Source organism: Cognatishimia sp. F0-27 (genome assembly GCF_020667845.1).
Taxonomy (GTDB): Bacteria; Pseudomonadota; Alphaproteobacteria; order Rhodobacterales; family Rhodobacteraceae; genus JAFMPQ01.
Genome location: NZ_JAFMPQ010000039.1, coordinates 1 through 51273 on the forward strand (window position 1 = coordinate 1; position 51273 = coordinate 51273).

At 64.1% G+C, this 51273-nt stretch carries 43 protein-coding genes and 1 other RNA gene; 25 read left to right on the top strand and 19 right to left on the bottom strand.

Going from position 1 to position 51273, the window contains the following annotated elements:
- Positions 1-248: 248 nt before the first annotated feature.
- The 3 genes from J1C49_RS17830 to J1C49_RS17840 all read right to left on the bottom strand — a co-directional run bounded on the left by J1C49_RS17830 (position 249) and on the right by J1C49_RS17840 (position 4454).
- Positions 249-1175 carry an aminotransferase class IV gene (locus J1C49_RS17830; RefSeq protein WP_227447197.1) on the bottom strand — a complete coding sequence of 309 codons (927 nt, stop codon included), beginning with the start codon at positions 1173-1175 and terminating at the stop codon, positions 249-251.
- A gap of 50 nt (positions 1176-1225) precedes the next feature.
- Complete coding sequence (locus J1C49_RS17835; protein ID WP_227447238.1) at positions 1226-2356, bottom strand: acetoin utilization protein AcuC; 1131 nt, start codon at positions 2354-2356, stop codon at positions 1226-1228.
- A gap of 271 nt (positions 2357-2627) precedes the next feature.
- Positions 2628-4454, bottom strand: a complete 1827-nt coding sequence (locus tag J1C49_RS17840) for an ABC-F family ATP-binding cassette domain-containing protein (RefSeq protein ID WP_227447198.1) — start codon at positions 4452-4454, stop codon at positions 2628-2630.
- 86 nt (positions 4455-4540) lie between these two features.
- Between J1C49_RS17840 and ssrA the strand changes: the two genes are divergently transcribed.
- Positions 4541-4893: a transfer-messenger RNA gene (gene ssrA, locus J1C49_RS17845) on the top strand.
- 186 nt (positions 4894-5079) lie between these two features.
- On the top strand, positions 5080-5397 hold the full coding sequence (locus J1C49_RS17850; protein ID WP_227447199.1) for a TraR/DksA C4-type zinc finger protein: 318 nt from the start codon (positions 5080-5082) through the stop codon (positions 5395-5397).
- 113 nt (positions 5398-5510) lie between these two features.
- On the opposite strand, the gene J1C49_RS17855 is transcribed toward J1C49_RS17850, so the two are convergent.
- Positions 5511-8714 (bottom strand): calcium-binding protein, encoded by a 3204-nt coding sequence (locus J1C49_RS17855; RefSeq protein ID WP_227447200.1) that lies wholly within the window; start codon positions 8712-8714, stop codon positions 5511-5513.
- A 251-nt stretch (positions 8715-8965) separates the two neighbouring features.
- Between J1C49_RS17855 and J1C49_RS17860 the strand changes: the two genes are divergently transcribed.
- The 6 genes from J1C49_RS17860 to J1C49_RS17885 all read left to right on the top strand — a co-directional run bounded on the left by J1C49_RS17860 (position 8966) and on the right by J1C49_RS17885 (position 12526).
- Positions 8966-9181 (top strand): hypothetical protein, encoded by a 216-nt coding sequence (locus J1C49_RS17860; RefSeq protein WP_227447201.1) that lies wholly within the window; start codon positions 8966-8968, stop codon positions 9179-9181.
- A 122-nt stretch (positions 9182-9303) separates the two neighbouring features.
- Positions 9304-10014: a DUF1194 domain-containing protein gene (locus tag J1C49_RS17865; RefSeq protein WP_227447202.1), complete on the top strand. Its 711-nt coding sequence runs from the start codon at positions 9304-9306 to the stop codon at positions 10012-10014.
- A gap of 232 nt (positions 10015-10246) precedes the next feature.
- Entirely contained in the window at positions 10247-11509 is a 1263-nt protein-coding gene (gene chrA, locus J1C49_RS17870; protein ID WP_227447203.1) for a chromate efflux transporter, read from the top strand.
- A gap of 70 nt (positions 11510-11579) precedes the next feature.
- The gene (locus J1C49_RS17875; RefSeq protein ID WP_227447204.1) at positions 11580-12074 is read left to right on the top strand and encodes an SspB family protein; all 495 of its coding nucleotides are present in this window, start codon (positions 11580-11582) and stop codon (positions 12072-12074) included.
- A 36-nt stretch (positions 12075-12110) separates the two neighbouring features.
- Complete coding sequence (locus J1C49_RS17880) at positions 12111-12287, top strand: DUF4169 family protein (RefSeq protein WP_227447205.1); 177 nt, start codon at positions 12111-12113, stop codon at positions 12285-12287.
- On the top strand, positions 12284-12526 hold the full coding sequence (locus tag J1C49_RS17885; RefSeq protein ID WP_227447206.1) for a ribbon-helix-helix domain-containing protein: 243 nt from the start codon (positions 12284-12286) through the stop codon (positions 12524-12526). The genes J1C49_RS17880 and J1C49_RS17885 overlap by 4 nt, the downstream gene beginning before the upstream one ends.
- A 20-nt stretch (positions 12527-12546) precedes the next feature.
- Here the strand turns inward: J1C49_RS17885 and J1C49_RS17890 are convergent, their stop codons facing one another.
- The 3 genes from J1C49_RS17890 to J1C49_RS17900 all read right to left on the bottom strand — a co-directional run bounded on the left by J1C49_RS17890 (position 12547) and on the right by J1C49_RS17900 (position 15483).
- The gene (locus J1C49_RS17890) at positions 12547-13623 is read right to left on the bottom strand and encodes an ABC transporter ATP-binding protein (RefSeq protein WP_227447207.1); all 1077 of its coding nucleotides are present in this window, start codon (positions 13621-13623) and stop codon (positions 12547-12549) included.
- A 112-nt stretch (positions 13624-13735) separates the two neighbouring features.
- A complete protein-coding gene (locus tag J1C49_RS17895) occupies positions 13736-14278 on the bottom strand; it encodes an RSP_2648 family PIN domain-containing protein (RefSeq protein WP_227447208.1) in 543 nt (180 codons plus the stop codon).
- A complete protein-coding gene (locus J1C49_RS17900) occupies positions 14275-15483 on the bottom strand; it encodes an RSP_2647 family RNA methyltransferase (protein ID WP_227447209.1) in 1209 nt (402 codons plus the stop codon). The genes J1C49_RS17895 and J1C49_RS17900 overlap by 4 nt, the downstream gene beginning before the upstream one ends.
- Before the next feature lie 353 nt (positions 15484-15836).
- Here J1C49_RS17900 and edd point away from each other — a divergent pair, with 353 nt between their 5' ends.
- Both edd and eda read left to right on the top strand, forming a co-directional pair.
- The gene (edd, locus tag J1C49_RS17905; protein ID WP_227447210.1) at positions 15837-17654 is read left to right on the top strand and encodes a phosphogluconate dehydratase; all 1818 of its coding nucleotides are present in this window, start codon (positions 15837-15839) and stop codon (positions 17652-17654) included.
- A gap of 70 nt (positions 17655-17724) precedes the next feature.
- The gene (gene eda / locus J1C49_RS17910; protein ID WP_227447239.1) at positions 17725-18372 is read left to right on the top strand and encodes a bifunctional 4-hydroxy-2-oxoglutarate aldolase/2-dehydro-3-deoxy-phosphogluconate aldolase; all 648 of its coding nucleotides are present in this window, start codon (positions 17725-17727) and stop codon (positions 18370-18372) included.
- 80 nt (positions 18373-18452) lie between these two features.
- Here the strand turns inward: eda and J1C49_RS17915 are convergent, their stop codons facing one another.
- Together J1C49_RS17915 and J1C49_RS17920 are read right to left on the bottom strand one after the other, a co-directional pair.
- Complete coding sequence (locus J1C49_RS17915; RefSeq protein WP_227447211.1) at positions 18453-18725, bottom strand: hypothetical protein; 273 nt, start codon at positions 18723-18725, stop codon at positions 18453-18455.
- Complete coding sequence (locus tag J1C49_RS17920; protein WP_227447212.1) at positions 18722-21538, bottom strand: bifunctional [glutamine synthetase] adenylyltransferase/[glutamine synthetase]-adenylyl-L-tyrosine phosphorylase; 2817 nt, start codon at positions 21536-21538, stop codon at positions 18722-18724. Before J1C49_RS17920 ends, J1C49_RS17915 begins: the two co-directional genes overlap by 4 nt.
- Positions 21539-21617: 79 nt before the next feature.
- On the opposite strand from J1C49_RS17920, the gene J1C49_RS17925 reads away from it, so the two are divergent.
- The 6 genes from J1C49_RS17925 (at position 21618) to J1C49_RS17950 (ending at position 28446) form a co-directional block, all read left to right on the top strand.
- Positions 21618-22085, top strand: a complete 468-nt coding sequence (locus J1C49_RS17925) for a YbaK/EbsC family protein (protein ID WP_227447213.1) — start codon at positions 21618-21620, stop codon at positions 22083-22085.
- Positions 22086-22294: 209 nt separating this feature from the next.
- Complete coding sequence (locus J1C49_RS17930; RefSeq protein ID WP_227447214.1) at positions 22295-22762, top strand: DUF2852 domain-containing protein; 468 nt, start codon at positions 22295-22297, stop codon at positions 22760-22762.
- Positions 22763-22908: 146 nt separating this feature from the next.
- The gene (locus tag J1C49_RS17935; protein WP_227447215.1) at positions 22909-23361 is read left to right on the top strand and encodes an RDD family protein; all 453 of its coding nucleotides are present in this window, start codon (positions 22909-22911) and stop codon (positions 23359-23361) included.
- A 558-nt stretch (positions 23362-23919) separates the two neighbouring features.
- The gene (locus J1C49_RS17940; RefSeq protein WP_227447216.1) at positions 23920-25005 is read left to right on the top strand and encodes a TRAP transporter substrate-binding protein; all 1086 of its coding nucleotides are present in this window, start codon (positions 23920-23922) and stop codon (positions 25003-25005) included.
- Between the two features lie 132 nt (positions 25006-25137).
- Positions 25138-26076, top strand: coding sequence for a TRAP transporter small permease subunit (locus tag J1C49_RS17945; protein WP_227447217.1), 939 nt, complete (start codon positions 25138-25140; stop codon positions 26074-26076).
- Positions 26077-26088: 12 nt separating this feature from the next.
- Positions 26089-28446 (top strand): TRAP transporter large permease subunit, encoded by a 2358-nt coding sequence (locus J1C49_RS17950; RefSeq protein WP_227447218.1) that lies wholly within the window; start codon positions 26089-26091, stop codon positions 28444-28446.
- Positions 28447-29165: 719 nt separating this feature from the next.
- Here J1C49_RS17950 and J1C49_RS17955 read toward each other — a convergent pair.
- Positions 29166-29981, bottom strand: coding sequence for an arginyltransferase (locus J1C49_RS17955; protein WP_227447219.1), 816 nt, complete (start codon positions 29979-29981; stop codon positions 29166-29168).
- A gap of 527 nt (positions 29982-30508) precedes the next feature.
- On the opposite strand from J1C49_RS17955, the gene J1C49_RS17960 reads away from it, so the two are divergent.
- Together J1C49_RS17960 and J1C49_RS17965 are read left to right on the top strand one after the other, a co-directional pair.
- Positions 30509-31933 carry a cache domain-containing protein gene (locus J1C49_RS17960; RefSeq protein ID WP_227447220.1) on the top strand — a complete coding sequence of 475 codons (1425 nt, stop codon included), beginning with the start codon at positions 30509-30511 and terminating at the stop codon, positions 31931-31933.
- On the top strand, positions 31930-32583 hold the full coding sequence (locus J1C49_RS17965; protein WP_227447221.1) for a response regulator transcription factor: 654 nt from the start codon (positions 31930-31932) through the stop codon (positions 32581-32583). Before J1C49_RS17960 ends, J1C49_RS17965 begins: the two co-directional genes overlap by 4 nt.
- A 245-nt stretch (positions 32584-32828) precedes the next feature.
- On the opposite strand, the gene J1C49_RS17970 is transcribed toward J1C49_RS17965, so the two are convergent.
- Together J1C49_RS17970 and J1C49_RS17975 are read right to left on the bottom strand one after the other, a co-directional pair.
- Entirely contained in the window at positions 32829-33044 is a 216-nt protein-coding gene (locus tag J1C49_RS17970; protein WP_227447222.1) for a hypothetical protein, read from the bottom strand.
- A gap of 94 nt (positions 33045-33138) precedes the next feature.
- Entirely contained in the window at positions 33139-33519 is a 381-nt protein-coding gene (locus tag J1C49_RS17975; protein ID WP_227447223.1) for a hypothetical protein, read from the bottom strand.
- Between the two features lie 441 nt (positions 33520-33960).
- On the opposite strand from J1C49_RS17975, the gene J1C49_RS17980 reads away from it, so the two are divergent.
- On the top strand, positions 33961-35715 hold the full coding sequence (locus J1C49_RS17980) for an acetolactate synthase 3 large subunit (protein WP_227447224.1): 1755 nt from the start codon (positions 33961-33963) through the stop codon (positions 35713-35715).
- Between the two features lie 247 nt (positions 35716-35962).
- Here J1C49_RS17980 and J1C49_RS17985 read toward each other — a convergent pair whose 3' ends face one another.
- Positions 35963-37984 (bottom strand): response regulator, encoded by a 2022-nt coding sequence (locus J1C49_RS17985; protein ID WP_227447225.1) that lies wholly within the window; start codon positions 37982-37984, stop codon positions 35963-35965.
- 182 nt (positions 37985-38166) lie between these two features.
- On the opposite strand from J1C49_RS17985, the gene ilvN reads away from it, so the two are divergent.
- Positions 38167-38727 carry an acetolactate synthase small subunit gene (gene ilvN, locus J1C49_RS17990; RefSeq protein ID WP_227447226.1) on the top strand — a complete coding sequence of 187 codons (561 nt, stop codon included), beginning with the start codon at positions 38167-38169 and terminating at the stop codon, positions 38725-38727.
- A 159-nt stretch (positions 38728-38886) separates the two neighbouring features.
- On the opposite strand, the gene J1C49_RS17995 is transcribed toward ilvN, so the two are convergent.
- The gene (locus J1C49_RS17995) at positions 38887-39243 is read right to left on the bottom strand and encodes a hypothetical protein (RefSeq protein ID WP_227447227.1); all 357 of its coding nucleotides are present in this window, start codon (positions 39241-39243) and stop codon (positions 38887-38889) included.
- 285 nt (positions 39244-39528) lie between these two features.
- Here J1C49_RS17995 and J1C49_RS18000 point away from each other — a divergent pair, with 285 nt between their 5' ends.
- The 3 genes from J1C49_RS18000 (at position 39529) to J1C49_RS18010 (ending at position 41798) form a co-directional block, all read left to right on the top strand.
- On the top strand, positions 39529-40290 hold the full coding sequence (locus tag J1C49_RS18000; RefSeq protein ID WP_227447228.1) for a helix-turn-helix domain-containing protein: 762 nt from the start codon (positions 39529-39531) through the stop codon (positions 40288-40290).
- A 132-nt stretch (positions 40291-40422) separates the two neighbouring features.
- Positions 40423-41589, top strand: coding sequence for an aromatic ring-hydroxylating dioxygenase subunit alpha (locus J1C49_RS18005; protein WP_227447229.1), 1167 nt, complete (start codon positions 40423-40425; stop codon positions 41587-41589).
- On the top strand, positions 41586-41798 hold the full coding sequence (locus tag J1C49_RS18010) for a hypothetical protein (protein ID WP_227447230.1): 213 nt from the start codon (positions 41586-41588) through the stop codon (positions 41796-41798). Before J1C49_RS18005 ends, J1C49_RS18010 begins: the two co-directional genes overlap by 4 nt.
- A 374-nt stretch (positions 41799-42172) precedes the next feature.
- Here J1C49_RS18010 and J1C49_RS18015 read toward each other — a convergent pair whose 3' ends face one another.
- The 3 genes from J1C49_RS18015 to prfB form a co-directional block, all read right to left on the bottom strand.
- A complete protein-coding gene (locus tag J1C49_RS18015; RefSeq protein ID WP_227447231.1) occupies positions 42173-42574 on the bottom strand; it encodes a c-type cytochrome in 402 nt (133 codons plus the stop codon).
- A 146-nt stretch (positions 42575-42720) separates the two neighbouring features.
- Positions 42721-43515, bottom strand: a complete 795-nt coding sequence (locus J1C49_RS18020) for a DUF2189 domain-containing protein (RefSeq protein ID WP_227447232.1) — start codon at positions 43513-43515, stop codon at positions 42721-42723.
- 126 nt (positions 43516-43641) lie between these two features.
- The gene (prfB, locus tag J1C49_RS18025; RefSeq protein ID WP_227447233.1) at positions 43642-44769 is read right to left on the bottom strand and encodes a peptide chain release factor 2; all 1128 of its coding nucleotides are present in this window, start codon (positions 44767-44769) and stop codon (positions 43642-43644) included.
- 75 nt (positions 44770-44844) lie between these two features.
- Between prfB and J1C49_RS18030 the strand changes: the two genes are divergently transcribed.
- On the top strand, positions 44845-45705 hold the full coding sequence (locus J1C49_RS18030; RefSeq protein WP_227447234.1) for an aminoglycoside phosphotransferase family protein: 861 nt from the start codon (positions 44845-44847) through the stop codon (positions 45703-45705).
- Between the two features lie 19 nt (positions 45706-45724).
- Here J1C49_RS18030 and J1C49_RS18035 read toward each other — a convergent pair whose 3' ends face one another.
- Both J1C49_RS18035 and J1C49_RS18040 read right to left on the bottom strand, forming a co-directional pair.
- Positions 45725-48259: a PBP1A family penicillin-binding protein gene (locus tag J1C49_RS18035; RefSeq protein ID WP_227447235.1), complete on the bottom strand. Its 2535-nt coding sequence runs from the start codon at positions 48257-48259 to the stop codon at positions 45725-45727.
- A gap of 197 nt (positions 48260-48456) precedes the next feature.
- A complete protein-coding gene (locus tag J1C49_RS18040; RefSeq protein ID WP_227447236.1) occupies positions 48457-49998 on the bottom strand; it encodes a helicase HerA-like domain-containing protein in 1542 nt (513 codons plus the stop codon).
- 447 nt (positions 49999-50445) lie between these two features.
- On the opposite strand from J1C49_RS18040, the gene J1C49_RS18045 reads away from it, so the two are divergent.
- Positions 50446-51075 (top strand): invasion associated locus B family protein, encoded by a 630-nt coding sequence (locus J1C49_RS18045; protein WP_227447237.1) that lies wholly within the window; start codon positions 50446-50448, stop codon positions 51073-51075.
- Positions 51076-51273 lie beyond the last annotated feature (198 nt).

The window sequence follows — 51273 nt, forward strand, 5'->3', positions numbered from 1 at the left end:
CGGACTCAAGGCCCTCAACAACAACAACACCAACGTTGTCAGCGTGCTCGTGAACAAGAAGATGCGGTATCTCAGACATCAGGGGAAGCTCCATTGACCGTTTGACTGCGCGGCGGAGAGAAACGCCCTTCAGGGAAATGCGTAACCTGCGCTCCGCTCGCCACTACACATAAGGAAAACGCGCATGCCGGTATAGGGTCAACGCCAACCAGCCACGTTTTGCTGCGGCGCATTTCTAAGCCCAGAATTCACCCGCCGGCGGCTACGGTATCGATCTGCTTCTCAATCTCCGCCCGGTAGAGCGCGCGAATGCGCGCCGTCATCGGTCTGCGTCCATCGCCGATCCTTTTGCCATCAATCTCCGAAACAGGTGTCTGAGCACCAAACGTGCCTGTCAAAAACGCCTCTTCCGCCCCATAGGCCTCGAATAACGAAAAATTCTTCTCGAAGACCGGGATCCCGTCGGCCCGACAAAGATCGATCACCGCCTGACGCGTCACGCCGTTCATGCAGTAGTCTCCGGTCGAGGTCCAAACCTCCCCCCGGCGCACGATGAAAAAGTTGCAAGCGTTGGTTGTATTTACGAAGCCATGCGGGTCGAGCATGAGCCCCTCGTCGGCACCGGCTTGTTCTGCCTGTAGACAGGCAATCACGCAATTCAGCTTCGAGTGCGAATTCAGTTTGGCATCCTGCGACATGGGCAAGCCGCGTACTTGCGGGACCGTTGCAAGGCGAATGCCCTGCTCCGCCAAGGTGTCAACGGGCCGTGAATGCTCCATGATGATCACAAGAGTCGGGCCGGAACGAGACAAGGACGGGTGCTGAAAAGGCCGGATCTTCACGCCGCGCGTAAGCATCACGCGAGCATGAACATCGGTATGCATCCCGTTGGCAATACGCGTTTTCTCTAGCTCTTCAACCAAACCGGCACGATCCATGCCGACATCGAGACTGACGGTCTTGCATGCGTCGTAGAAGCGATCGAGATGGGCATCGAGAAAGGCCCACACGCCCTCGTAGAGCCGCAGACCCTCCCACATGCCGTCACCGAGCAAGAAACCCGAGTCGTAAACCGACACGACGGCTTGCTCACGCGGGACGAGCGCGCCGTTTACATTGATCAGGATGGTCTGATTGCGCGCGTCATCGTCGGCTTCATGCGTTGTCGTGGCCATATGAAACCCTTTATCGTCTCCCGATATTGTGCAGGTAAAGCACCGGAAAGTCACGCATTTTGGTGACGCAGCCGCGTTTTATGGTGATGGATGGCCATGCGGACCGGGTCGCTCAATGGGCCGTGTCGGGGTGGATCGGCCAAGCTGTCCAGCAGCGTTGGGCCGGGTTTGCCCTTGCGGTGCCAACTCAGCGAGCGCAGCACCGCGCGTCCCTCATCGGGCAGCGTCGCAGGCGCCTCCGCGCCGCTCAGCGCGCCCCAGATGCGGGTCCAGCACCGCGCGGTCGACCATGGATTGTAGCCGCCTCCGCCGGACACGATCAAGCGAGGAGACAGTGGCCGCAAGGCATGAACGGCAGAAATATGTGCGTTATTCGAGAGACTTAGCCTGGAAAGCGGGTCTTCCAGCAAGGCATCCGCACCGCATTGCAGATAGATCGCGTCCGGACGGAACGCGGCGACATGCGGCACGATCACCTCCCAAAGGATTGCGTCGAATTCGGTATCGTTGAACCCGCGCGGCACGGGGATGTTGATGCTCGATCCACCGGCCGTTTCACCCAGCGCACCCGTGAACGGCCAGCGCTTGTCTTCGTGCACCGAGAGCGTTCGGACCTGGGACGATCCGGCAAAGCCGATCTCGACACCGTCGCCGTGGTGCGCGTCGATATCAACATAAAATACACGCCGTAACCCCATGTTCAAAAGTCGTTTTATCGTGATGACAGGCTCGTTGAGATAGCAGAATCCGGCGGCCCGATCCGGCAAGCCGTGATGGGTGCCGCCACCGGGGTTGTGGACCACACCTCCCTTTGCGACCAGTTCGGCGGCGAGCAGGCCACCCCCAACGGCGGTGGCCGGACGGCGAAACATCTCCGGAAAGATCGGGTTGGATAGCGTGCCCAACCCGTGCCGGTCGCGTGCTTCATCCGGGACCGCCTGCATCGCCTCAGCCTGCATCAATGCAGAAACATAACCCTCTGTGTGAAAAGCATAAAGCGCCTTCGGCTTGGCCCGCGGCGAAGGCCGGTAAAGCCGGTCCGGCAACCACCCCAGAGCGCGGGCCAGATCGGTCGCGGCCGGCACACGCTCAATGGAGAGCGGATGCGTGGCCCCGTAGCGTGAGCCGCGATAGATGCGCCCCCCGATAAAGAGTGCAGACCCTGTGCCGGCGCCCTCCATCACATCCGGCAACCGGCATCAGGACCGGCCAAAACGGGCGACGCACAATCCATGCACATTCCATGCACAAACCATGTGTATCGCAGGTGCAGCATTTGGCGTCGAAGACGCGGAGATCTGCGCTGCAGGGCCAGCATCCCGTCAAGGCAACCACGCCCGCCTCGCGGCCCGCCACAACGCCGTGTGGCGCAGCCGCGCGCGATCCGCAAGACAGGCCGCCCGAGGGGGTCTGCCGTCACCCGCAACCGGTATGCACCCAATCGCCGACGGCTCACCCGGCCTCGGCCTTTTCTTCAAGCGTGAGCCATTCCTCCTCCGCCGCAGACAAGGCCTCCTGCCGCGCGGTGAGTGCCTCGGTGGCTTTTCGGAATTTCACCGGTTCGCGGGTGAACAGATCAGGATCGGCGAGCAGACCTTCGAGCTTGCCGATCTCGGCCTCGAGGCGCTCGATCTCTGCCGGCAGCGCCTCCAGCCGATGCTTTTCGGTGAAGCTCAGCCCCTTTTGCGCCGGCTTCGGCTTGGCCTTGGGCGCGGACGTCTTGTCACGCCCAGTCTCGGAGGTGGACGGCGCACGCCGCGCCGCGCCATTGGCCTGCCGCTGGGCCTGATAATCGCTCCAGCCGCCCGCATAGACCGTGGCGCGCCCGTCGCCTTCCATGGCGATGGTGGTGGTGGCCATCCGGTCCAGAAAGTCGCGGTCGTGGCTGATCAGCATAACGGTCCCGTCATACTCGCCCAGGATGTCCTGCAACAGATCGAGGGTTTCCACGTCAAGGTCGTTGGTCGGCTCGTCGAGCACCAGCAGGTTGCTTTCCCGCGCCATGATCTTGGCGAGCAGCAACCGCGCTTTCTCGCCGCCCGACAGGGAGCGCACCGGCGCGCGGGCCTGACGCTCATCAAACAGGAACTCCTTGAGATAGCCGACCACGTGTTTCGGCTGACCGCGCACCAGCACCTGATCCGCCTTGCCGGAGACGCGCATCTCCTTGTCGCCGGTCAGGCTTTCCCAAAGCGACATGTCGGGATCGAGCTGCGCACGGGACTGGTCAAACAACGCGGGCACAAGATTGGTGCCGAGCGAGACGGTGCCCTGATCCGGTTCGATCTCGCCCATCAGGATGCGGATCAGGGTGGTCTTGCCGACGCCGTTCGGACCGACAAAGGCGATGCGGTCGCCGCGCATGACCTTGAGCGAGAAATCGCGAATGATCGTCTTGTCGCCGAAGGCGTGGCCAACGCCCACCGCCTCGATCACCTTGCGCCCGCTTTTCGGACCGTCCGCAAGCGCCATGGCCGCCGCGCCCTGCCGCGTGATCTGGCTCGCGCGTTCGGCCCGCAGCGCCTTGAGCGCCCGCACGCGGCCCTGGTTGCGGGTGCGGCGCGCCGAGATTCCCTCGACCGCCCATTTCGCCTCGGACTTGATCTTGCGGTCGAGCTTGTGGCGCTGAATGTCTTCTTCTTCCCAGATCTTGTCGCGCCAGTCCTCGAAGGCAGCGAAGCCTTTCTCAAGCCGCCGCACCGCGCCCCGGTCGATCCAGAGGGTGGCGCGGGTCAACTCCGTCAGAAAGCGCCGGTCGTGCGAGATGAGCACAAAACCCGCGCGGGTCGCCTTGAGCTCGTCTTCCAGCCAGCCAATGGCCTCGATATCGAGGTGGTTGGTGGGCTCGTCGAGCAGCATGAGGTCCGGCGCTTCGGCCATCAGCTTGGCCAGCGCGGCGCGGCGCCGCTCGCCGCCTGAAGCGGTGGAGACCGGGCGCGCGGGGTCGAATTTCAGTCCTTCGGAGGCGCGTTCAACCCGGTAAAGCTCGGACGGGGCCAGCGCGGAGGTGGCGAAATCGCCCAGCGTGTCGAAGCCGGTCAGGTCCGGGTCCTGCTCCATGTATCCGACGGACGTGCCGGTGGGCACGGTCACAGCACCCGTGTCGGCCTCGACCAGACCGGCCATGACCTTCATCAGGGTGGATTTGCCAGAGCCGTTGCGGCCCACAAGCGCGACGCGGTCGCCCGGCTGCACGGTGAGGGACAGATCGGCAAAGACAGGGTCGCCGCCAAAGGTCAGCGCGATATCGGTGAGTTGCAGAAGCGGTGTTTGAGCCATGCCTGCCAGCTATGCCGCGCGGCACCAGCGGTCAAGACGCCCATGCGGCGCGCGCGCGGCGAAATTCGCGCGCGGCGCGCCTGCGCCCCCTTTGCAATCCGCGCAGCGATGCCTATATTAGGGATGTCTCGGCAACGGGACTATGGGCATAAACGCGCATGGAATAAGCGGATCGGACCCGGGGGCGGTACCCGGCGGCTCCACCAACACCCCCGTCGTTTGCGGGATATGGGGCCGAAACAGGATCGACGAACGTGTAAAGATGTGGCTTTGTCCCGGTGAGATACCACCGTTATCGGTTCACACAGTACAATTGCAAACGACAATCGTGCTCCGGTTGCACTCGCTGCGTAAGCAGTGGGTAACACCGAAACCTAAGCCCTTGCGCCTAGCCGCGTAAGGCGGGGTTCGCAGGCACCTGGCAACAGAAGCCTGCACTTCCTTCCTCTCTCTCTCTCTCTCTCTGGTTGCTTTCTGGTTCGGTATCGCGCGCGCGCTGGCACGATCGTTGTGCCTTGCCTGATGCGTGGAAAAGCGGCCCCTGCCCGCGACTTGCCACAGATCAAAGACGGCGCGGCAGCGTCTGTCATGGTCGGTATGACCACAACAGGAGAGGAGCACGGAGATGACGGATTGGACCGCCCAGGAACGGTCGCTCAGAGCGCGCAGAGCCGAGTTGATCGGCGACATCCGCAAGATCGAGGATCAGCTGGATGACGAGCCGCCGAAGGATTGGGAAGACCGCGCCTCGGAGCGCCAGGGGGACGAGGTTCTGGAATCGCTCGGGCTGCACGACCAGTCGGAGCTGCGCCAGATCGACGCCGCCCTCGATCGGTTGGCGCAGGGCGCGTATGGCATTTGCGTGCAATGCGGGTCCGACATCTCCGCCGAGCGGCTTGAGGCGTTGCCTGCGACCCCGTTCTGCAAGGGCTGCGCCGCCTGATCGGAGCTCCGCCGGGCAGGCCGCCGGAAGGTGGGCGGGCCGCCGGAAGGTGGGCGCGCCCCGCCCGGCGGGCTTGATCAGCGCTGGATGCCGGATCGGAACGGCATGGCGGATCAGAACAGGATGATGTCGTCGATCACCTGCGACAGCGCGGTGACGCCGTCGATCTGCAGGCTGTTGCCATTGCCGAAATCGAGTGTGAGGGCATCGCCGGACGGGGTCTGGACGGTTTGGGCCAGATCGTTGATCGTGGCCCCTGCCCCAAGCACCGCGATCTCGATGGCGATGCTGTCGAACCCGGGTTGAAAATCGGCGATGCGGTCGGCCCCGTCGCCCGCGAGAAAGGCAAACCTGTCGCGGCCAAGCCCGCCGATCAGCACGTCATCGCCGGCGCCGCCAAACAACCAGTCATCCCCGAAATTGCCCTCCAAGCGGTCCGCGCCACCCCCGCCATACAGCGTGTCGTTCCCCGCTTCACCCTGCAACGTGTCCGCGCCGGTATCGCCGCGCAGCGTGTCGAAATTGATACCGCCCCGCAGGATGTCGTTGCCTGCGCCGCCTTCGAGACTGTCGGCGCCGGAGCGACCGAGCAGCGTGTCGTGGCCTGTCCCGCCGAGCAGCGTGTCGAAGCCGGTGGAGCCATCGAGGCTGTCGGCGCCCTGCCCGCCTTCAAGAAGATCGAAGCCCTGCCCGCCGATCAGCGTGTCGTTGCCTGCCCCGCCCATCAGCAGGTCACGCCCGAAATTGCCGGTCAGGCTGTCCGCGCCCTCATCGCCATGAAGGCTATCCTCGCCATCCGCGCCGCGCAGCGTGTCGGCGGCCAGACCGCCGCGCAATATGTCAAAGCCGATGCCGCCATCAATGCTGTCGAGCCCTGCGCCACCGTCGATCTGATCATTGCCGGACTGGCCGCGCAATTCGTCGTTGTCGTCGCCGCCGTTGAGAATGTCCGAGCCGTAGCCGCCATTGATCGTGTCATTGCCCGCGCCGCCGTCGATTTCGTCGACATAGCCGTCGCGCACCAGAACGTTGATCGAGACACGCCCGACCCCTTCAACATCGAGAAACAGCGTGTCCGCGCCGAGGTTTTCGGCGGCGCTGATCGCGAGTTCGAAGCTGTAGTCGCCCGGGGAGACGTCTTCGAAGCGGTCCGTGAGCAGCGTTGCGTAACCGTAGTCGTCGCTTGTGATCTCCGCGTCGAGATCGAAAGCCTGTGACAGCTCGGTGTCGAGATCTACGGAAAAGACAATGTCAGTATAGTCGAAATCCCCTGCATCCTCGATGCCGATGGAGACGATGTCGGCCTCTTCGTCGACGAAATAGCGCGTCCGGTCCGCACCATCGAAATTGAGATTGGCATAGGCCATATGCACCACGTCCGCATCGCTCAGAACCACGCCATTGTGGATCAGCAGGGGCGGCACCTGATCGGCGGCGTTTGGCGGGCAGCCGGTTTCGGGATTGACGAATTGCAGCGGGCCTTCGAGATCGCCAAAGCGGCGGTTGCCATTGGGAATGAGAAAGAAACCCAGTTCGAACCCGTCTGGAACGACACCGAGGTCACGGGTCTCGCCAATTTCGAGCACGCCGATGCTGGCGTCCTGAAAGATGATGCGTGGGTCCGATATCGTCCCGTCCGGCGCGATCAGATAGCTGCCGAACGTGTTGCGGAAGGCGGCCGTGTCATCGAGAAAGGCCAGCGTGGCCGTAGTTTCGCCATCGCCGCGCAGGTATTGCCGCCCCGCGAGATTGTCGAGATTGTCCACAAGCGTAACGTCAACGGCGATGGTCTGGACCTCGCCGGGCGCGAGAAAGACGTCGATCACGGTCGCGGAGAGCCGGTCGGTCTCGTCGCGCAGCGAGACCCGAGACGGCAAGGCGGGCCGCACCAGCGGAAGGTTTTCCAGATCGCCTTCAATCAGGTCGTGGCCATCGCCGCCCATGATGGTGTCGAAACCGCTCATGCCCCGGATCGTGTCATCGCCGCCGCGCCCGTCGATCACATTGCGCCCGGAATTGCCGAACAGCGCCTCGCCCGCGTCGGTGCCCGCGACCGGCGCGAGCGTGATCGTGCTGGCCCCGAGCCCGTCTCCGAGCGCCGGCAGCAACGGGGTGCCGGGATCCCGCTCCGGCTCCGGCACGCAAACCGGGATGACGACATCCACAGCGCGCGTGGGATCGGCTCTTTCATCGAGCGAGATTTCGGCTCCGATGGTGACAACGGCGCGTTCGGGCGGTTCGGACGGGCTGTCCGCATCGCCCAGCACATCCCAAGCGCGCAGATCCCCGATCACATCGGCGCGGGTGTCTACCGTTCCGTCATCGTAGACGATGGCCTCGATCTGATCGTTGCCGCCGTCTTCGAGCGCGTGCACGAAGGTGCTCAGCGATCCGTCCAGCGTGTTGCGAATGATCAGCGTCGTGGGGTCGATCTCGGAATACACATACTCCACCTGATTGCGCGCAAGGCCGGTGATCACGATCTGGTCAAACTCTCCGGCGAGGCCGAGATCCTGCACCGTGATCGATTGCGAAAAGGGGGTGATCACGTAGCTGTCCTGCCCGATCCCGCCGGTCAGGATGTCATTGCCCGCCCCGCCCGAGAGCACGTCGTCGCCCGCCCCGCCCAACAGCCGGTCGTTCATCGCGCCGCCGGTGATCGTGTCGTCGCCCGCCAATCCGTGCGCAATCTGCACCGTGTCGCCAAGCGTCATCACATCATCGCCCGTTGTTCCGACGCTGGCGCCGTTGAGCCGCCAATCGCTGCGCGCGCCCGATCCGGTGCCTGAATTGGCGTCACCAAGACCGGGTGCGTCGGGGTCCGTGAGATCCACCTCGCTCAGCCGCGCGGATACCTCCGCGAATTGTGCAGGGGCGGCGGCATAGGCGATCTTGTTGGTGGTGTTGAGATCGTCGCGCCAATCGGGTGCGAAACTGATGACACACTCCTCGATCCGGGCATTGATCGTGTTGAGAAAATCACTCAGGACCAGTCCGCCGGCGAGGCTGTCGATGGCGGTCAGCGCGCGTGCATACCCGGCCGATGTCGTGCCCGGCCGCGCGACGGTATCCACGAATTCCAGAACCGTTTCCGACAAGTCGAGAAAAAAGGCATCCGAGAAATCGCCGGAAAAATCACCCGGCGCGAGCTGGATGCGCGCATATTGCGTCCAGTCGACCTCGTCCGCGGTCAGCCGCTCGCTATCGCCGGGCAGGATGTTTTGCAACTGCGTGAGATTATAGGAGTTCCAGTATACGATCGCGCAGGCGATACGGTAAGCGCCGGTGACGGCGTCGTTTATGTCTGGTCCGGGCATGAAGCGTCTTTCGTCTGAAATTTGCGCATGGACCGCGATAATGATGCGGTGACGATGCAATGGGTGATAATCAAGGGACGCCCCAAGGGGCCTAAACTCCTGTCAGGCTAAACGGCAGGGATTTACCGCGTCAACGTGTTTTGCGCCCATCCGGTGGGGTGCGCGGCGATGGCGCTGCGCCCGAACGCCAAGGGTTTCTTAAGACCTCCGTGCAAAAGCTTTTGTGGGGTTTTTGTTGAGGAACGGATTTCATGAAACAGCAAGATCAGTTCGGGTCCCTGTATCGCCCGATGGACGATGCCGAGAACCGGATCATCTACGGCGCGCGGGAAATTGCCTCCGATTTCGGCGATTTGCTCGACCGGCTGGAAGACAGCCGGGAGAAGGATCTCGCTTTGACCCGGCTTGAAGAAGCGGTGATGTGGCTGACCAAGCACGTGGTGCGCCATGGGGCGCCTGCGGATTGACGCCGCGGGTGTCCCCCGCGCGGTGACAGGAGCCCCGGCCTGTGACCCGCGGCAACACGCCGGAGGACGCGACAGGTGCATTTCACGCTTGACCCTTTGCGTGGATCGCGCACCTTGCAGGGATGATCCGTTATCTTTGCGCAGTCGTTCTCTCATGCCAGATGTCAGCCGCCGCGGCGTGCCAGACCGCCCTGATGCTTGCGATGGACGTGTCGAACTCCGTCGATCCGAGCGAATACCGGCTTCAGATCGACGGGCTGGCCGCGGCGCTGGCCGATCCCGAGATTGCCGAGATCCTCGTGCGCGACGACGTGATGTTGTCGGTCGTGCAATGGTCCGGTGAGGACCGGCAAGAGCTGAGCATCCCCTGGACACAGATGCGGTCCGGCTTGCACGTCGCGGAATTTGCGGCGCGGGTGCGGGTGCTTGAGCGGGCTTTCGTGCTGTCGGAAACCGCTCCCGCCGAGGCGTTGCGCTTTGCGTTGCGGCAGTTCCGCGATGTGCCGCACTGTGCGCGGCACGTGATCGACATGTCTGGCGACGGCACACCGAACGCGGGCGGCGAAGTGAGCCGCATCCGGCGGCAGGCCGAGCGCGCGGGCGTCACGGTGAACGGGCTGGCGATCGAGGGGATCGGGGTCGCCATCACCAATTTCTATGGCCGTCAGGTCATCACCCGCGACGGCTTTGTGATGACAGCGCGGGGGCATCGTGACTACGCCCGCGCGATCCGGGCCAAGATCCTGCGGGAGATCTCGCGCGTGATGGGGCGGTTGGAGCGGCCGGCGCCCTGCCCGCGCGCCTGCGCCGCGCCGACGGCCGCGCCATCATGACACGGTGGCCGCTCTTTGGTCGACGGCGTGCAGGGCGCCAATCCGACGGGAAAGCGCGATGAGCCGCGCGAAGGACACCTCGCGCCGCGCCGTCATGACACGGTGGCCGCTCTTTGGTCGACGGCGTGCAAGGTGCCAATCCGATGGGAAAGCGCGATGAGCCGCGCGCAGCGCATCCCGCGCCACGCCCTGAGCGCGCGGACGGGGTCGACGAAACACCGCGATCGACCCAATGGCTGAGGTCCCAATTGGCGCGCTGTGGCGCAGTTTCGCGCGAATCGGGCTCCTGTCCTTCGGTGGTCCCGCCGCCCAGATCGCCCTGATGCACCGCGTGCTGGTCGAGGAGCGCCGCTGGCTCGATGAGGCTTCGTTTCTGCGGGCGCTGAGCTTTTGCATGCTGCTGCCCGGCCCGGAAGCGATGCAGCTCGCCACCTATGCCGGCTGGCGATTGCGCGGCGTTACCGGCGGGATCATCGCCGGTGGCCTGTTCGTGCTGCCGGGCGCGCTGGTGATGGGTGCGCTCGCGCTGGCCTACGCGATGCTTGGCACCGCGCCGGACATGCAGGCGGCCTTGACCGGAATCAAGGCCGCGGTGATCGCGATCGTCGCGCAAGCGGTGTGGCGGCTGTCGCAAAAAGCCCTGAGCGATGGCGCGGAGCAGGCGCTGGCCGCAGCCGCCTTTGTCGCGCTTTTTGTCTTTGGCGCGCCCTTCCCGCTGGTGATCCTCGCCGCGGCCGGGACCGGCTGGTGGCGCGCCCGTGCCAGCCTGCCCGCAGAGCACCCCGCCCCGATATCCGTCCGAAGACCATGGCGCGCGGTGATTTGGCTGGTGCTGTGGCTCGCGCCGATCCCGATCCTCTTTGCCCTCGGGCAGGACCTGCTCGCGCAGATCGCGGTGTTTTTCGCCAAACTCGCCGCGCTGAGTTTTGGCGGCGCTTACGCGCTTCTGGCGTGGATGACCCAAGAGGCCGTGACGGCCCAGGGATGGCTGACCGCCGAGCAGATGGTCGACGCGCTGGGGCTTGCGGAAACCACACCCGGTCCGCTGATCCTCGTCACGCAATTCGTGGCCATGCTGGCCGGTTTCGGCGCGGGCGGCACGGGCCTTGCCCTGCTGGCCGGAGCGATCACGCTCTGGATGACGTTTGTGCCCTGTTTCGTGCTCGTCTTTGCGGGCGCCCCCTTCATCGAGACGCTGCTGCACCGGCCCCGGATCGCGGCGGCGCTGAAGGCGATCACGGCAGCGGTTGTCGGGGTGATCGCCAGCCTGTCGCTCTGGTTTGCAATCCACGTCCTGTTTGCCGCGACAACCCCGATGCAGTTCGGCGCGATCACGCTGGACAGGCCCGTCTGGGGATCGCTGTCCTGGGGCGTTCTGGGGTTGGTGATTCTGGGCGCGGGGCTTCTCGGACCGCTGCGACGCGGGGTTGTGTTCACCCTGTTGACACTGGCGGCGACAGCATGGCTGGCGGGGCGCCTCGGTTTGCTGCCTTAGCGGAAATCGCCCCTTTCACTTGGCGGCAATTGCAATATGCTTGACCGCAGCAAACCCGGGGGGCGGCACCATGTCATCGGACATCGACTATGGAAAACTCATGCACCACGCCATGCGCGGGCTGATCCAGACCGTGCTGGAAGGGGTCGCCCAGAATGGCCTGCCCGGGGAGCATCACTTCTTCATCACCTTTGACACGGCCCACCCGGACGCGGAGCTGGCAGACTGGCTCTCGGACCGCTATCCGGGCGAGATGACCGTGGTCATGCAGCACTGGTTCGATGATCTCGACGTGACGGATGAGGGCTTTGCCGTCACCCTGAATTTCGGCGACGCGCCCGAGCGGCTCTATATCCCCTACGATTCGATCAAAACCTTTGTCGATCCCTCCGTTGAGTTTGGTCTGCGCTTCGAAAGCCAGGACGAAGACGAAGAGGACCTGTCCGACAACGACGCGGACAGCGATGACAGCATCGCGCCGGCCCGGCCCGCCGAGACCGCGCACAAACCCGCGGCACAGAGCGGGGATGCCGAGGTGGTGAGCCTCGATCAGTTCCGAAAATAAGCCGCGCATCGCCGCGGCACCGCCGATGGTGTGGGCATGGCCGAAAAACCGATCAACCTGAACCAATACCGCAAAGCCCGCGCCCGCGACGAGACGCGCAAGAAAGCCGACGAGAACGCGGCACGCTTTGGCCGCAGCAAGGCGGAAAAGGCGCTCGAACAGGCCCGCGCCGAAAAAGCCCGGCGCGATCTCGACGGCCACGAACAGGAATGAGCGGTCGGCCCGTAAAACGATCGTTGACGTTGCGCGGGCATCGCACCTCTGTCTCGCTCGAGGACGCGTTCTGGACCGCCTTCCGCACCATTGCCGCCGCAGAGGGCAAGCCGATCAACGCGCTGGCCTCCGAAATCGACGAAACCCGCGATCCGATGGTGGGACTGGCCTCGTCGATCCGCGTCTTCATACTCGGCCGCCTTCAGGCCGAACTTGAAGACCTTCGCAAAAGCTCCTGATTTTATGTGATATCCCGAGGCTAAACGGGAAACACGAAGCAGCGATCCCGCCGGACGGTCAACCAGAGCGGCGTGCCGGGCTTGGGCAGGAATACATTCGGCACGGTGGCTTTGAGCGTTTGCTGATCATGGTCCATGCTGAACTCGATCAGGCTTTCGGACCCCATGAAGCGCGCGCGCTGCACCGTGCCACGCGCCGGCGTGCCCGCAATCGCGGTAGGGTTTGGGCCGCGCCCGCCGCGATCAAAATCGATGCTGACATGCTGCGGGCGAAACACGATTTCCACCTCGCCCCCATCCGGCACCCCGGGGGCAAGAAACTGCCCGAAGGGGGTATCCGTCAGCGCGCCGCGCACTGTGCCCCGCAAAACATTGATATCACTGAAAAAGGATACCGCAGCCTTGTCGGCAGGCGCATTGTAGATGTTGTAGGGCGCGCCGCGTTGAACGATCTTTCCGTCACGCATCAAGGCGATTTCATCGGCCATGCGCATCGCCTCTTCGGGTTCATGCGTGACCAGCAGCACCGACGCGCCTTCTTCTTTGAGCAGATCGAGCGTGTCATCGCGGATCCCGTCCCGCAGCCGGTTGTCGAGCCCGGAAAAAGGCTCATCCATAAGCATGACCTTGGGCTTGGGCGCTACCGCGCGCGCGAGCGCCACGCGCTGTTGCTCACCCCCCGACAGTTGATGCGGGTATTCGTCGATGTAATGCGCCAGCCCGACCCGATCGAGCAGCGCCCGGCTGCGGTCATATTTTTCGGCGCGCGTGCCACGCAGGCCGAAAGCAACGTTTTCGCCAACTGAAAGATGGGGAAAGAGGGCAAAATCCTGAAACATCAGGCCGATCGAGCGGCGTTCCGGCGGCACCCGCGTTTGGGTGTCGCAAATCAGCGCACCATCGAGATGGATCGTGCCGGAATCCTGCATGTCCACACCGGCGATGATGCGCAGGGTCGTGGATTTGCCACAGCCCGACGGCCCCAGAAGACAGGTGACATGCCCCGGCTGGATGCTGAGCGAGACATCATCGACCACCGCCTTGCCGTCGTAGCGCCGAATCAGATTGCGGATTTCCAATCGCGGGGGAGACGACACGCTCAAGCCCTTGCCTTTTCGACTATCCGACCGTTTGCGTCGGGTTTGCACGGAGGTAGCAGGCCGCCCCGCGCGCTGCAACCCTCGACCGGGTTTTGTGCGCGCCTCCCGCTCACGGTGCAACCGCCTTTGCGAGGCGCGGGAGCCGGGCTTTCTTGAGCAGGGCGCGCATCGTCCAGTCATCCCCTGACAGGGTTTGCGCATCCGCCAGGACACTCTGACATATGCTGTCAATTGTGTCAGGATTGTCCAGCCAGAACCCGTATAGGAGCGCATCGGGATCACAGCGCGTCAGCCCCTCCTCGGCGAGGATATGACGCGGAAAGTCCTTTGCGTTCAGCGTGATGATCGTATCGGCATGACCAGCCACGGCGGCGGCCAGCACGTGGACGTCATGGCTGTCCGGGAGCCAGAGGCGGCTTTCCAGCGATGGTGGCCAGGTGACAACCGCCTTGGGGTGCTGCGCCTGAACGAGGGCGATTTCCGCGCGGGCCTGCGCTTCGCCCAGCGGGCCGATCTTGCGGGCGGCGCGGGCCCATTCCTCGAGAATCCGCACTGACCAGAGCGGGGTGAACAACCCCTGCCCGGCCGCGCCCAGCAGCACCGCGCGCATCACCGACGGATAGAGCACGCAGGTGTCGAGCAGGAGCTTCACAGCCGGAAGAACAGCGCTTTGAGATAACCGGATTCGGCAAGCTGGGGCATCAGCGGATGGTCCGCCCCCGCCTGTCCGGTGTGGATCAGCTGCGCCCGGCGTCCGGCCCGCCCGATGCCGCGCAGGCACGCGCCGGTGAAGCTCGCCAGATCCGCCGCGTGAGAACAGGAGCACAGCACCAGATACCCGTCTTCCGCGACGCGGGGCGCCGCAAGCCGGGCGACCCGTTCATAGGCGCGCAAGCCCTTCTCAAGCGCGGGTTTGGCGGGCGCGAAGGCGGGTGGGTCGCAGATCACGAGGTCGAATTGCGCCGCGTCCTCGTGCAGCGCTTCCAGCACGTCGAAGGCATCGCCGCGCCGGGCGGTGAAGCGGTCTTGCGCCCCCATGCGGCGCGCGCCCTCTTCGGCCAGCGCCAGCGCGGGCGCGGAGCCATCGACACAGAGCGCGTTGGCGGCGCCGTTGGCGAGAGCCGCGAGCGCAAAGCCGCCCACATGGCTGAAGACGTCCAGCACACGGGCACCGGGCGCCAGACGGGCGGCAAAGGCATGGTTGTCGCGCTGGTCATAAAACAGGCCGGTCTTCTGCCCGCCGGTGAGATCGGCCATGTAGATGGCCTCGTTCATCCCAACCGGAACGGGCGCGTCAGGCGCCGCGCCGCGCAGGACGGCATCGGCCTCATCGAGCCCTTCGAGAGCGCGGCCCCGCCCGGAGGCGTTCTTGAGCACGGTGGTGACACCGGTGACCGCCACAAGCGCCTCCACCAGCGGCGTTTCGAGCCGGTCGAGCCAGGCGGCGTTGGGCTGGAGCACGCAGGTGTCGCCAAACCGGTCGACCACCAGCCCCGGCAGACCGTCCGCTTCGGCATGAACGAGACGATAATACGGCGCATCATAGAGCCGCTCCCGCAGCGACAGGGCCTTGGAGAGCCGCGCCGCGAACCAGTCCGCGTCGATGCGCGCCGCGCTGTCGGCGTCGAGCATGCGCGCCGTGATGCGCGAATTGGGGTTCACGCCCACAAGGCCAAGCGGCTGCCGCTCGGCGTCTTCGAGCACGGCAAGCGTGCCGGGGGCCAGTTTCTTGGTCCGCCGGTCCAGCACCAGTTCGTTGTCAAAGACCCAAGGCGCGCCGCGCCGGATGGCACGGACATTGGCTTTGGGCTTCAGGCGGATCGCGGGCCGCGCGTCGGCGGTGTCATGCTCTGTCATGGCCCCGCTTTAGCGTGCCCGGCCCCGGGTGGAAAGCACCGGCTGATCGCCGTCGCGGACCGGGGCGCCCGCCCCCGCCATGGCACCGGCGCCCGGCAAGCCCATCGCGCCTCCCCCGACCGGCGGCACCGCGCGCGGTGGCTGCGTCGCCGATTGTGCCGGCCCCTGCCCGGCGCCACGCTCGACACGCCCGCCTGACGCGTTACCGCGCCCCTGCCTTGTCGCGCCGAGACGCACCCGGTTTACCACGCCTTACCCCCTTTACTGTTAGCGCTAACTACGGTAGAGCACGGCCAAACACGGGCGCGACCGCTGCGCGCCGGTTTATGATCACGCTTAGCTGGGAGGACCCCATGGCCGGGACCGGATCCATGAACGATACGATTGCCAAGGTGACTGCACGGATCGAGGCGCGCTCCGCCGAACGTCGCGCGACCTATCTCGACCGCATGCGCCGCGCCGCGGAGGAAGGCCCGCGCCGGGCGCATCTCAGCTGTGGCAACCAGGCCCATGCCTATGCCGCGATGGGTGGGGACAAGGACAGCCTTGCAGGCCACCGCGCGCCCAATATCGGGATCGTGACCGCCTATAACGACATGCTTTCGGCGCATCAGCCCTTTGAAAAATACCCCGACATCATCCGCGCCGCCGCGCGGAACGCGGGCGGCACGGCACAGGTCGCGGGCGGGGTTCCGGCCATGTGCGACGGTGTGACCCAGGGCCAGGTCGGCATGGAACTGTCGCTGTTCTCGCGCGATGTGATCGCGCTGGCGGCCGGGGTTGGCCTCAGCCACAACACCTTTGACAGCGCGCTGTATCTTGGCGTGTGTGACAAGATCGTGCCCGGGCTGGTGATCGCGGCGGCCACCTTCGGCTACATTCCCGGCCTGTTCGTGCCCGCCGGACCAATGGTGTCTGGCCTGCCCAATGACGAGAAGGCGAAGGTGCGCCAGCAATTCGCCGCCGGAGAAGTCGGCCGGGACAAGCTGATGGAGGCCGAGATGGCCTCGTATCACAGCCCCGGCACCTGCACCTTCTATGGCACCGCCAATTCCAACCAGATGCTGATGGAGTTCATGGGGCTGCACCTGCCGGGTGCGAGCTTTGTCAATCCCGGCACCCCGCTGCGCGAGGCGCTGACCACGGCGGCCGCGACACGGGCTCTGGAGATCACGGCGCTTGGCAATGATTACCGCCCGGTTTGCGACATCCTCGACGCCAAGGCCTTTGTGAACGGCATCGTCGGCCTGATGGCGACGGGGGGCTCGACCAACCTCGTGCTGCACCTGCCGGCGATGGCGCGCGCGGCGGGGATCGACCTCGCGCTGGAGGATTTCGACGACATCTCCTCGGTGACGCCGCTGATGGCGAAGGTCTATCCCAACGGGCTTGCGGATGTGAACCACTTCCACGCCGCGGGCGGCCTGCAATACATGATCGGCGAGTTGCTGGAGGCCGGGCTTCTGCATGACGATGTGACGACGGTGGGCGGCGACGGGTTGGCGCGCTATGCGCTGGAGCCGAAGCTCAAGAACGGCGAAGTCGTCTATGAGGATGCGCCGCGCAAATCCGAGAACGAGAAGATCCTGCGCCCGGCCACGAACCCGTTCCAGCCGACGGGCGGCTTGCGCCAGTTGCACGGCAATCTGGGTCACGGGATGATGAAAACCTCGGCGGTGGATCCGTCGCGCCACGTGATCGAGGCCCCGGCCCGCGTGTTCCACGATCAGGAAGACGTGAAAACCGCCTTCAAGGCGGGCGAGTTCACCTCCGATACGGTGATCGTTGTGCGGTTCCAGGGCCCCAAATCCAACGGCATGCCCGAGTTGCACTCGCTCACGCCGACGCTGGCGGTGCTTCAGGATCGCGGTCTCAAGGTGGCGCTGGTCACCGATGGGCGCATGTCCGGCGCGTCCGGCAAGGTGCCGTCGGCGATCCACGTCTGTCCGGAAGCCGCGGATGGCGGGCCACTGGCGCGTGTGCGCGACGGTGATATGGTGCGTGTCGATGCAAAGGCCGGCACGATTGCCTGTCTTGCAGAAGATTTCGATGCCCGCAGCCCGGTGACGGCGGACCTGTCCGGCAATGGGCATGGGGTTGGTCGTGAACTCTTCGCGGCGTTCCGCGCCAATGTCGGGCTGGCCTCGTCAGGCGCGGGTGTCGTCGTATGACCCGCCAGAGCGCCCGCCGCACCGGAGACATGCCAGACTTCGCTTTCAGACAAATGGAGCCCCGCCCATGATGACCCCCGACATTGCCAGCCAGGAGAGCGAAAAGCTCTGTCGGCTTGCCCCTGTGATCCCGGTTCTGGTGATCGATGACGTCTCGCTGGCCCGCCCGCTGGCCGAAGCGCTTGTGGCCGGTGGATTGCCGGTGCTGGAGGTGACCTTGCGCACCCCGGAAGCACTCGACGCGATTTCCGAGATGGCCAAGGTCGAAGGCGGCATCGTTGGGGCGGGCACCTTGCTGACGCCGCAGGACGTGAGCCGTGCAGTGGACGCGGGCGCGCGGTTCGGCGTGTCGCCGGGCGCGACCGACCACCTGCTGGACGCCTGCGAGGGCGCCGACCTGCCGCTCCTGCCTGGTGCTGCGACCGCGTCGGAGGCGATGCGGTTGCTGGAGCGCGGCTACACGGTGCAGAAGTTCTTTCCGGCTGAAGCCAATGGCGGCGCACCGGCCCTGAAGGCCATCGGCGCCCCGATCCCGCAGGTGCGATTCTGCCCGACGGGCGGTGTATCGCTGAGCAATGCGCCGGTCTATCTCGGCCTGCCCAACACGCTCTGTGTCGGCGGCAGCTGGGTCGCCCCCAAGGACAAAATGGCGGCGGGCGATTGGGCCGGCATCGAAGCGCTGGCCCGCGAGGCGGCGGCGCTTCCGGTGACGCGCTAAGTCCGCCAAAGGCGGGCAAGGCCGGTCTCCCCGGGCCGCGGGGTCCGGGGATTTTGGAGCGGGCCTTTTGCGCGCTGGCCTCAGCCCTCGGGGCGCTCGCGACTGCGCCATCCACCGCGGCGTTTCGGGTGCGACGCCGCGGCCTGCCCGTCGCGCAGCACCTTGCTCATGGGATGATCGGGCAGGTCGTACCGCGCAAGCAACGGGGTGATCAGCGCGCGGCTATCGGTGCCGTCGGGCAGCGACAGCGCCCAGTCGAGGAAAATCGAGCGGCATTCGCCTTCGGTGATCCCCTCGATGCGGTAAGCCTCCCGGATCAGGCCCTTGGGGTCAGTCTCATCGCCCTTGATCATGCTGCGTCTCCAGTTGACGGAAGCACCGCGTCGAGCACCTCTGCGGCCGCGGCGGCGGTGTTTTCCAATGTTGACTCAAGCTCCGCAATCCCCCCGGCGCCGGTCGCCCGGCACAGAAACGCGCACCCGCCAGCCCCCAGCGTTTCGGGGTCGAGCGGCCCTTCGCTGACCAGCCGTGCGGCGAGATGCAGCGTGGAAAAGAGGCGATCCGCGGCGATCACGGCCTCTTTCTGGCCGACATCCAGCCAATCGGCGGCACGCAGCGCGCGGCGGGTCTGCCGGAGCGGACGGCCGGAGATCAGCGCCGCGGCCTGTCCGAGCAATTCGACCTCCTGAAGGCGCCCTGCCCCGAGCTTGGCCTCCCACGGCCCACCACGGCCCTTGGCACCGGCAATGCGGGCCCGCATATCCGCCACTGCCGCCAGCACCTCTGCGGCCGCGCGCGGCTCCGACAGGAGCTCGGCGCGGAACGCCTCCACATCGGCCCCCAGCGCCGCGGGCCCCGCCACGACCCGGGCGCGGGTCAAGGCGAGATGCTCCCAGACCCAGGCTTCTTCGCGCTGATAGGCCTGGAACGCGGCCCAGGAGGTGGCCACCGGCCCCTGATTGCCGGAGGGGCGCAAGCGCATGTCGACCTCGTAGAGCCGCCCCTCAGCCATCGGCGCGGTCATGGCGGTGACCAGCGCCTGCGTGAGGCGCGCGTAATAGGTGCGCGCAGGCAAAGGGCGGCGCCCGTCTGAAGTTTCCACCCCGTCGGCGTCGTAGATCACGATCACGTCGAGATCCGACCGGGTGTTGAGCCGCCGAACCCCGAGCGATCCCATGCCGACCACCACGGCGCCACGGCCCGGCGGTGCGCCGTGCTTGCGCCCGAATTCGCGTTGCACCACCGGCCAGAGCGCCGCGAGTGTGGCTTCGGCGAGATCGGCATAGGCGGCGCCGGCCTCCTCGGCGTCGATCAGACCGCGCAGGAAATGCACGCCGACGCGGAAATGCCATTCCTTGCCCCAGCGGCGGGCGCGGTCGAGCTGACGTTCGTAATCGCTCTCGTGGTCCAGCGCATCGGCCAGATCGCGGCGCAGCCGGTCGCGCCCGGGCCAGGGCGCAAAGAAATCCCCGCCGATCACCGCGTCGAACACCTGCGCATTCCGCGCAAGGTATTTCGCAAGGTCCGGCGAGGTGGCGGTGATATCGACCAGCAGGTCGATCAACTGCGGATTGGCATGAAACAGCGAAAAGAGCTGCACCCCGGCGGGCAGCCCGGCGAGAAAGCTGTCAAAGGCCATCAGCGCCTCGTCGGGCTTTGCGGCGCGCGCCAGTTTGGACAGGATGACGGGGCGCAGACGGTTGAACAGCGCCTGCGCCCGATCCGAGCGCAGCGCCGCGTAGCTGGGCCAGCGCGCGGGGATATCGCTGTTGCGCAGACTGTCGGGCAGGTCGTCCCCGGTGGCGGTGCCTTCGGGCGCAAGAGCGTCCTTTCCGGCGCGTTTCACGCCCCCGTCCGGCGCGAAGAACCCTTCCGTCAGGTGATGCACGTCCTCCAGTCGCTCCTTGAGCCCGGCGCGCAGGGACGCCACATCCGTCGCCATGAGACAGGCCAGCCGCTCGAACCCGGCGGCGCTTTTGGGCAGCGCATGCGTCTGGGCATCGCCGACCATCTGGACCCGGTGCTCCACGAGACGGTGGGCGCGGTAATGGGCCGCGAGCCGGTCGGCCACGTCGCGCGGCACCCAGCCGCCGCCCGCAAGCGCGTCGAGACCGGGCACCGTGCCACGCGCACGCAACCCCGGATCGCGCCCGCCGGCAATGAGCTGGCGGGTCTGGGTAAAGAACTCGATCTCGCGGATGCCGCCGCGCCCGAGTTTCATGTCGTGGCCCGGCAGGTCGATCGGCCCGTGATAGCCCTTGGCGTCGCGGATCCGGAGGCGCATGTCATGGGCATCCTGAATCGCGGCGAAGTCGAGATGCTTGCGCCAGACGAACGGGGTGAGACTGTCGAGGAACCGCGTCCCGGCGGCGATGTCCCCGGCGGCGGGCCGGGCCTTGATATAGGCGGCGCGCTCCCATGTGCGTCCGAGGCTTTCGTAGTAGCGTTCTGCCGCCTCCATCGCCATGCAGACCGGGGTGACCGCCGGATCGGGCCGCAGGCGCAGGTCGGTGCGGAACACATAGCCGTCGCCGGTCAGATCGCTGAGGGTGGCGGCCATGGTGCGGGTGGCCCGGACAAAGGCGCTGCGGGCCTCGTGGAAGGCGTCGCGGTCGAAGCGGCTTTCGTCAAACAGGCAGATCAGGTCGATATCGGAGGAGTAGTTCAACTCCCCGGCTCCCATCTTGCCCATGGCCAGCACCACCATGCCGGCGGCGCTGTCGAGATCGTCGGGCGTGGCACCGGGGATCTTGCCGCGCCGGATCTCGCGGGCGATGGCGCCGCGCAGCGCCTGATCGGTGGCGTTGTCGGCGAAATGGGTGAGATGGCCGGTCACGGTTTCCAGCGGCCAGATCCCGGCCAGATCGCACAGCGCGGTGATCAGCGCCACCCGCCGCTTGGCCTGACGCAGGGCAACGGGCAGGTCTTCGGCCTCCGCAAGACCCGGGACAATCGCGGCGAAGGCGGCATCGGGATCGTCGCTGGCCGCTTCGAGCCAGGCGCTTTCCTTGGTGATGAGCGACTTGAGATAGGGGCTCGACCCGCCGACCCCTTCAAGAAGGTCGGCCAGCGGCCCATCGGCCCAGGGGGCGGCGGCGCGCGTTTCGAGGCCGAGTTCGGGCTCATGGGCGCGGGGCATGCGGGTGATGCGGTCTGCAAGCGTCATGTGCGGAGATGGCCAGAACTTCCGGCCAAGCGCAATCCCGTCTTGCCTTGAGGACCGGGCCGGTGCAGGACTTTGGCCCATGAGCAAGAGTATGAACCGTGTGAAATCCGCCCTGATCGCGGCCGGTCTCGACCCGCAAATCGAGGACGTGGGAGACGCGCGCACCGCGGCGGATGCCGCGCGAAGCGTCGGCTGTGCGCTGGACCAGATTGCCAAGTCGATGATCTTTGGCACCGAAACCACCGGCGACGCGGTGCTTTTGCTCACCGCAGGCGGCAGACAGGTCGACCCTGTCAGGGCGGCTGGCGTGGTGGGTGAGACGCTGATCCGCGCGGATGCGGCGCTTGTGCGGGCGCAGACCGGTTTTGCCATTGGCGGCGTGTCTCCGGTTGGTCATCTCACGCCGGTCCGCGCGTGGATCGACCCGAGGCTGCTGGACTTCGACCGGGTCTGGGCGGCGGCGGGCACGCCACGTCACGTGTTCGGGATTGACCCGCTTCGGTTGCAGGCGCTGACCGGGGCGCAGGCGGCGGATTTCGCTGTTTGAGGCGCGGCGAGGCGCTGTTCGGCGTGGTCATGCGGCTGTTGAGTGGCCCGCAAGTTCCAATATTTATCCAGCTCTGTCAGAGCGTTACGCGAAAAATGTAAAAAACCTTCACATAGCGTCTTGAACTGAGGTCACGCAATGCTGATCTGTTGTAATGTGAAACGCATTCACATCCAACCGAAACCGATCAGACAAAGAAAGTGACCCCCATGAGTTTCGCCACCGATACCGCAACATACGACACGTCCGGCCCGGCGCGTCAGTCCTGGTTCGCCCGCAGCGAAGCCTGGCTCGATCAGCGCGGAAAAGGCGCATGGATCGCCGCCATGGTGTTGGGATTTGTCTTCTTCTGGCCGGTCGGTCTGGCCCTTCTTGCCTACATGATCTGGAGTAAACGCATGTTTTCGAAATCCTGCAGCAGCCGTCACAACCGGTCCTTCCGCCACGCGGCCATGACCACGATGCGGCCCAGCGGCAACAACGCCTTTGACGCCTACAAGGCCGAGACGCTGCGCCGCCTTCAGGATGAGCAGGACGCGTTCGAGGCTTTCCTCCAGCGTCTGCGGGAAGCCAAGGACAAGGCCGAGTTCGACCAGTTCATGGATGACCAGGATCGCCGCCGCGCAGAGGCCGCAAAGGATGCCTCGCGCACGGATGGCGACGGCCAGGCCGCCTGACCGATCTGGGCTGCAGGCGTGGCCCATGATACACAGGGTCCGAGCCACGGTTCGGATCGAGACCACCGCGGCCCCGGCACCGGGGCCGCAGAGACGAGACACCCCCCCCCTATCCCGCTCAGGCGGACAAGCAACGAGAGGCCCCCATGACGTCCGGCGCAAACATTTTTTCCCACCTGCCCGATCCCGAGCGCCAGCACGGCTTTTACGATGGCGTGATCATCAAGCGCGGCCTCGCCTGGGTCGTGGATTTCGTCGTCATCATGGCTCTGGTCATCCCGGTGCTGGTGATGACCGCTTTCATCGGGGTCTTTTTCCTGCCCTTCCTGTTCTTTGTGGTCGGCTTCTTTTATCGCTGGATGACGCTGTCCTCCGGATCGGCCACATGGGGCATGCGCCTGATGGCAATCGAGCTGCGCAACCTCGACGGTCACCGCCTCGACGGGCAGCAGGCTTTTCTGCACACGTTGGGATATACGGTGCTGATGTCGACCTTTCTCCTGCAGCTTGTGTCCATCGGGTTCATGTTCACCAACCCGCGCGGCCAGAACCTCGTGGACATGTTTCTTGGCACCGTGGCGCTGAACCGCCGCGCATGAATAATGGGGCGCTGAATCGCCGCGCCTAGTGGAAGGGGCGCTGAACCGCCGCGCATGAAGGACGGGGCGCTGAGCCGCCCCCCCCCCAACAGGGGCAAAGCGCCCAAGCGCCGCCGGCATCAAACAGCGCACGCGCCCATCACGCAGGATCCGCGTTGCGGCTCGCACTGAAAGCGCGATCGCATCCAGAGACCGGTCCGAAAACCGCCAGCCCGTCAGGACGGGCCCCTCCCCAACCGATCGCCCCGGAGCACCCGCTCCGGGGTTTTGTCGTTCCGGCCAATCCAATCGCACGGCATGCAGATCGGCGAGTCGGGCTTTCGCGAGGCGGCCGGAACCGGCCGAAGAGCAGGCCAGCCTGCACACAGGCTCCGCCGGGCGCCTCCAATCCGCCCGAAAGACCGGCTTCTTGGCGCATTTTTTGGCGGAAATGCGGCCCATCTCCGTAATGGTGGGTATTTCCCTTGCGGCGCGCCGCTTCTAGGGTGGCCGAACGTAACCGATCCGCAGGGCAGCGCGAGGGGCGCTGGTCTGCATCTATCCAACGGGAGGAAAAACATGGATCGTCGTTCATTTCTGAAAGCGTCCACAGTCGGCGCAGGTGCTGCCGCTGCATCCGGTCTCGCCGCTCCGGCGCTGGCACAGGGCACGCGCACGCTCACAATGGTCACCTCGTGGCCGCGCGGTTTCGCGGTTCTCGACGACGCGGCAACCTATTTCAACACCATGGTCGATGAGCTGTCCGGCGGCTCGCTCACCATCGACAAGAAAGCTCCGGGCGAGCTTGTCGGCGCGTTTGAAGTGTTTGACGCGGTGTCCTCGGGCCAGGCGGACCTCTATCACTCGGCTGACTACTACTTCATCGGTCAGCACCCGGGTTATGCCTATTTCACCGCCGTGCCGTTTGGCGGCACCGCGCAGGAAGTGACCAACTGGTACTACCATGGCGGCGGCGAAGCCCTGCATGACGAGCTGGGCCAGATCTTCAACCTCAAGGGCATGCTGGCAGGCAACTCCGGCTCGCAGTCCGGTGGCTGGTTCCGCAACGAGATCACCTCTGCAGACGACTTCAACGGCCTGAAATTCCGCATGCCGGGCCTCGGTGGCCAGGTGCTCGGGAAGATGGGCGCCTCGGTGCAGAACATCCCCGGCGGCGAACTCTACCAGGCGCTGTCCTCCGGTGCTCTGGACGGTCTGGAGTGGGTTGGCCCGATGGCCGACGAGCGCGCCGGCTTCCAGGAAGTGGCGAAGGTCTACTACACCGCCGGTTTCCACGAGCCGGGCTCGGCACTGGCCTCCTCGATCAACCTCGACGTCTGGAACGAGCTGTCCGACACGCACAAGGCGATCCTGCGCTACGCCTCCATGGCGACCACGCATCTGCAGCTGTCCGAGACGCTGGCCAATAACGGTGCCGCGCTCGCCCGCCTGCAGAGCCAGGGTGTCAAGACGCTCCAGTTCTCCGACGACGTGTGGGACGCGTTCGGCGCGGCCTCCAAGGAAGTCATGGACGAAAACATGAACGACGAGCTGTTCGCCAAGATCCGCAACAGCTTCGAAGCCAGCCTCGCGCAGTCCGCGTCCTGGATTCAGAAGTCGGACGGCTACTACATCGAACAGCGCGTGCGTGTGCTGGGCGGCTAAGCCATACAATGCTAGAAAACCCGGAGGGCCCCTGGATCGCAGGGGCTCTCTGACGTGACGACGGATGCCTTGAGCTCTGTGCGACGGACCTGACCCGTGCGCATGAGCCCCGCGGCTCTGGGGGGACAGACTATGGAAGAAGACGGCGCAACAGGCCTGTTCGGCTGGATCCTGTGGATCCTGGAGAATCTGGCGCTTTCCTTTTACAATATCGGTTATGCGATCACGCATCCGGCAAGCTGGCTGGACTGGCTGACCTGGAACAACACGACCGAAGACAAGACGTCGCTGATGATGTTCGTCTATTACGGCGCGTCGGTTGAGTTCTTCTTTGCGGTCATTGTCACCTTCCTCGCGATCTTCATCGTCGGTGTCTGGCGCAACGAGTTCCTCTGGGGCGTCGTGCGGGCGCTGGAAGGCTTCGCCAACACCGTGGGCCGTTTCTTTGCCTGGGCGGGCCTGCTGATGGTGCTGCAACAGGTGATCATTGTGCTGATGCAGCGGATCTTCACCCGGCCGGACATCTCCATCGGGTTCGGCATCCCGCTCCAGTTCGACATTTCCTGGTTTGCCGAAGAGCTCAAGCTCTACAATGCCATGGTGGTCTGCCTGTGCCTGACCTACACATTCGTGCAGGGCGGCCATGTCCGTGTCGATCTCGTGTACTCGGCGGTCAAGTTCCGGACCAAGCGCGCCATCGACATGTTCGGCAGCCTTGTCTTTATGCTGCCTGTGGCCACGCTTGTGTGGATGTACACATGGTTTTTCATGTGGCGCTCGCTCATCGTGCCACCAGTGGCACCGACCGATCCGATCGAACGGCTGGCGCTCAAGGCGCGCGCGGTGCGCTGGAACGTGGAAACCATCGGCTTCTCGCCCAACGGCTTCACCGGGTATTTCCTCTTCAAGATCCTGATGATCGTCATGGTTGGCATGATCTTCATCCATGCCTGGGCGTTCTTCTACCGCTCGTATCTTGAATGGAAGGAAGGCCCCGAATCCGAAGGCAAATATCTCGACAAGGACGTGCTCGAGCAGGGTGAAGAACCCTACGATCACGCGGAATTCTAAGGGGCAGGACACATGATATTCGGACTAGACGGCGTCGAGATCGGCCTGATCATCGTATTCTTGCTGCTCTTCTCGGCCATTCTGTCGGGCTTCCCGGTGGCCTTTGCCATCGGCGGCGCGGGCGTTCTGAGCTTTGGCGTGATTGCCGCGCTCGACAGCGCGGGACTGCTCATACACCAGGCCATCGATACAGGCTCGGAGGCCTATAATGCGCTGGTTGCCAGCGGTATACCGGCCAAGGGGATATCGGTCTTTACGCATCCGGATCTGCCAAGGGTGGCGACGGAGTCGATCTTCCCCGACGGCAGCGCGCAGGACGCGCTCAAGCGGGTGATCGCGGGCATCACGAACCGGATCAACGAACGGGTGATCGCCGGTCAGAGCATCGAGACGCTGCTTGCGGTCCTGATGTTCGTTCTCATGGGGATCGTGCTCGAACGCTCCAAGATCGCCAATGACCTGCTGACCACCATGGCGCGGGTCTTTGGCCCCCTGCCCGGCGGTCTTGCGGTGTCCATCGTCGTTGTGGGTGCGTTCCTCGCCGCCTCGACGGGCATCGTCGGCGCGACCGTGGTGACCATGGGGCTGCTGGCCCTGCCGACCATGCTGCGCAACAACTATTCGCCGGAATTGGCGACCGGTGTGATCGCGGCCTCGGGCACGCTCGGCCAGATCATTCCGCCCTCGATCGTGATCGTCCTGCTGGGCACGCTGGCGGGCGACCTCTACTCCTCCGCGCAGGAAAGCCGCGCACAGCTTGCCGGGTGCACCGACGCGCTGACCTATCTTGGCGAACCGGCGGTTCTGTCGGTTGGCACGCTGTTCCAGGCGGCATTGCTGCCCGGTATTCTGCTTGCCGGTCTCTATGCGGCCTATGCGTTCGGCTTTGCCATGTTGAACCCCTCCAAGGCTCCGGCCGTGGAATTGGGCAGTGCCAATAACGAGCCGGTCACCCGTGGCGAGGCCTTCACCTGGTATCTGGGTGTGCCGATTGCGCTGATCGCGGGCACGATGCTGTTTGCACAGGTCAACATCGTCGGCAGCCAGTCCACCACGATTTCGAGCTTCTCGGACGTGGGGGAATCCGCCTCCTTGCGGACGAATGTGGACGAGCCTTGCCAGCAAGCGATGATCGAGCTTCATGGACAGGAGGCCTGGGACGCGGCGGTGGCCGAGCAACAGGCCATCGACAGCGCCGGCGGCGCACAGGAAAGCACACGCCGCACGGATGATGAAATCTCCGACCTGCGCGAGCAGGCGGTGGCCGATGCGGCCCCCATCGGGACCGGGCTGGCCATCCTCGCGGTGATCTTTGGTCTAATCCTGTCGATTGCGCGGGGCATCTCGCCCTCGTCCGACCCGACGCCGCTGATGATCGGTGCGGGCGGGATCGTGCTTGGCCTGATCGTGGATACGCTCTTCATCGGACCGCTCTCCTCCTCGTCGGCGACGGTGCTGGCCATGGCGCTTCCCTGGGCATTGACGCTCTATGGCTGCTATCACGCCATGCTGCGTCTGGCGCAGAACGAGTTGCTGCGTGTGGTGTTCCCGCCGCTGATCCTCATCGTTGCGGTGCTGGGCTCCATCCTGGGCGGCATCACCAACCCGACACCGGCCGCCGCGCTCGGCGCAGCGGGCGCCATCATGCTCGCCGCCTACCGCAAGCTGAAGGACGAAGACCGCAGCCCGAAGGTGATCATCTGGTCGACCCTCGCGGTGGTGCTGCTGATTCTCGTCGGAATCAACTTCGATCTGCGCATCAACACGGAGACCGTTTCGGCGGAAAGCTGGGCCGCCTTTGCCTTCGCCAATGCCCTGTATCTCTACGCGCTGTTCGGGCTGCTGTTCTCCTGCTGGGTTCTGTATCGCTCCGGCGTGCTGACGCCGGCTGTGCGGGAGACGGCCAAGGTGACGAGCATGGTTTTTACCATCCTCATCGCGTCGCAATTGCTGAACCTCGTGGTGATCTCCTTCGGCGGAGAGCATTACATCCAGCAGTTCCTGCGCAGCTTCGAGGATCCGGCGACGGCCTTCATCATCGTGATGATCATCCTCTTCATCCTCGGCTTCGTGCTCGACTTCCTCGAGATCATCTACATCGTGGTGCCGATTGTCGGACCGGTGATCTACGGCGCGCATTTCGATCCGAAATGGGTGACCATCATGATCGCGGTGAACCTGCAAACCTCGTTCCTGACCCCGCCCTTCGGCTTTGCGCTGTTCTATCTGCGCGGGGTTGCACCGAAGGAAGTCACGACCGGGCATATCTATCGCGGTGTGATCCCCTTCGTGCTGATCCAGGTCTTTGGTCTGGCGCTGCTGTGGTTCTTCCCGGGGATCGTCACGATCATCCCTGATCTGATCCCCTGACGCGAGCGCGGATACTGGGGCGAGACGCCTCCCAAACCGCCCGTTCCGGACTTTCCGGGGCGGGCGTTTTCCGTTGCAGGACTGTGGCCGGTCTTGCTGGTTGAGGCGCGGAAAGAGCGGCGGCGCGGAGTGCGGCGGCGCGCGCCAAGACATGGCCGGGGTGCCAGCCAAGGGACCCGCGGCGCGTGTTGCGGTGCCTGTCTCTTGATCCGTCGCGGGCGCTCCCTGACGCTCTGTCGCCACGCACAAGCCCGCCGGTCGTTCTGCAAAGGGTCCGAAAACCGCGCCCGGCGTCACCTGCCCTCGCGCCCCGCGGTGCACGGTCCCGCCTGTGCCGGGGCACCGGGTTCTGTTGGCGTGCTGGCCTTTCGGTGTTTGCGTGGTCCTTGCGAGGGGCGGCGGCGGCGCGCGGCGGCGCCACGCTTGGCGGGGCGATCTGGCTATGTGGCCGCTAGACGACGCGTAGGACTGGTCTCACGTGATTCGCGTTCAACGCTGCCGCGGTCCGGTTGGCGGGGACAGGCCGCAGCCCGGCCTCTCAATACTGTCCATCCGATCCTCGACGGCATGCCAGCCTTTGCACCACGCCGGTGGCTGCCTTCACCATGCGCGCATCCCCGCAACAGGGTGAAGACACGGTCCCACCCCCGCCGGAGAACCCGGTGGCTTCACGCCTTATGCACCGTGTCGTGCCGTGTCGTGCCAAGTCGTAAGAGGGATCAGACCCGTGTGCTGCCCGGCAAGGAGATATTGGCGACCTGTTCGGCAATCGGATCGGTGGAGAGCGGGTGCATTTCCGCCTCGTAGGCTTCCGGCGCGCGGAGGCGTTCCCATTGGCCCGCGCGGTGCACCTCGAGCGCGTCGAACTGGGCCTTGTAGCCCATCTTGTCGCTTCCGGGCACCCAGTAGCCGAGATAGACATAGGGCAGCCCGCTCTGGCGCGCGATATCCACGTGATCGAGGATCATCCAGGTGCCCAGCGATGCTTTTTCACGGGTCGGATCGTAAAAGCTGTACACCATAGACAGCCCGTCATCGAGCATGTCGGTCAGGCAGACAGCGACCAGATCGCCGGTTTTCGCATCGGAATATTCGATCACGCGACTGCGGATCGGGGTTTCCTCGATCATGGCCGCGAATTCGAACACGTCCATATCCGCCATGCCCCCGGTCGCGTGGCGTGCGTCCAGATAACGGCGGAACAGATCGTATTGATCTTCTGTCGCCCATGGGCTGGAGACCCGGCGCACGAGGTCCGCATTGCGCCGGTTGGTGCGGCGTTGGCTCTTGGACGGTTTGAAATCCGCCGCGACGATCCGCGCGGACATGCAGGCCGCGCAATCGGAACAGGACGGCCGGTAGAGCACGTTCTGCGAGCGGCGGAAGCCCTGCTTGGACAGGCTGTCATTGAGGGGCTGGGCATTGTCGCCCTGAAGCGCCGTGAAGAGCTTCCGCTCCATACGGCCCTCGAGATAGGGACAAGGCTGTGGCGCAGTCACGTAGAACTGCGGCGCAAGGGGCAATGAGTGGCGCATCAAGCGGATCCCAGAGTGGCGTTGGGGTCACGGTATCAAGCCTCGGAGAGAGCGCCAACCCCCACCTGTGGCTGGAAACACCCCGTTTCCCGTTCCTGAGCGAGATAGGGCGCGGGCCGCCGCAAACAAAGGGGCCAGACCGGGATGCCGGTTGACGGCCAGGGGCCGGGTGCGGCGCGGGCCGGGTGCGGCGTGGGCCGGGTGCGTCGTGGGCCCCCCCCCGGAGGGACGGGGTGCGGATGTGGTGCACTAGCGGGCGTCGCTGCCCGTCCTGAATCGCGTGGCGACGGTGTGCGAGCGGGGCCGGCGCCCGGACAGCGGGCGGGTGTGCCAGGCGGGACGGCATGCCAAGCGGCGCCGAGTGTGTAGAGCGGCACTACGCGTGGGTCACGCTTTGGGTCGCGCAACGCAGGGCCGCAGGCACCGCCTCGCACGGTCGCGGCCAATCGGCCTTGACCCCCTCGACGCCATGATGCGACGCAGCATCCGATTGCACAGTTGCACGGCACTGGGCATAAGCTTGCCTTATGCCTGTGCATTGGCCCCGATTGCCCCTTTCCTATGGGCAGAAACTGTTTCTGCTCGCCTCGCTGCCGCTGGTGCTGGCGGTTTCGGCCATTGCCGTGTTGGTGGCCGCGCAATCCCGTGCATTGGCAGAACGCGAAATCCGGGGCCTCGAAACCCAGCTGATCGAAGCCAAGAAGAGCGAGCTGCGCAACTACGTGACGCAAGCGCGCAACGGGTTCTACTTCGTCTACGGGTCCGCCGCGCCGGATGACGAAGACGCCAAGGACCAGGTCATGCAGATTTTCTCCGCCATGATCTATGGCGATGAGGGGTTCTTTTTTGTGTATGACTACGAGGGCACAAACCTCGTGTCACCGCGCCAGACCCATATGATCAATGAAAACTGGTGGGATCTCCGCGATGCCGAAGGCACACCCGTGGTGCAGGAATTCATTTTCACGGCGCGGTCGGGCGCGGGCTATGTGGAGCATCTCTGGCCCAAACCATCGACCGGAGAAGAGGCGCGGATGATCACCTATGTGACCTCCCTGCCCTCCTGGCGATGGGCGGTGGGCACGGGGGTGTTCATCGACGATATTCTCGAAACCGTGGCGGCTGCGCGTGCCGATGTGGAAGCGCGGGTGCAACGCACATTCCTCTATATCGGTGTGATCACGCTGGCGGCCTTGCTGCTGGTCTTCTGCTCGGGCCTTTTCCTCAACATCCGCGAGCGCCGGCTGGCGGATGCCAAGCTCAAGCTGCTCACGCAGCGGGTTTTCGATGCGCAGGAAGAAGAGCGCGGGCGCGTGGCCCGCGAATTGCATGACGGGATCAGCCAGATCCTCGTTGGCGTGAAATATGCGCTCGACATCACCCGGCGCAGGGTCGCGAGCGGGGATGAGCGCGCCGAGGAGACGCTGACACGCGGGATCGACCACCTCGGCGAGGCCATCAACGAGGTGCGGCGGATCAGCCGCGACCTGCGCCCCGGCGTGCTCGACGATCTGGGCCTTGGTCCCGCGATCAAGGCGCTGGCCGACGATTTTCAGTCGCGCACCCAGATCGAGACGCGGTTCGACACGGTTGTGTTCCGCAACCGGCTCGATCAGGACGCCAAGATTGCGCTGTATCGCATCGCGCAGGAAGCGCTCACCAATGTGGAGCGTCACGCGGGCGCAACCCGTGTCGATATCGACCTGCGCGGCCATCGCGCCGGCGCGACCTTGCGCATTGCCGATGACGGGCGCGGCATGTCAGACCGCTCGCGCGACGCGCGGGCCGGGATCGGGCTGCGCAACATGCAGGAACGCATGGACCAGCTTGGCGGCACGCTGCGCGTGCTGTCCTCGCGCTCGGGCACGGTGATCGAAGCACAGGTGCCGCTTACACATATGCTGCCACCCGAAGATGGCGGCCAGACAATCCGAACGCAGGTGCAGGCATGACACACCAAAACCCGGCCATCCGTGTTGTGGTCGTCGACGACCATCCGATGGTGGCCGAAGGCATCGAAGCCATTCTTGAAAGCTATGACGACCTCGAGGTGGTGGCGACGCTGTCGGATGGGCAGCAAGTGATCGACAAGGTCTCGGAACTGCGGCCGGACGTGATCCTGATGGATCTCAACATGCCCGGCGTGGGCGGGCTTTCCGCCACCGAACTGATCCTCGAAGAGCATCCCGAAACACGTATCCTCGTGTTTTCGATGCATGATTCGCCGGAATACATCACCACGGCCCTGAACCATGGCGCGCGGGGCTATGTGCTCAAGGACGTGCCGACCGACGAGATCAAGGCGGCCATCGACACGGTCATGTCCGGCGGCCGGTATCTCTGCACCGGGGCGGAAGGGGCGCTCTCGCCGCCCACCCGGCAGGCAGGCGAAGCGCTTACCACGCGCGAACAGACCGTTCTGTTGCAGCTGGCGCAGGGCAAGTCCAACAAGGAAGTCGCGCTCGCGCTGTCGATCTCCGTGCGCACGGTGGAAACACATCGCAAGAACATCAAACGCAAGCTCGGGATCAGCTCGACCGCTGGCCTGACACGCTACGCGCTGGAGCATGGCGTGTTGCAGGGAACGGGTGCGAATCTCTGAGCGCAGACCGGCGAGACAGAGAGGCGTCCTGCGCCGGACTCATCGCCGGACGGGATGGCCCGAAAGAATGAAGCCGGCGAACGCGAGAGACAGCACGCTTAAACCGTTGCGGCATGAGCGAAAACGGCGCCAGCACAACGACCGGTTCAGGGTCGACAGGCTCAGGGCAGACGCACTGTTGAACGGGCAAGGGGCGCCGCCTATGCAGATCGCGGCGCAGACCCCGTTGCCGGGGCATCAGGCGCTCAGAGCGCGACGCCGGTCTTGTCCGTGTCGCAATCCAGCCCGAAAAACAGGACCGCAGCGGGAATGATCCGCATGGTTTGCGGCGCGCTGCGCTCCTCTGCGACGCCATAACTGCCATGCGGGACATCGCCCATCCACGCGGCCACGCCGATCAGGGCTGCAAGAAGAGCCGCCTTGCACAAGGTAAAATCTCTATGAAACACAGTGCGGGTCATGGTGACCTCCTGCGGGGTTGAAGTGCTTTGAGTTCAGTTTGACCGATCCGTCACTCGCGTTCAAATCACGTCTGCGCGTTTGGATGTTGCAATGTCAGAGCGGCGGAACGGCGGCTATCCGAACCAGTGTCACACCGTTATCGGACTGCAACGTGGTGGCATCGATCTGCGCGAGCACATGACACCGGAGCTGCGCGGTCTCGCCGTTGGGAAGCGCAAGGCAGAGACGATCGCCGCGCGTATACCAATGCCCTTCAGTCTGACGGGTCGGCGTTTCGAGCACCAAACGTCCCTGTGTGAGAAAGCGGGCCTCCACCGGTTGCCCGGCCACATCGGCCAGGAAGATCCTGTTTTCGAGGGTCATTCGCAGGTCTTGTGCGGCCTGCACCGGACCGACGCACAGTCCCAGCACGATCGCCGCCGCAAGCAGCAAAGCCTTGCCCATATGGAAATCGGAGCCGTGTTTTCGGATCATCGGGCGCTCCCCCTGTAGATAAACTGTCCGGTTCAGTTTAACTGCGCGAGACGCCCTGTCCACAGTCAAATGGTGCGCAGATGCACAGCAGCCTGCGCATTCAGCGAAACCCTGCCACTTGCGCCGATCCCACGAAACATTCGGAAAGAAAAAACGCACCCAGAGACAGATTTTTTCGGGCGTTGAGTGTTGACGCCTCCCGCCCCCGCTCATAATGTCGCTCGCGCGAAGGATGGAGATCGTGATGAACCTCGTACTGGTCATTGTAGGAACAAGGCGCATGGGCCGGTAACGGCATCCTGAAAAGGACCCCATGCGCCCCCGCCTCAAAACCGGGGGTTTTTTTATGCCCGATGCTATGCCCGATACCCAGAGATTTCGCCCAACAAACCGACGCTTGCAGACGCAGGCCAACCGCAGTGTCGAATTCGGAGAACAGCGATGACACGTCAGATGACCGGAGCAAAAATGGTGGTTCAAGCCCTGATCGAGCAGGGTGTGGACACGGTATTCGGCTATCCCGGCGGGGCTGTGCTACCGATTTATGACGAAGTCTTCCAGCAGAACGCGATTCGGCACATTCTCGTCCGCCACGAACAGGGCGCGGTTCATGCGGCAGAGGGCTATGCCCGCTCCACCGGCAAGCCCGGTGTCGTGCTTGTCACCTCGGGTCCCGGCGCCACCAATGCGGTGACCGGGCTGACCGATGCGCTTATGGACTCGATCCCGATTGTTGTGCTCACCGGACAGGTGCCAACCTTCATGATTGGCTCGGATGCGTTCCAGGAGGCCGACACGGTTGGCATCACCCGCCCCTGCACCAAGCACAACTGGTTGGTCAAGGAGACCGACCGCTTGTCTGCGACGATCCACGAGGCGTTCCACGTGGCAACGTCTGGCCGGCCTGGCCCGGTGCTGGTGGACATCCCCAAGGACGTGCAGTTTGCCTCCGCGAGCTATCAGGCCAAGCCCAAGGCCAGCACGCGCCATTACCAACCGGTGGTCAAGGGCGATCCCGCGCTGATCGAACAGCTCGTTGCGGCGATGGAAACCGCAGAGCGCCCGGTTTTCTACACCGGCGGCGGGGTCATCAATTCCGGCCCTGCGGCGAGCCAGCTTCTGCGCGAATTTGTCGAGGCGACCGGTTTCCCGATCACCTCGACGCTCATGGGGCTTGGGGCCTATCCGGCGTCGGGAAAGAACTGGCTGGGCATGCTCGGGATGCATGGTCTCTATGAGGCAAATCTCGCGATGCATGGCTGCGATCTCATGATCAATGTCGGCGCCCGCTTCGACGACCGGATCACCGGCCGGCTGGATGCGTTCAGCCCGAACTCGAAAAAGGCGCATATCGACATCGACCCGAGCTCGATCAACAAGGTCATCAAGACCGATTATCCGATCATCGGCGATGTGGGCCATGTTCTGGAGGATGCGCTGCACCTGTGGAAGTCGCGCGGCCGCAAGGTCAACCGCGAGGCCATCGCGAAATGGTGGACCCAGATCAACGAGTGGCGCAAGGTGGATTGCCTGAGCTTCAAGCCGTCACCGCAGTCGATCAAGCCGCAGCACGCGCTGGCCCGGCTCGAAGCGCTGACGAAGGATCGCGACCGCTATATCTGCACCGAGGTCGGGCAGCACCAGATGTGGGCGGCGCAGTATCTGGGCTTCGAGGATCCCAACCGCTGGATGACATCTGGCGGGCTGGGCACCATGGGCTATGGTTTCCCGGCTTCGATCGGGGTGCAGATCGCTCATCCCGATGCCTTGGTGATCAACGTGGCCGGAGAAGCCTCCTGGCTGATGAACATGCAGGAAATGGGCACCGCGGTGCAATATCGCCTGCCGGTCAAGCAGTTCATCCTCAACAACGAGCGGCTCGGCATGGTGCGCCAGTGGCAGGAGCTTCTGCATGGCGAGCGCTATTCGCACAGCTGGTCCGAGGCGCTGCCCGATTTCGTGAAGCTCGCCGAGGCGTTTGGGGCGAAGGGCATCATGGTCTCCGATCCTGCGGATCTGGATGATGCGATCATGGAGATGCTGAACTACGATGGTCCGGTGATTTTTGATTGCCTCGTGGAAAAGCACGAGAACTGCTTCCCGATGATCCCGTCGGGAGAGCCGCATAACAAGATGCTGCTGGGTGATGCGTCGACCAAGGACGCAATCGGCACCAGCGGGGCGGTTCTCGTCTGATCGGCAACGCCGGAAGGCTCGAGGATAAGGGGGCGCACGGGAGACCGCGCGCCCCTTTTCTGTTTTTGGAGTCTGCGGGCGTGCGTCTGAGCGGCACGGTTGCGCGCCGGAGACCGACCCGCCCCCCTGCCCTTGCGGCCCGTTCTGCCCAAGAGTCCGCTCGATCGCGCACGGCGTTTCGGCATTTGCGGAGCAAGGTCTCTCCAAGGTCTCTCCGGGCGAGCGGGCAACGGTTGGCGGGCACGGATCACTCGGCGGCCGTCGGGCGGCCGCGCCTGTGAAGATGATGGGTCATCGCGGAGAAAAGCGCCTCGCGGCGGATCGGTTTGGTCAGAAACCCGTCCATGCCCGCCTCAAGCGCATCCAACCGGTCGCGTTCGAAGGCGTTACCGGTCAGCGCCACCACCGGACAGCGCGCCCAGCCATGGGACGCCTCGCGCGCGCGCAGCCGCTTGCATGCCTCAAGGCCGGTCATGACGGGCATCGAGATATCCATGAAAACGAGGTCAAACCGCTCCGGCTCAAAGATATTCAGCGCCGCCTGACCATTATCGGCGACGCTCACGCGGATGCCCACCCGTTCGAGCATCCGGCGCAGCACCAATTGGTTGGTGATGTTGTCCTCCACCAACAAGATGTGCAGATCGGTGTAATCCAGAACCGGGACAACCACGGGGCTTTCTTCCGGCACCGATGTCTGCCCCGTTTCGAAAGGCAGCTCGACGCAGAAACGTGTTCCCATTCCCACGGTCGAGTCCACCGAGATGGCACCGTCCATGGCTTCGACCAGCCGCTTCGTGATGGACAGGCCAAGCCCGGTGCCCTGAAACTGCCGTTCTGATCCGGTCTGCCCCTGCTCGAAGGCACAGAAGACCGCGTCAAGCTGCGGGGCGGCGATACCTATGCCAGTGTCGGACACCATGATCCGCAGACGCGCCCCATGCAGGGAGACACTCATGGCCACCCGGCCCTCATCGGTGAACTTGACCGCGTTACCAAGAAGGTTGAGCAGGATCTGCCGTAGGCGCAACGCATCGAGAAACACCGAAGGCGGCACCGCGGAGTCCACCTCGAGCGAGAGCGTCAACCCTTTGGCGTCTGCCAGTGTTTGCATGAGGTCGATGATCTGCGCCGCAAGTTCACGCAAGTTGAAACAGGTGGGATGGAGCTCCATCCGGCCCGCTTCGATCTTGGAGAAGTCGAGAATATCGGAAATCAGCTCCGTCAGCGCCAGCGCGGCGTCCCGGATCGTGCGGACGTAGCTGGCCTGCTCGCCATCAAGCGTGGTTTCACTGAGCAACTCCGTCATGCCGACAATCCCGTTCATCGGAGTTCGGATCTCGTGCGACATGGTCGCGAGGAAGGCAGACTTCGTCTTGTTGGCGGCCTCCGCCGCATCGCGGGCCTCCGTCAGGGCGAGATTGTGCTTGTGAAGCGCGGTGACATCGCTGTGCACCAGCACCTGCCCCCCGCGCGGACCGGGGCGCGCCTGCACCGAGCAGACCCGGTTCAGCTTCGGGATCCGGATCAGGACCGCGTCGCCATTTCCCAATCCATCGCGGACTTCTTCGAGGGTCTTGCTCGATGTGTCCAACCGGTTCGTTGCCGCGAGATGGGCCAGATAGGCGCTGACCGGCATACCCGGCGTGATCTCCTTCTCGTCAAGCCCGAACAACGCCACATAAGCGGGGTTGAACATCACGATGTGGTTGTTCGGATCGGTATGGTCCGTTCCGCTGGTGACCATGACCCCGTCGCCCATCGCGTTGAGCACACCGGTCAGCAACGCGTTGGACTCGCTCAGTTCCGCGTTGCTTTTGGTCAGTTGCTGCTCAAGCGTGTCGGCGCGGCTCTTGAGCGAGGCGACGAGGCTGTCGCTTTGTTCCGTCCGGCGCAGCACCGCCGACAGATTGAGCGACACACCCCGATAGCCTTCAAACGCGCCATCCGAATTGAAGCGCGGCACCGCCGCGTCGACGAGCACGGCCTTCTCTCCGGTCAGAAGAACGCGTTCATATCCAATGCATTCCACGGGTTTCTGCTGACGCAGGGTTTCGATGTAGAGATCGCTGTTGGTGCCCGATTTATCCGCGTAATCCTCCAGAAGGATCATGAACCCGAGAAGATCCCCGACGGGCATCCCCGTCACATCGGTTACCGTATCCTGGATATGGGAAAGCCGGTACTGCGCATCGGTTTCCCATGTCCAGGACGGCAAAAGGTGAACAATGTCGGACCATATCTCGAAGTCCTTTTGACGATTACTCATCCAGCGTCCAACGCCTTCGATTGCAAACCCGGGCCATGCCGGTCCTTGTAAGACTGTGCAGCTTAAGGGGAGGTGAAGATTTCCCCTGTTTCTGCGTGCTTGCACCGCCCATTGCTATGGCCTTCGTCTGCACGCCTGTCTATTGTCCGCCTTCGAAATCACGCATATCGGGAGAGCCCTCCATGTCCGCTCTGAAAATCAAAAAAGGCTCGTCCAAGCATTCGGCCTATAACCTGCGGCCGAATTTCTCGGATGTGCAGGAAACGCATACCCTCGCCGTGCTGGTGGAAAACGAGCCCGGCGTCCTGGCGCGTGTGATCGGTCTTTTCTCGGGCCGCGGCTACAACATCGACAGTCTGACGGTCGCCGAGGTGGATCGCGAAGGCCACCTGAGCCGGATCACCATCGTCACCACCGGCACGCCGCAGGTGATCGAACAGATCAAGGCGCAGCTGGGCCGCATCGTGCCCGTCCACGACGTGCATGACCTGACGGTCGAAGGCCGCTCGGTCGAGCGCGAACTGGCGCTGATCAAGGTGTCCGGCTCCGGGGACAAGCGGGTCGAAGCGCTGCGTCTAGCGGATATCTTTCGCGCCCACGTGGTGGACAGCACCTTGGAGAGCTTTGTCTTTCAGATCACCGGCACGCCGGACAAGATTGACGCCTTTGCCGATCTGATGCGTCCGCTTGGGCTTCTTGAGGTGGCACGGACCGGTGTCGCGGCGCTTTCCCGAGGCACGTGAGCAGCTTTTCAGCGGCCTTTGAGCGGCAAAAACCACACGCTGCCTTCCAAAAATCCAAATCTGGAAATCAGAAATATTGAAAACCGGGCCTCCCGAAGGTGGCCCGGTTTTGCGTGAGCGGTGGGTGATACGGATTATGCGGCCCGCCTCGAAAGAGGATCAGGCGCAAGCGGTATCGGGGAACAACACAACATTGTCGCGGCGGGTGTTTGCGACCGGCAAGGGCTCCTTTTCCGGTCGGCGGCGCGGGTCCGCCACGGTCCGCAATCTGTCTGCAAGACCCGGAGCGACCGATTGCCCTACCCTCCGAGGGTTGCTGACATGCCTGAATTCGCGGGTTTCTCGCATCTCGAACTGGATCAGATCGCCCGCATCCAAACTCAGCCCATCGTGAAACGAGGTGCTGTGCTCTTCGGCACTGTAATAGGCAAGATTGCCCTGATCTTCACACCAGACGATCGCTTTGCGATCTTCCGTGTCGGCCCAGAGAACGACCCCAAACATCTCCGCTTGCATTACGATGGCTCCTAATTTGCCTGTTGTTAAGCCTAACGTGCGATCCGTAACGGAACAGGTTCTATGGCGTGTCTGGGGCTTGATTTTTGTGTCGCGAGTTTGCACGGTTGGTGCGATTTAGCATCAGGCATGACGCCAATTAGCGTCAGTACGGCCAATTATCTCTGAATGTTTGACGCCAACCCGATTGTTGACCCCGAAAAAGCACGAAAAGGCACATCCTCTATGGAGCCGAAACGGACGAATCCCGCGCTTGACAGGCCGTCACCTGCCGAATTGCGCAGCATGTTTGGTGCCAACCTGCGTCAGTTGGCAACGCAGGCGGACTCGATCTCCGCCCTCTGCCGCGAGCTCGGGATCAATCGCACCCAATTCAACCGCTATCTGTCCGGGGAAAGCTTTCCGCGCCCGGATGTGCTGCACAAGATCTGTCGCTACTTCGACGTCGATGCGCGCATCCTCCTCGAGCCGGTGGAGGACATCATCGGCGGTCGCGACCGGCTTATGGATTCGCCCTTCATCGCAGATTTTATCGGCTCGGATGCCCATACAATCGACGAAGAAGCGCTGCCGTCCGGCTTCTACCGCTTCATTCGCCGCAGCTTCATGAACGATGACGCCTTCATCCGGGGATTGATCTACATCTTTCGGCAGGACAACAGCGTCTTTCTGCGCGGCTTTGAAGCCAAGAAGGCCATGGCCGACCAGGGATTGCCGACCGATCCCGCGACACGCGAGTTTCGCGGTGTCTTCCTGCCACAGGAAGACGGTGTTGCGGCCATGGTTTCACGCCGGGGCGCCACCACGGCCTCGTTCAACTACCTCGCACGGGTGCCGTCGTTCGAGAACAATTTCTACGTCGGCTACGTGACCCGCACCGTGCGCGAAAACGTGGCAGGACGGCGGGTGGAGCGGCTCGTCTACGAACATCTCGGGCGCGATACCGGCAAGATCCTGGCCGCGGCGCGCACGGAAGGGTTTTGCAACGAGGACGACCTCACCCCGTTTCAGAAGCGCCTGTTGCTACCGGGCGTGCCGTTCGCCTGAGTCACAGCCCGAGCCCGCGGCAGGACCCGCCGTGTCGCTCCATGGCAATCGATGTCGCGCCGAGACAGGCCGCGCCCGGTGAAGTGATGCTAGGGCTCGCAAGGACGGGCACACCACCGGGGAGCGACAGGTATGGGCAAACACGACACCGATCTGACCTTTGTTCAGCGCAGTATCGAAACGGCGCATGGATTGCCCAACGCGCATTACACCGATCCAGAGGTTTTTGCCGAGGAACGCGAGGCGCTCTTGTTCGCTCAATGGGCCGGGCTCGCGGTGGCCGGAGATGTCCCGGAACCAGGTGATGCCAAGCCGATCACCTTCCTCGGGATGCCGCTGTTGCTTTTGCGCGGCCGCGACGGTGCGGTGCGGGTGTTCCAGAACATCTGCCGCCATCGCGGCATGATCCTTGTCGACGAGGCGCGCAAGATCGAAGGGGCCATTCGCTGCCCCTACCATTCGTGGTGTTACGGCTCTGATGGTCGCCTCGTCTCGACCCCGCATGTGGGCGGACCGGGTCAGAACACCCATGCCGCGATCGACCGCGACACGCTTGGCCTGATCGAGGTGCGCAGCCATATCTGGCGCGACGTGGTCTGGATCAACGTCTCCGGCAAAGCCGCGCCATTCGAAGAGGCCATGTCCGACGTGATCGCGCGGTGGGCGGAATTCGACAAACCGCTCTATCATGGCGGCCCGGACAGCCGCTTTGCGCTGGAGGTTGCCTGCAACTGGAAACTGGCGGTCGAGAATTATTGCGAAAGCTACCACCTGCCTTGGGTGCATCCGGGGCTGAACAGCTATTCCCGCCTTGAGGATCACTACAATATCGAGCAGCCGGGGGCGTTTTCCGGCCAGGGCACGTGGGTCTATCGCCAGATCGCAAGCCCCGAAGGCGCGCGCTTTCCGGATTTCGACGGGCTGACCCCGAAATGGGACGAGGCGGCGGAATATATTGCGGTGTATCCCAATGTGCTTCTGGGGGTGCATCGCGACCATGCATTCGCCATCGTTCTGGTGCCGGAGGGACCGGACAGGACGGTGGAGCATGTGCATCTCTATTACGCCCAGCCCGACACCGATACAGACCTGCGACAACGCAACACGGAGCAATGGAAAGTGGTGTTCGAGGAGGACATCTTTGTTGTCGAGGGCATGCAGCGCGGCCGCCACGCCAGCGGCTTTGATGGCGGGCGGTTTTCGCCGGCCATGGACGGGCCCACGCACCTCTTTCATGCCTGGGTGGCCGACCGGATTCACACATACAGGGCCAATGCGCAGGGCCCCGCATCGGTGTGAGCGATCTCGACGCGCGCCTGCTTGCGGCGCATGAAACCGCCGACAAATCCGCGCTGATCGGCCTGTATGAGGAGGCGGCGGGCGCGACGACAGACCCGCAGGCCGCCGCCTTCTACCTCACGCATGCCTATGTGTATGCGCTGGAACTCGGGGATGGCCGGGCGCGCCAGTATCACGCCGTGCTCAAGGCACAGGGGCGAGAGGTCTGAACACCCCCCCGCGCGCTGGTATCACGCCGTGCTCAGGGCGCAGGGGCGCGAGGCTTGAACAGCCCCCCGCGCGCTTGTATCACGCCGTGCTCAAGGCACAGGAGCGCGAGGCCTGAACACCCCCGCGCGCTGGTATCACGCCGTGCTCAGGGCACAGGGGCGCGAGGCCTGGACACCCCCGCGCGCCAGTATCACGCCGTGCTCAAGGCACAGGGGCGCGAGGCCTGAACACCCCCCCGCGCGCTGGTATCACGCCGTGCTCAGGGCGCAGGGGCGCGAGGCCTGAACAGCCCCCCCGCGCGCTGGTATCACGCCGTGCTCAGGGCGCAGGGGCGCGAGGCCTGAACAGCCCCGCACGCCTGCCATGTCACGACCTATTGCTGGATCGACTCAAGGTAATAGGCGATGGAAAGCACCTTGCCGCGGCTGTAAAGCACATCGCCGTAGGGAGAGTCCCCACCGCCCTCCGCCTTGAACAAGGCACCATAGACCGGCATCGGACCCCCATGCGCGCGCAATCCCGTCCGTCCGTCGATGACGTGGATCACCTCCAACATGGGAAATTTGCCGTCATTGCCTTGCGACAGGACGGTCAGGTCAGGGACGGTCGCCGTCATCATCGCCGTCAGCGGGCCGTCGCCCATCCCATCCATGCCGTGGCAGGTCGCGCAATATTGCGCATAGTATTCCGTGCCGTGTTCGGCATCCTGCGCAAAGGCGGTGCCTCCCAACACCATTGCGCCGACAAGGGCGAGTCCTTTGGTAAGCGTTTTCATCTTCCCCTCCTCAAAAAAGTGAAACCACAAGTCCGTGGACCGGACGACCAGAGTTGCGGGTCCGGCGGGGATAGATCTTACATTCGGAATATTTAATATCTTTGATTCAGGTCAAATCCCCCCCGAGCGGGAAAGACCCGGATCGCTCAACCGGGGACCGCTTCTGTTTCTCCCGGATAAGCCAACATGTCATAGAGATGCCACGTGGCGTGCCCAAGCAAAGGCAACACGACAATCAACCCGACAAAGGCCGGGATCATCGCAACAAAGGTGATCACGGCAATAAACGCTCCCCAGCCGAGCATCGTCACCGGATGGGCCAGAACATATTGAAACGACGTGATCATGGCCGTGACGAAGTCGATCTCCCGGTCCAGCAGCAGCGGCAATGCCAGCACCGTGATCGAATACAGCAAGGCTGCGAAGGCCGCGCCCACAAGCGTGCCGACCGCCAACATGCTCAGGCCGTTCGACGTGAGGTAGATGTCATATCCCGAAGAGACATTTGTCATGGTCGACAGGCCAAGAAACAGCGCAAAGATCATATGTGCGAGGAAGAACCAGAACAGGAACACGACGATTATGATTGCGCTGATCGACGGCAATTGCCGTTTGGACTGACGCAGGATCACGCCAAAGATCTGGTCCGGCACCAGCGGCCTGCCCTGCGTGATCCGGCGTGAGATGTCATAGAATCCGACAGCCGCGAAGGGCCCGATAAGCGGGAAGCCGATTGCCGCAAAGACAAGCCAGTAGGTCTGGCCGGTCGCCTGTGTGATCCAGAGCATGGCCCAACCGCCCAAAACGTAGAAGCCCGCAAAGACCACGGCATAGCCCGGCGCCCGGCACAGGTCGCGCCACCCGCGCTGCAACGCGGTGCGCAGGATATCCGGGCTTACATCTGAAAGATCCGGCAATCCCGGCTTTGGCGTGTCTGGCATGACTCTGTCCTCCCCGCTCCAGTAAAGCCGAGAGCGCAGGCTCTGACAATGATGCACCGGAGCGAAACGCCTGCCCCGGCGCAGCCGTTACTTGCTAGAAGCGCGCATCGGGTGCGCTTGCGTGCGTCAGTCCTCGCTTTGCGCGTCGGCGCGGCTCTTCCCGGACACCTTGAGGGCCAGCGTCGCGGCCATGAACTGATCGAGATCGCCGTCAAGCACGCCCTGACTGTCGGAGGTTTCCACGCCCGTGCGCAGGTCCTTCACCATCTGGTAGGGCTGAAGCACGTAGGACCGGATCTGGTTGCCCCACCCTGCATCGCCCTTGGCTTCGTGCGCGGCGTTGATTGCTTCGTTCCGGCGATCCAGCTCCATCTGATAGAGCCGCGATTTCAGGGCCTTCATGGCGATATCGCGGTTCTGGTGCTGCGATTTTTCCGATGATGTCACCACGATCCCTGTCGGAATATGGGTGATCCGCACCGCCGAATCGGTGGTGTTGACGTGCTGTCCGCCCGCGCCGGAGGAGCGATAGGTGTCGATGCGGATATCGGCCGGGTTCACGTCGATTTCGATGTTGTCGTCCACCACCGGATACACCCAGACCGAGCTGAACGAGGTGTGCCGCCGGGCCGCACTGTCATAGGGCGAGATACGCACGAGCCGGTGCACGCCGGATTCCGATTTCAGCCAGCCATAGGCATTATGTCCGGAGATCTTGTAGGCTGCGGATTTGATGCCCGCCTCTTCGCCCGCGGTCTCCGATTGCAGTTCCACGTCATAGCCATGCGCCTCGGCCCACCGCACATACATGCGCGCCAGCATCGACGCCCAGTCACAGCTTTCCGTGCCGCCCGCGCCGGAGTTGATCTCGAGGAAGGTATCGTTGCTGTCGGCCTCGCCATCGAGCAGGGCCTCAAGCTCCTTCTTGGCGGCTTTCTCCGCCAGCGCACGCAGGGCGGCTTCGGCTTCGGCGATGATTTCTTGGTCGTCCTCCATCTCGCCCATCTCGATCAGTTCCACCTGATCGGAGACCTCTTGCTTGATGGAGCTGTAGGTTTCCATGGCGTCGATCAGAAGCTGCCTGTCGCGCATGAGCGTCTGGGCGGCTTCGGGATTGTCCCAGAGGGTCGGATCCTCGACCCGCGCGTTGAACTCTTCAAGCCGGTGCTGCGCGGTTTCCCAATCCAGACGCTGAGCCAGAAGCTCCAGCGATTTGGTGATCTTTTCGACATTATTCTGAGCTTCTGCGCGCACGACCCATAGTCCTCTTGCTCTTCGGCCCTGCGTGATACCAAGGGGCGCGCGGGCGGGCAAGACAAGGAGCACAGTTTGACCCAAAGCGAAACGGAATTGGTCCGACAGGAAGTCGGGCGCTTCGGGCTTGGCGCGCCACGCCCGCTGACCGCGACCACCGCGGCGCTGTTGTTTCATGCAAGAACACGGACCGGCAGCCCCTGTGTTCTCAAGGTTTACCGGCGTGGTCATCCCGGCAATGAGCGCAGCGGCATCGCCCTCATGCGCGCCTGGGGTCGTGCGGGTGCGCCTTGCGTGCCGATCCTCGCCCAAAGCGAGGCAGCCATCGTGATGGCGGCCTTGCCCGGCCCGTCTCTGGAGACCCGGTATCGTATGGGCGACGGTGATGCCGCCTTGCAGGCGCTGGCAGAGCTCGCAAACGCGCTGCACGCGACGCTGCCAAACCCGGCGGTGCCGCTGGTGCCCGTGTCGGAGTGGTGCGCACCCCTGCGCTCCCTGCGCTGCGACGTCGCCTGTTCCGAACGATTGCGCGCAGCGATGCGGCAAAGCGCGGAGATGCTCGCGGACTTGCTGGACAGCACCGATCAGCAGAGGGCCCTGCACGGAGATCTGCATCCTGGCAATGTCATGGGGACACCTCCCTGCGCGATCGACGCCAAGGGGCTTTGGGGGGATCCCGCGTTTGAGCTTGCCAACGCCATGCGCCATCCGAAATCGGATGGCGCGGCACTGTGCTATCCGGGGCGCATCGACGCGCGGTTGACGCTGTTCGCCCGGGTCACCGGCCGGTCACGGGCGCGGATCGCAGCATGGAGCGCCATGAAGGCCGCCCTCTCCATTGCCTGGCGCAGCGGCGAGACGCTGGTGGCAGATCCTGACGAGGATCTGCTCTGTGCGCTTCTGGATGCGGCGGCGCGCGATCCGCTCCGGAGTTAAGCTGTCCGGGCGCTTGCCCTCAGTAGAGACCACCCGACGACAAGGTGCCAAAGCCGGCTTTCGGACCAACGACCGCCTTGCGTCCGGTGGAGGTGGTGACCTCGCGCGCGGTGCCGGCCCCCTCGCCCGGACGGATCAGGTCAAAGGACCCGGAGACGGCGAACCCACCATCGAACTGGATACCGAACACCGGCTCCTCGAACTCGCGGAAACACTCGCTGACGACATTGGGCCCCGAGGCGCTGTCCGACAGCCGCGCACCGGAAAAGCGGTCGATCTTGATGAACTGGCATTCGGCGGGGGCGCGGAACGCGCTGCCACCGTATTTCGCCACGGCCTTCTGCATAAACCGGTTGAAGACCGGACCACACATCCCGCCGCCGGACGCGCCGCGACCAAGGGGGCGCGGTGTGTCATAGCCAATGTAGCATCCCGCCACGATGTTGGAGGTGAAGCCGACAAACCAGACATCCTTGGCATCGTTGGTGGTGCCGGTCTTGCCAGCGGTGGGCACCGGCAGGTTGACCGTCTTGCGGGCGGTGCCACGCTCGACCACCCCTTCCATCATCGAGGTCAGCTGATAGGCGGTCACCGCGTTCATGACCCGTTCACGCTCGTTGACGATGCGCGGGCTCTGGCCCGGAGGAAGATTGGGATCGTCGCAATTCACACAGACCCGCTTGTTGCCGGGCGCCGCGTCATGGCTGTAGATCGTGTTTCCGTAGCGGTCCTGCACCCGGTCCACCAAGGTCGGCTGCACCCGCTCGCCGCCATTGGCAAACATCGCATAGGCCGCAACCATGTCGTGCAGCGTGGTCTCGTCCGCGCCAAGGGCGTTGGCCAGCACGCGCCCCATATTGTCATACACGCCGAACTTTTCCGCATAGGAGGCAACCGTGTCCATGCCGACCTCCTGTGCGAGGCGGATGGTCATCAGGTTCCGGGACTGTTCGATCCCGGTGCGCAACGGCGTTGGCCCGTAGAACTTGTTCGACGCGTTCTTGGGGCGCCACACGCCCTGTGGCGTGTTGATCTCGATCGGAGCGTCCACCACGATCGTCGCGGGGGTGTAGCCGCTGTCGAGCGCGGCGGCAAAGACAAACGGCTTGAAGCTCGACCCCGGCTGGCGCAGCGCCTGTGTCGCGCGGTTGAACACCGAATGCTGATAGGAGAACCCGCCCTGCATCGCGATCACGCGGCCGGTATTGACATCCATCGCCATGAACCCGCCCTGCACGCCCGGCACCTGACGCAGGGTCCAGCGGACGAATTGCCCGCCCTCCGTGCGCTCGCGCACATGGATGACATCGCCGGGATCAAAATTGTCGAAGAGGTTGCCGGAGAACCAGCTCGTGTCGGAGCGCGGCAGCGTCATTCCACGAGGATCGTCGAGCGGGATGTCTTCGATGCCGAGGACCAGTTCCTGATCGCGGACCTCGCGCACCACGGCCACGTGCCACTTGCTGTCGAGGTCGATGTCGCGCGCCACACGCACCTCTGCGAGGGCTTCGCGCCACGCGCTTTCGTCGGACAACAGCGCGGGGTCGATGGATTTGCCCGTGCCGCGCCAACGACCCAAGCCCCGGTCGTATTGCTCCAGCGCGCGCCGCAGCGAGATGGCGGCCTCCACCTGCATGTCCGGGTCAATCGTTGCACGCACGGAATAGCCACCGGCAAAGAATTGTTCCTCCCCGAAATTGCGGCTCAACTGGCGTCTGATCTCGTCGGTAAAATAGTCCCGCGGGGGCAAGGATTGTTGATAGGGTTCGAAATCACCGTTTTGCACAGAGCGGATAGGCTGGGCCACTTCGAACTCATAGGTGGCGCGGTCGAGATAGCCGTTTTCATACATTTCCTCGAGCACGAAGTCGCGCCGCGCAAGAAGCCGATCATGATTGCGCACCGGGTGGTAATTCGACGGCGCCTTGGGCATGGAGGCGAGCATCGCGGCCTCGTGCGGCGCAAGCTGCGTCAGGCTCTTGTTGAAATAGACCTGCGCGGCGGCGGTCACGCCATAGGCGTTCTGGCCGAGAAAGATCTCGTTGAGATAGAGTTCGAGAATATCTTCCTTCGTCAGCGCGCCCTCGACGCGGTTGGCAAGGATGATCTCCTTGATCTTGCGCTCTGCCTGCCGGTCGCCGGACAGCAGGAAGTTCTTCATCACCTGCTGGGTGATGGTCGATGCGCCGCGCACGTCACGCCCCCGGCTCTGGACCGCCTGCACCGCAGCCGCCGCGATCCCGCGCAGATCATAGCCGTCATGCTGGTAGAAGTTCTTGTCCTCGGCGGAAATGAACGCCTGCTTCACCAGATCGGGAATCTCATCCGCCGGGGTAAAAAGCCGCCGCTCCTGCGCAAATTCGTCGATCACGCGGCCCTCGTTGGAGTAGATCCGGCTGATCGTGGGCGGCGTGTATTGCGCCAGGCTTTCATGGCTCGGCAGGTCGCGGCCATACATCCAGAACACCGCGCCAATGGTCAGCGCGATCATCATCGCGCCCATGGTCACGACGCTGAAGATGGCTCCGAAGAAAGAAAAGATGAAACGAGTCACGATTTGCCCCTGCTAGCGCTGTCGTTTCAATATACGCTTTGTTGGCCGGGTTCAAAACACAACCGCGCGGGTTTTTGCTTGTGCCGCAATGTCACGGGGGGACGCGCGGCCATGCGCAACGCGCGCGTTGCGCAGGCGCAATCGTGGCGGCCCGGCATCAGGCGGCGCCGTTGCCGCGCGGTATCTGTCGAACGGGGTCAGCGTCCCTTGAACAACCCGCCCAGAATGCCCCGCACGATGCGCCGTCCGGTGGTGCCCTTGAGCTCCTTCATGACCACTTCGCGCATGGCGTCCCCGAAGCTTTCCGTCTCCCGGACGCGGCGCGAACTGGAGCGCCCCACCCGCGAGCCGGAATAGCGGCGGGCGGCCTTGTATTCGCGCATCGCGGCGTCGGCCTCATCCTCCCGCGCTTCGGCCTCGGCGGCCGCCCGCGCGGCGGCGTCGGCACGCGCCTTGAGCATCTCGGCGGCCGAATGGCGATCCAGCCGGGTGTCGTATTTGCCCGCAAGATCCGACGCTGCAAGAATCGCCTTGCGTTCGGACGGCGTGATCGGTCCGAGCTGCGACGCGGGCGGGCGGATCAGGGTCCGCTCGGCGATGCCCGGCACGCCTTTTCTCTCCAGCAAGGAGGTCACCGCCTCCCCGACGCCCACCTCGCGGATTGCCGTTTCGATGTCGAAACGGGGATTCTCGCGGTAGGTCTGCGCCGCCAGCCGCAGCGCCTTGCGGTCGCGCGCCGTAAAGGCGCGCAACGCGTGCTGCACCCGGTTGCCAAGCTGGGCAAGGATGTCCTCGGGCACGTCATCGGGGTTCTGGGTGATGAAGTAGACGCCGACCCCCTTCGAGCGGATCAGCCGCGCCACCTGCTCGACCTTGTCCACAAGAGCCTTGGGCGCGTCATCAAAGAGCAGATGGGCCTCGTCGAAGAAGAAGACGAGGCGGGGCTTGTCCGGATCGCCCACTTCGGGAAGTTCCTCGAACAGCTCGGACAGCAACCAGAGCAGGAATGTCGCGTAGAGACGCGGGCTTTGCATCAACTGGTCGGCGGCGAGGATATTGACCTGACCGCGCCCATCCGCCCCGACCCGCATCAGATCCGACAGAGCCAAGGCCGGCTCGCCAAAGAGCCTCGCACCTCCCTGGTTCTCGATGACCAGCAAACGGCGCTGGATCGCTCCGATCGAGGCGGTGGAGATATTGCCGTAGCGCAACGACAGGTCCGCGCGGTTCTCGCCCAGCCAGATCAGCATCGCGCGCAGATCATCGAGGTCGAGCAGCGGCATCGCCTCTTCGTCCGCAATCCGGAAGGCGATGTTGAGAATGCCTTCCTGAGCCTCGCTGAGTTCCAGCAGCCGCGCCAGAAGCAGCGGCCCCATATCCGCGACCGTGGTGCGCACCGGATGTCCCTGCGCGCCGAAGAGATCCCAGAACGTCACCGGGAACGCCGCGTAGCGATACCAGTCAAAGCCGATTGTTGCCGCGCGCTCCATGAACGGGGCATGCAGCTTGTGGGATTCGGTCCCGGCCTTGGCCAGCCCGGCCAGATCGCTTTTCACGTCCGAGAGGAACACCGGCACGCCTTGCGCCGAGAAGCCTTCGGCCAGGATCTGCAGCGTGACGGTCTTGCCGGTGCCCGTTGCCCCGGCGATCAACCCGTGCCGGTTGGCATATGCCAGATCAAGCCATTGCTGCTCGGCATGATCAACGCCGCCGCCACCCACGAAGATTCGGTTTTGCATGAAAAGCCCCCCAGCGAACGGCGTTCAACATACATTCTTAACCAATTGATGCCAGAGTATTTCCTGTTCGGGGCGCATGTCCTCTCCTGCCTCGAACGACTTCCTCCCTGTCAGACTGGCCGCGCCTTCGGGCGCGGCTTTTTTCTGGCTGCGCGGCGTGTCCGGCCGGCGCCTTGAGATCCTGACAAAGAAGTTTGGAAAAGGCTGTTGACCCGCGCCTACAACTTTCGTAGCGTCGCACCAATGACAAAGTCGGCCGGTCCGACAGGGAGTGAAAATGAAGGGGGCCACGCGGCCCCTTTCGAATTTCCAAACGTCATTTCTACCTGTCTTCCATCGCATGAATGTGTTTGCAAACATCCGCAAGGGCAGGATTTTCGGCCCTGACACGGCTGCGTGACCGTGATACCTCCTCTGCGCAACGGAACTGGAATCCAGGGGAGTTAGATGACCAAAGCATTCCACATTCTGACGTTGATTGCCGCTCTGGCCGGCACGTCGCTGGCCGCACAGGACGATACCACCGCAGACACAGAAGCAGAGGCCGAACAGGGCTCGGGTATTGGGGGTCCGCTTGACCTCGGCACGCCGGACGTGGCCGAGGCCGCACCGGGCGCAGGCTCGCAGACCTATATCAAGGAAACATTTGGCGATTGGGCCTTGCAGTGCCTGCGCGTGCCGGAAGGTCAGGGCGAGGACGTCTGCCAGATGTACCAGCTTCTGCGCGAACCCGGCGGGTCCAGCGTGGCGGAAGTGTCGATCTTCAAGCTGGCCAATGGCGGGCGCGCGGTCGCCGGTGGCACATTTGTCGTGCCGCTCGAAACGCTTTTGACACAGAAGCTCAAGGTCAGCGTCGACGGAGGGCAAGCGCGCTCTTATGATTACTCCTTCTGTTCGGCCACCGGGTGCTTTGCCCGCGTCGGCTTCACCGAAGAAGACATTGCACGCTTCCGGGCCGGTGCGGTGGCAAAGGTGACGCTCGTGCCGGCGCTGGCCCCAGACCAGCAGGTCACGGTCGACATGTCCCTGACCGGCTTCACGGCCGCCTATGGTGAGGTCTCCTCCCTGAACCAGTGAGGCCACTGCTCCAGAAAGACCGCGGGACGGGTAAGTCCCGCGGCACCCAGCCGGTTCCCCGGCGGGCCGAAGGCCCCCTCAGTGGTGTTTCGCGTCCTGCACAATGCGATTGAGCACGGCGTCTGCCGCACGCAACCCGGGCGCAGGCCCTCCCCTTCCCAAACGGTCCATCGTCACGGCCATCGCCGCATCCTGTGC

Bases quoted from the DNA above. Each gene is read 5' to 3' on its own strand.
- J1C49_RS17830 (WP_227447197.1), bottom strand. From the start codon at position 1,175: ATGGCCACGACAACGCATGAAGCCGACGATGACGCGCGCAATCAGACC.
- J1C49_RS17835 (WP_227447238.1), bottom strand. From the start codon at position 2,356: ATGGAGGGCGCCGGCACAGGGTCTGCACTCTTTATCGGGGGGCGCATC.
- J1C49_RS17840 (WP_227447198.1), bottom strand. From the start codon at position 4,454: ATGGCTCAAACACCGCTTCTGCAACTCACCGATATCGCGCTGACCTTT.
- J1C49_RS17850 (WP_227447199.1), top strand. From the start codon at position 5,080: ATGACGGATTGGACCGCCCAGGAACGGTCGCTCAGAGCGCGCAGAGCC.
- J1C49_RS17855 (WP_227447200.1), bottom strand. From the start codon at position 8,714: ATGCCCGGACCAGACATAAACGACGCCGTCACCGGCGCTTACCGTATC.
- J1C49_RS17860 (WP_227447201.1), top strand. From the start codon at position 8,966: ATGAAACAGCAAGATCAGTTCGGGTCCCTGTATCGCCCGATGGACGAT.
- J1C49_RS17865 (WP_227447202.1), top strand. From the start codon at position 9,304: ATGATCCGTTATCTTTGCGCAGTCGTTCTCTCATGCCAGATGTCAGCC.
- chrA (WP_227447203.1), top strand. From the start codon at position 10,247: ATGGCTGAGGTCCCAATTGGCGCGCTGTGGCGCAGTTTCGCGCGAATC.
- J1C49_RS17875 (WP_227447204.1), top strand. From the start codon at position 11,580: ATGTCATCGGACATCGACTATGGAAAACTCATGCACCACGCCATGCGC.
- J1C49_RS17880 (WP_227447205.1), top strand. From the start codon at position 12,111: ATGGCCGAAAAACCGATCAACCTGAACCAATACCGCAAAGCCCGCGCC.
- J1C49_RS17885 (WP_227447206.1), top strand. From the start codon at position 12,284: ATGAGCGGTCGGCCCGTAAAACGATCGTTGACGTTGCGCGGGCATCGC.
- J1C49_RS17900 (WP_227447209.1), bottom strand. From the start codon at position 15,483: ATGACAGAGCATGACACCGCCGACGCGCGGCCCGCGATCCGCCTGAAG.
- edd (WP_227447210.1), top strand. From the start codon at position 15,837: ATGGCCGGGACCGGATCCATGAACGATACGATTGCCAAGGTGACTGCA.
- eda (WP_227447239.1), top strand. From the start codon at position 17,725: ATGACCCCCGACATTGCCAGCCAGGAGAGCGAAAAGCTCTGTCGGCTT.
- J1C49_RS17915 (WP_227447211.1), bottom strand. From the start codon at position 18,725: ATGATCAAGGGCGATGAGACTGACCCCAAGGGCCTGATCCGGGAGGCT.
- J1C49_RS17920 (WP_227447212.1), bottom strand. From the start codon at position 21,538: ATGACGCTTGCAGACCGCATCACCCGCATGCCCCGCGCCCATGAGCCC.
- J1C49_RS17925 (WP_227447213.1), top strand. From the start codon at position 21,618: ATGAGCAAGAGTATGAACCGTGTGAAATCCGCCCTGATCGCGGCCGGT.
- J1C49_RS17930 (WP_227447214.1), top strand. From the start codon at position 22,295: ATGAGTTTCGCCACCGATACCGCAACATACGACACGTCCGGCCCGGCG.
- J1C49_RS17935 (WP_227447215.1), top strand. From the start codon at position 22,909: ATGACGTCCGGCGCAAACATTTTTTCCCACCTGCCCGATCCCGAGCGC.
- J1C49_RS17940 (WP_227447216.1), top strand. From the start codon at position 23,920: ATGGATCGTCGTTCATTTCTGAAAGCGTCCACAGTCGGCGCAGGTGCT.
- J1C49_RS17945 (WP_227447217.1), top strand. From the start codon at position 25,138: ATGGAAGAAGACGGCGCAACAGGCCTGTTCGGCTGGATCCTGTGGATC.
- J1C49_RS17950 (WP_227447218.1), top strand. From the start codon at position 26,089: ATGATATTCGGACTAGACGGCGTCGAGATCGGCCTGATCATCGTATTC.
- J1C49_RS17955 (WP_227447219.1), bottom strand. From the start codon at position 29,981: ATGCGCCACTCATTGCCCCTTGCGCCGCAGTTCTACGTGACTGCGCCA.
- J1C49_RS17960 (WP_227447220.1), top strand. From the start codon at position 30,509: ATGCCTGTGCATTGGCCCCGATTGCCCCTTTCCTATGGGCAGAAACTG.
- J1C49_RS17965 (WP_227447221.1), top strand. From the start codon at position 31,930: ATGACACACCAAAACCCGGCCATCCGTGTTGTGGTCGTCGACGACCAT.
- J1C49_RS17970 (WP_227447222.1), bottom strand. From the start codon at position 33,044: ATGACCCGCACTGTGTTTCATAGAGATTTTACCTTGTGCAAGGCGGCT.
- J1C49_RS17975 (WP_227447223.1), bottom strand. From the start codon at position 33,519: ATGATCCGAAAACACGGCTCCGATTTCCATATGGGCAAGGCTTTGCTG.
- J1C49_RS17980 (WP_227447224.1), top strand. From the start codon at position 33,961: ATGACACGTCAGATGACCGGAGCAAAAATGGTGGTTCAAGCCCTGATC.
- J1C49_RS17985 (WP_227447225.1), bottom strand. From the start codon at position 37,984: ATGAGTAATCGTCAAAAGGACTTCGAGATATGGTCCGACATTGTTCAC.
- ilvN (WP_227447226.1), top strand. From the start codon at position 38,167: ATGTCCGCTCTGAAAATCAAAAAAGGCTCGTCCAAGCATTCGGCCTAT.
- J1C49_RS17995 (WP_227447227.1), bottom strand. From the start codon at position 39,243: ATGCAAGCGGAGATGTTTGGGGTCGTTCTCTGGGCCGACACGGAAGAT.
- J1C49_RS18000 (WP_227447228.1), top strand. From the start codon at position 39,529: ATGTTTGGTGCCAACCTGCGTCAGTTGGCAACGCAGGCGGACTCGATC.
- J1C49_RS18005 (WP_227447229.1), top strand. From the start codon at position 40,423: ATGGGCAAACACGACACCGATCTGACCTTTGTTCAGCGCAGTATCGAA.
- J1C49_RS18015 (WP_227447231.1), bottom strand. From the start codon at position 42,574: ATGAAAACGCTTACCAAAGGACTCGCCCTTGTCGGCGCAATGGTGTTG.
- J1C49_RS18020 (WP_227447232.1), bottom strand. From the start codon at position 43,515: ATGCCAGACACGCCAAAGCCGGGATTGCCGGATCTTTCAGATGTAAGC.
- J1C49_RS18040 (WP_227447236.1), bottom strand. From the start codon at position 49,998: ATGCAAAACCGAATCTTCGTGGGTGGCGGCGGCGTTGATCATGCCGAG.
- J1C49_RS18045 (WP_227447237.1), top strand. From the start codon at position 50,446: ATGACCAAAGCATTCCACATTCTGACGTTGATTGCCGCTCTGGCCGGC.